The following is a 57,671-nucleotide window of genomic DNA, read 5'->3' as shown; positions in this document are numbered from 1 at the left end:
ATCAAGACGCTGCTGTAGCGCACCAATACTAGTAAGTCCTTCAGACTGAGCGATTTGTGCAAGACGTTGATTAATAGCAGCCTCATCGGGCTTTAGACCGACACGATTGACCAGTGATAATTGCAACTCGCGCAATATCAACGCATTTAGTACTTCAGATTGCAATTGTGCCGAATTGGCGATAGGTTCGCCAGCGGCCTTCGCACGTGCCTGTGTTTGTGCAATTGCATTTACCAAGTCACTTTTTAAGATAGCATTGTCATTGACCAAAGCGATGATACCGTCAGTACTACTAGCGGACGTTAAACGAGCATTGTCATCTTGACTAGTAGCCACAGCGTTCGTTTGCGTATCTGCTGGTGCAGCTTGGCTACTAATGCTTAATAAAACGCCTGCACTGATACTCATAGAAACTAGTACAGCACGGTTGGTCTGGTGTAAAGAAAAAAATCTCATGATGCTCCTCGTCAATGTCATCGCATCGGATGATAGTTGGGCAATTATCTTTGTGACACGTTGCGTATTCTCTTGCAAATCATTGTGTACTGGATATTTTGCTCACAATATTATTCTGTGATTATTCACACTTGTTTTTCAACTTGTTATACGGCACAGCTTGCTACATTAACGCTCACATATCTAATTTTGATGAGCTTGTTAAAGTAGCTGTTAGTCTTTCCACGCTGTTTGTACTGGCTCAAAACCTAGGACTTTATCTGCGAGTAAGCGAGTCAGACGACTGCTACTACTGCCAAGCCCGTTCAGTCTGATTTCTGCCATAACCGCTTGTGTAGGTTTTTCTCTAAGGTTTAGATCATTATAGTAGCGACGACCATAAACTGCAAAACCAATACAACAGTCCTCATAGTCAATACCAACGAGAGCGTCCAACATTTTATCGCTGCGATAATCGTACTGACCTTGAGCAAGCACACGCCAGCTATTATTGATAGGGAAAATAGCAGACGCTGTAAATGCAGACAATGGCAACTGATCCGTGTTTTCATCACGTTGACGCTTCACAAAACCGACGTTGAATAGGCTATTGTTTGATGGCTGGTAGCGCAATTCTGTCGTAATGTAGTTAATATCATAGCTATTATCTAAAGCGCCACTAACATCAACCCATACATTATTATAAGGTTGAGCGCTAGCATTCCATACCATCCCAGAGGACGACGTGCTAAATACGGGCGTTTGATCGTCGAGATTGACGCGACCATCACCATAGTAGAACTGCTCTGCAATGCTACCATCAAAACGTGTCACGCCCGTTGCATCGATGTAACGATAATTGATACCAGGAGTGATGGCATGCAAGTCCTGCAAGCGGTCATGTCCTAAAAACCAACTGTCCGAAAACAGCTGTTCATAATTGATAGACGCAATACGAGTATTAAAGTTGGGAATATCATTTTGATCTTCAAAAGGCGAGTAAGTGTATTTTAGTCGCGGGCTAAGTAGCTGATATCCACCCATGGTATCGTCAAAAGCGCCAAAGGGTGAGCCTGCACGATAAAGGTGCAATCCAGCATCAATACTGGCCTGCGGCACAAAGACCGATTGACTACCATCTTCTTTATTTAGTTGGTTGTCTTCTAAGCTGTCTTGATCATAAGAGGTATATAAGTGCTGCAAACTAAGCTTTGGTTTTACATAACCCCATGCCGCTTCAATTGGATAAGTGGTACTTAATTTATTATAGACACGTATACCGCTTTTTTCGTCTTCAGAGCCATCATCGATGGATTTTTTGAAATAAGCTGAATCGTGAACGCCTGTAATGTCAAAGGCGTCTAACCAAGGCAGACGATAATTGAGCGTTAACTGCGGCAAGCGTGAGTAAGGTTTGTCTTTGTCTTCTAACGCGTCACCCTCGTTATCAAAAGCATCAAGTGTTTGAAAGGTTTCAAGCTTTAGTTCGCCATTAACGTAATCGTTGTAATAGTTGAGCCTAGCGCGTCTCGGTAAGTTTACTGTACTATCAGACAAACCAAGGGTATCAAAGTCGTTTAAGTAATCTTCATCAGATACATAGCTGTACTTGGCGTCACCACTCAAACGCGGGATGCTACTTGATGACCAGTAGTGATCATAAAAAAAGCTGCTGCGATCCTCGCCATCATATTTTCTATCGTTGGGTAAGTATGAGCCGTTAAATATGCCCTTGCCATAATCTTCAGTTAAGTAACGAAACTCGCCAGATAGCATAGGGTTACGGTTGGTATAGAGATGAGTGTTGAGTGTGGCATCATAGTTAGGCGCTAGATTAAGATAGTAGGGAACATCGATTTCCAGTCCACTTTCGCTACCAATACTTGCGCTCGGTAATAAAAAGCCACTACTACGGCGACTGTCTACAGGGAAGTTGAAGTAAGGCAGGTAAAATACAGGGATATCTGCAATGCGAAAAGTAGTATTGTAAGCCTCGCCGCGCCCAGTCTCAGTATCTAAATCAATACTTTTGGCATCAAACTGCCACTTGCGGTTGGTTGGCGGACAAGTACTAAACATTACCTCATCAAGCTCATACTGAGTATCATTAGGTCGATGCAAACGTTTGGCATAACCATGAGCTTGCAATTCTACGCTAGCAAAGGCGACTTCGTCAGCAGTAGATTGTCCAGTCTCTGTATTATATGCTAGGTTGTCTGCGACCCCAATAAGACCGCCCTTCAAAGACTTATCCATACTGACGTTGTCGCTACTTTGATTATTGCTATTAGAGACTTGGTCAGTAAACATGACTTTGCCTTGAGCGGCAGCAGTGCCATTGGCCAGATCAAGCAACACCTTATCGGCTTCAATATGCTGACTACCTTGGTCAATAATAACATTGCCAGATAGCTCAGCATAATCTACATTATTATAGTACCCATAGTCAGACTCCGAAAACAGAGGCGCTTGGTCATTAGGAATGCCACTAAGGTTGATGTTTTTCTGTCCGCCGGCCTCATTGACTGCACGTTGATAATTGGGGTTGCGCTTAGGACTGACCCATTGACCTTCGCAGCGCTGGGCACTATCTACTGTGTTTGGAAGTAACTTTAATTCTTTGCCTACTTCAGGGATATTTTGAGTCGTGGGTATCGATTTACTTTGAACATCGTCTTGTTCTGTGCTTATAGTTTGTTCAGGATTTATAGTATCGACATTATTGTTTCTTAAGGTTGATGGATCAGTATCAGGAGTCAACTCATAAAACTCTGCTAAACGCATCAAGCTGTCTTGGACGCTCTCATCTTTGATATCGAGACGGCTAGTCTCAATTGCCAGATTCTGTTTTAGAGGTTGATTTGCCTGCACTGTATTTTTTTTATCATTACTATCGTTATTGTCTTGTGACGCTTTAACATCAATACTTGAGCTGTTTGTGGTTTCAGAGATTGTTAAGGTGGCATTATCAGTATTAGACACTGTATTATTGGCAACCAAATCATCACTGGCGTTAAAGTTATTGCTAGAAGCTAGTGGATAGCTGTTGTCATCAGCCTGATGGCTCATTGCAGTATCAGCACTGTGCTTCATGCTCAAAGGATCTACTGTAGTTGCAGCAATATCCGTAGTTGTTGCAGCGCTTAAGCTCTTATTACTGCCGCTGTAGTCTTTGATGGGGGTATTGGCGATACTAGGGCTGTCAGAAATTAGCGGCGCTGCTGCCTGCTTATCATCGTTGTCTATTGTGGCAGCGCTCACAGTTAAGCCAGTTAAGCTGATAGCGCCAAACAAAATCAAACGAATGCTTTGGTAAAGCGGAGAATATAACAAGGGCACACCTATGATTGCAAAGCCTATGGGGTTGCGATATTTGATTCAGTTGTAAATATTAATGTCGTTTTATGTTTAAGCCGAAGTTATAAAAATCAGCCTGCGACAATAAAAGTAAGCTGAGGGTAGTCATATTTTTGACCACTATACGGTAATATGAATTTAAATATACAATCATATTACAACTATTGACGACTTATCATAGTCAAAAAAAACCAAATCAGCTACACTATTCATCAAATTTTCTGACGGAGCAAGACGTTTCTACGGTTACTGCTCAGCACAGCGCCTAAAGCGAGCCTTAAAAATAACCTAAAACGTCCAGCAAATAAAAACAGCCCGTCATTTTAGCAAGTATTCACTTTATTTATTACTAATTTAGTCATTAATACTAGGTATTTTTAACAATTGTATTTTCAACATTATTGTTCTTACAATTATCAAGTACTTAAGCTTATTGACTGTTAACCTGCGATGCCCTTTATGACAGACAATATGACTTTACAGCCCGATACCGATATTAATAACAATACTGATGTCGATAATAGTACTCGTCAGCAGCAATTAGAGAACTGGTTGCAGCAAGTATTTGTAGATCAGACCTTTGTGCTTGACAGCTTACCGGGGGATGCTAGTGCGCGTCAGTACCACCGTATACAGCTGTTTGATAACACTAGTAGCGATGATACCCCGACGGCAAGGTATATCGTTATGGACTCTGCTGATGAGCAAGAAGCAATGCAGCAGTTTGTCAATGTCACTAAGCTGATGACGCCTGCAGTCAATGTACCAGATCTTATTGCTCAAGATATGGCACAAGGGTTTTTGGTCCTGCAAGACTTTGGAGCGATTGAGTTTGCGCACTTATTGGTTGATGCGCCAATTGATAAGGTTAATGAGTGCTATCAATTGGCGATGAACACATTGGTTGAGCTACAAAAAACACCTGTGCAGATAGCTTGCGTAGAGCATGAACTACCAGATTATGATAGTGCAATGCTCAATCGAGAAATGGATTTGTTCCGTGATTGGTTCATACCTTATATTGGTGTCAGCCTTGATGAGAAATTATGGGAAAATCTAAAATCTGCCCTAATCAATGATATTTTGACCCAACCACAGGTGGTTGTTCATCGTGATTATCACAGTCGAAACTTAATGCAAGATCAAGCAGATCATTCGCGTTTAGGCGTCATTGATTTTCAAGATGCTGTCATCGGTGCCTATACTTATGATTTGGTATCGTTAGTACGTGATGCTTATGTAGAGTGGCCAGAAAATCAAGTGTCAAGTTGGGTCTATGATTTTTGGCAATTGCAACAGCAAGCAATGCTACCGACAGCGAACAGTGCTGAGCAGTTTGAACATGACCTAAATGTAATGGGTGTACAACGACATCTAAAAGTATTGGGCATTTTTATTCGGTTGTCTGAGCGCGATGGTAAAAACCGCTATTTAGCTGATATTCCAAAAGTCATGCGCGATCTTGTCTTTGAGTTAGACTGGCTGGCTGAGCAAGGCAGTGATGCTATGAAGCAAGCTATATTACCCTTTAATCAATGGCTAAAAAATAGCGTATTACCTGCTTATCAAAATAAGTTTGCATCGTAATAGGTGTTGATGAATTAATTCGATTATTAAAATAATAATGTTAATAAGGAGCGTGCATGTCTGTTATAACCCAAGCGATGATTTTGGCAGCTGGTAAGGGGACACGTCTGCGTCCATTGACTCTTGAGACCCCAAAACCGTTAGTTGAAGTAGGTGGACAGCCGCTGATTGTCTGGCATATAAAGGCATTACAAGCCGCGGGCATCATTGATATTACTATCAATGTCTCGTGGCTTGCTGACAAGCTAATGAATACCCTAGGCGATGGGTCGCAATATGGGGTGAATTTGCATTGGTCGGTTGAAGATGATGAGCCTTTAGAGACCGCAGGCGGCATTTTTCAAGCGTTACAAACGGGTAAATTACGAGATGAGCCTTTTCTTCTAGTCAACTCTGATGTCTGGACGACCTATGAATTTGCGCAATTGCAAGATTATACGCTGAGTGCCGATCAGCGCGCACATCTATTATTAATCGATAATCCAGAGCATAATAATGGCGGTGACTTTGCTATTAATAATGGGCTTGCCAGTGAGACTCCAATTGGTGAGGCAGACAAGTATACTTTTGCTGGTATTAGCGTAATGTCCCCCAGTTTGGTTGATGGCTTGGTCGCAGGACAACCGGCAGCACTAGCACCACTACTCAAGCAAGCGATGCTTAAGTTTCAGATTACCGCTGAGGTTATCACTGATAATTGGATAGACGTCGGCACACCAGAGCGCTTAGAGCAGATAAATGACTTTATTAACAGTAAAGGCGCTGATAATCATTGCGGTGTTTGATTAATAAAAAAACTGGATACATAAAAAAGCAGCGCTGATCATAAGATTAGCGCTGTTTTTTTATTATTTAGATAATAGTTTAAACGCCCATTGCCAATTTGATTAATTGAGCAATAGTGAAGATAACTAAAAAACCTGCCAGATATAGACCAATGAACCATGCCCACTGCGATTGTTTTTTACTGAGCTTTTTCATGGGAACCTCCCCATTTGCTTTTTGTTTGTGGCTGGTGTCATTTAACACGGCCGCCACAGTCATTCCAATTTATACCGTTATTAGTCATTAGTACATAGGATTGTGATCAGATTTTCCCTTAAAAGTATAATACGCAAAAGCGGTATAGCTTAAGATAATCGGTAGCATAATAACTGCACCAATCAGCATAAAGGAGAGCGAAGTGTCAGCCGCTGCTGCCTCATAAATCGTCATCTGATACGGGACTATATAAGGGAATATAGCAAAACAAACACCAATATAACCCATTAAAAATAGAGCAACCGTCAATAAAAATGGGCGGTACTCGCGCTCAGTATTTAAGTCTTTACGCATTAAAAAGAATAGCAATACAACAATAAGTGGCATTGGCGCAAGATAGAGCAAGCCTGGGAAGCTAAACCAGCCTTCAAGTGCATCGATATCGGAGAAGAACATAGATACTGTGACGGCAATCATTGCGGCTACTAACGCCATTAACATCCAGCTGGAGACTTTACGCGCCCAGACCTGTAGTTTGTGTTCGGTTTTGATGATAAGCCAAGTAGAACCAAGTAGTGCATAACCAATAATAAGTGCGAACCCGCACATGATTGGGAATGGTGAGAACCAGTCAAAAGGACCGCCCGTATACAAACGATTGCTTGCTTCTAATCCTTGTACCAAGGCACCGAGCATGATCCCTTGAGAGAAAGTGGCAATCACAGAACCTACAAAAAAGAAGGTATCCCAGACATGACGGCGTGAAGAGGCTTTAAAGCGAAACTCAAACGCAACCCCACGCATAATGAGACCAAATAGCATAGCGGTAACGGGCAGATATAGCCCAGTCATAATGATACCGTAAGCGACTGGGAAAGCGGCGAACAAGCCGCCACCGCCCAATACCAACCAAGTCTCATTACCATCCCAAAAGGGCGCAATAGAGTTCATCATCCGGCTACGGTTTTTGTCCGAGCCTGCAAACGGGAATAAAATCCCGCAACCTAAATCAAAGCCATCAAGCAGTACATAAATAAAGACAGAAAGAGCAATGAGCCCGCCCCAAATCAAAGGTAAGTCTAATACATCGCCGTAGTTAAACATTAGCGCAACCCTCCGTCTTTTTCATCATTCGCTGGCGTATCAAGATCTTCTGTATCATCTTTCTTAGTGTTTTCAGAAGGATTACTATCACCACTCAATGTGCGACCTTGCCCTTCGGTAATAGAGTGCTCATAGAAGTTATCATCTGAAGGATCTTCATAAGGTTTTGGTCCTTGAGCAATTAAGCGTAAGATATAAAAACTACCCGCACCAAAAACAAAAATATACAGCACAATAAAGCCAATCAATGTCGTTGCCACTTGTTGGGCGGCAACGGGTGACATACTTTCAGCCGTACGTATCACCTCATATACCGTCCACGGTTGACGGCCTGTTTCAGTCACAAACCAGCCGGCGAGTAGTGCGACAAAACCAAGTGGCGTCATCATCATCCACGCACGGTGGAACCACTTACTCTTAGGATCAAATTGTTGCTTTTTGAAGTATTTGTAGAGACTAAACAATCCTACTAGAACCATCAGCGTGCCAATACCCACCATGACGCGGAATGACCAAAATACAATCGGGACATAAGGTTGATCCTCTGGTGCCCAATTTTTAAGCCCTTTAACTTCACCATCCAACGAGTGAGTCAAAATCAAACCAGATAAATAAGGGATTTTAACTTCATAATGGTTTTTTTGTGCCTCTTGGTCTGGGATGCCAAATAGGACCAATGGCGCCCCGCGCTCATCTTCCCAAAGTCCTTCCATCGCTGCAACTTTAGCAGGTTGGTGCTCAAGCGTATTTAGACCATGCATATCGCCAATCAATACCTGCGCTGGCGCAACAAAAATAGCCATCACCATTGCCATACCTAACATCACGCGACCATGTTTGCGATGTTCAGTATGTTTTTTGGATTGGATATAGTAGGCACCGATACCACCAATCACAAAGGCAGTGGTCAAGAACGCTGCTGTCATCATATGTGCGTAGCGGAACGGGAATGAGGGGTTAAAAATAACCTCAAGCCAGTTGGTCGGATAGAGCAAACCATCAGCGCCAACCATAAAGCCTTGCGGTGTTTGCATAAAGCTGTTGGCCGCCAAAATCCAAAACCCTGAAATGAGCGTACCAACGGCTACAATCGCAGTTGAGGCAAAGTGCATACGCTTGCTCACGCGTCCCCAACCAAACAACATGATACCAAGAAAAGAAGCTTCTAAGAAAAAGGCGGTCAGTACTTCGTAAGCTAGTAGAGGCCCCAAAACGTTGCCAGCTTTGTCTGAAAATACTGCCCAGTTGGTACCAAACTGGTAGGACATGACCACACCCGATACGACACCCATACCAAAAACGACAGCAAATATTTTTACCCAGTGCTTATAAACTTCTGCATAAATAGGCTCGCCTGTTTTTAACCAGCGAAATTCGAGCACAGTTAAAAAGCTGGCAAGTCCGATAGAAAAGGCAGGAAAAACAATATGAAAAGAGATAACAAAAGCAAACTGGATACGTGCTAGCATCAGCGCGTCCATCTGATCGATCATAAACGTAGCGAACATAAACGGTTACCTTTACCTGTTAGCTGACTAGCGATGGCTTCCATGATACGCTCAAGTAACTGTCCGTAATCAGTGGTATAAACGTTACGGGCAATAGCCAAGTGTTATTTAGCTACAAACGACATTTAGCTAAGGACGTTTTATATAAAGATAGTTTATACAAATACTATTTAGCTGTAATAGGTAATCTATATCCTTATAAATTAAAGTCATTTGTCTATGAAATACGTAAATCAATATGTATTAATGTGCATACATTATGCGCCACCCTAGGTACACACGCAAGCTGTGCATAGTAAGCGTTGTTAACCTAATGACTACTCGACCGTCATTAATAGTTGCTGATAATAAAGATATATTTAACAATTATTTATAATGGATGCTATTGCTTCAAATGCTCGTGCAAGATGCGTCTTAATGTCAAAATAGTTTGCGGATTGGTTTGGATACTGTGCCCACCGTTGATGACGGTTTCAGAAGCCGCGCCTTTAAGGTGGGCGCTGGTATAAGGCACGATGCCATCGGATAAACGCTCAGTAAGCGCTTGACTAATATCCTCATCCACCATCACCGCTGCGACGAGTGGCGCGCTTGGTATAGAAGATGTATCAGTATCATTGTTTGTATCGGGTTTTATCGCTTGGGATAAGTCTATCCTAGCTCCACCAGGCTGCATCTGTGCCAAACCTTGAGTGATATCTGTATCATTATTGGCAATAATTGAGTGGTAGGTAATGCGCTCATTCATCGTGATATCTTTGGTTAATTGAATAAATGAGGACTTGTTACTCAATTGACTGGCACCGTTTTGTAGATATAATGCCCCTAAAGGGTTTTGTGCCAAATCGCCTTTAATTGCAAGGGTGGCTAAATTGTCAGTGACTGTTTTTATCAAACCTACCGGCAAGTACACAATACGGCGCAAAGCACGGGTAAACCAGCGATCTGCATAGTCAGTGCCTCTAAAGGGCGCGGACAAAAATACAGCAGTATCTACTTGTGGTAGTGCTTGTAACTCGAAACGCGTTTTTAATTGTTGCTCGCCAAAAGATTGTTTAAGAGCGTCACGAATCTTACTTTTTTCACTAATAGAAAGCATGTTTTGGTCATCAAGCCTGTCTATATCGTCCACCAAGTTATCGTCAGACAGCATCATACGAGAAATAAGAGCGCCCATACTATGACTGATAATGACGCTATTTTTACTGGCACGATTTTGTCCGTTAGGGTCTGTTTGCTGATAAGTAGTTTCGAGTAATTTTTGAATCTGATAGCGGTTTTCTAAAATAGGCAGATTGGTCGGATAAAATATTTGCCATACTTGATAGTTGTCACGTAGCTTATCGTCATTGAATATATCGTTAGTTAGGTTGACCCAGGTGGCAGGACTAGAGGCCAAGCCATGTATCATAACGATAACACGCTTATTAGGATCATAAGGCTCAAGCATGAATAGCTTAGGTAGCGTTGCTTCTTGACGCCGCGTCAGTAAGTTTAAATATCCGACACCGTCGAGCTGGTTTTCTGCCAGCCATAGACCATAACCTGCTGAGAAATTGGCAGCAAGCGGATAGTCGTTACCAAGAACATTGACGCTATTACTACGATAAGGATTATATAAGTGAATATTAAGCTCATTACTACTCAGTACGTCAAGTACACTGTCACCTGCGGGCTTAATGAAACCTGTCATCAGTAAATGCCCAGTAGGATAAATACGTGTACTTACTGCGCTATCATCCATGCTGTCATTATTCGTCGTTTTGGATAGTTTACCTGATAGTGAGGATTCTAGTAGCTGACGAATGGTGGTGGTATAACGGTCATCCAATGATGCCACCAAACCAATGCCCAAACCTGGACGCTTGCTGACAGAGTTCAGACCCGATAGACGCAGCTCATAAGTTGAGGTTAAATCGGCAAGGGCAGATGACTGTTTATGAGCATTTTGCAAGTAGGTATTTTCGTTAGGTAGATAGACGTTAAGGTCATAATTATCAACTTCAATATTCATGATTTTGATTTGATCGGTGGGTTTGCCACGTAACGGTGCTCGATTGGCGATTGCCGCTTTATTACCATTATTAATAGTAGTACTGGGTGACAGATAGTTTATTTTTGTACTGCCAATGAGGTTATTTGAGCTGTCTGTTGATCTGTACAGCTGTGTAACGACGCTATTGGTGGCAGCATTATAGATATCTTGGGTTTGGATATCGATATCGGTTGGGATGCGGTTTGGCTGACGCGTGACAGCCTTATCCGAATTAGCCTCTTCAAAATCATGGGCTAAACTGTCATAAAACAGATAAGTATAGCTAAGTTTAATGGCGTCAAAAAGCCGCGCTTGATAGCTATTGACGCAAGTTTCGGTATTTCGCTGTTGGGTATTAGCTTCCTCAGCTGATAAAGGAGCGTTGGCATAATAAGGGTCAAGAGGTGGCCGTGTCAAAGCCTGCTGGCATTCATTTAAATTAGCAAGTTGACGAGCTTTGGCATAGTGAAGCTCAGCGTAGACAGCAAGCGCGGCTCTATAGTGTTCGTCGAGCATGCTATCAGTGAGCTGTGCTAGACATCGATCAAAATACTGTATGCAAGCCTGCTCATTGAGGCCAGCGGACAGTAGTGTTGAGGAAGTAGCGGTACTAAGTTTGTTATCAGTGACGATACTACCACGCTGAGTATTGATGGTTTTTGCCTGAGTTTGTTTATTGACTGAGACTGTACTACAGGCAGGCACTAGCACCAAAGTCGCTGCTAGTGCTACTGGCGCTGTGATAGCCATTGGCTTTTTCTTAATGTAGGCTGCTGTAATCGTAGTAAGAGAGGCAAATGACATGGCAGACCTTAGTAGATAAATTATATAAATATAGATTTTCCATCAGTGCTTTATCAAAAGCACTCATATAGTGTTGAGTCTAGCGCAACTTGTGCGTTTACACTATATGGATTAATGCTTAAATTTTGATTGTTGAACAGTGTGCTTTAAAAAACAATGCTGAAGACAGATAGTCTTCTATAATAGATAGGTCAACCCATAAAAAAGCACGTTCGCTTTATTATTGACATGATATCAATATAAAACAAACGTGCTTAACGGACAGTTAATTATTGAGGCAACGCTTCGATTAACATTATAAGTGAGCGGCATCTCATTCACTTATAGCAATAAACCTAGGTAATAGGGGTATTTGGTTTAACGTCGATGTCAGGTGCAGGCAAATCCCAAATGTAGTATTTACCATCTTCAATCAGCTTAATCTGTTGACGAATGATTGAGTTATCCGGTACTCGTTGTTCAAGACGGCGCAAGCGATCTAAGGCTTCATTACGGCGATCACTCAACAAATCAGACTGCGCTAAGCTTTGTTCAGCTTCGGTATAGCCAAGCTCAACAGCTTTGTCCAGATACTTTTTACCTTCTTTAAACCCGCCACCTTCTGATAGCATCATGCCATACAAAAAGTTGGCTTCTCCACTATCTGGCTTGGCTTTGATAGCGCGATCTACGTATTGACCAGCACGAACTGCATACTCTGAGCCTAAGTCTAGGTTACGACCCATACCGTTAAGTTTGGCAGCACGCAATAGAACATCAAAGGAAGCGTCAGGCTCGCTGGCATAAGGTTCGATCCACTCAGTCAATACTTTGATTTTTTCACGCGTGTAGTGACGTTGTGAGCGGTTGGGGAAGTTTGGTGGATAGTGGCGTGCGTTGGGCGAGACGTCTTCAATAAAGTCATCAAGTAAGCTGACATCCAGCTTGTCTGTACCAAGTCCCGTTTTTTGTGAAATCAATAGTGTTGGGACAAAACTAATATCTGAGATACGAACTTGCGGCGTTGGTATGCCGTTTAGCTGGCCTGCACTGATATCGATACCGGTGCTGGTAATAGGGCCACGTTGATAGACCTGTGTGGTACCAGTAGGTTTCGGTGCTACAGGGACTACAGGCGTATATGGCGTTTGTTGAGTCGATGCAGTTGCGCGGTTTTGCTGAGTAGCATCTTGTTCGGTTGTTTGTTCAGCGGCTTTTGCATCGGATGGACTCGATGGGGCATTACTAGATTGGGCGTTACTGATCGTTGCATTTGGCTGTGCGCGGCGAATAATACGTTTGCTTGAGTCAATGGCGCTAGGTGCATTGGCGCTAACAGCAGGTGCAGCAGCTGTATCAGGCGTTGCCGCTAGCGCAGGTGCTGACAGCATCAAAGTACATGCCGCTGCTAAAGCAGTTAAAGCAGCTGATTTATTATGTTTGATGGGGCTTATGGGTTGGCTCATGGCAATCGTTACCTTGGTTATTGATAAATTATTTTTGATAAGTAATGTCTATATAATGAACATATATAGTGAATACTGGCTGGTTAAGAACTGTACAAATTTTTTATACCCTATCAAATTAGCATAAATCCTCTCAATAGTAGGATTGTTAAAAACCCTACAGATTAGCTTCAATCATCAAAATCATAAGGGACTTAATATATTAAAACCTTTTATCAAAGTACAGGTTTTAGTGGGCTGCTTTAACGAGAAAGTATATCAGGCAGTATTGCCAAACTATAAATGATAGGCTGTGGCTTTCATACGATTGGCCATCCAGCGCATGGTACGGCGAACAGGGGGAGATAATGCTGCACCGCCACTATTAATCGCCAGCTCTCGATGATGTAGCTCTTCGATATCCATTTGTGCCAGTATAGCGCGTGAACGCTGGTCTTGTACTGGTAGCTGTTCGATATGATCTTGTAAATGCTCACTAACTTGAGCTTCAGTTTCAGCGACAAAGCCTAAGCTAAACTCGTTTGAGATAGCACCAGCAACGGCACCCAAACCAAAAGACATACCATACCACAATGGTGTAAAAATACTGGGATGGCTGCCCAGCTCTTGCAAACGAGTCTCACACCATACTAAGTGATCTACTTCTTCTTCAGCCGATTGCTGCATGGCTTGTCTTACGCCATCATCTTTTGCACTAAACGCTTGCCCGTGATATAGACCTTGCGCGCATACCTCACCAGTATGGTTGATGCGCATAAGACCCGCCACGTGCCGCGATTCTGTAATACTTAGCTCAGGAATCGTGTCATCATTGACTGGTAATGGGCGAGTACTGGGGTTGGAATGTGGAACGACTGCCCGTAGCGCCTTATCAACGCCAAGAAGCAAATTGTCTATCTTAGATAACGAACGCAGTGCCATAATTAGCTCCTGATATAACTTTGTGTCGGTATTGGCTTATGTAAATCGTAAAAATAATCTTCCATCACTATAGCAAACAATCTCAATTATCGGCATCAAAATTCGTGCTATAACATAATTATAATTCAACGAATCCCTTGTGTATTATTGATGAAAACTGCCATGCTACATTAGCTTTCACTGCTGGGTGGTTCATCATAAGTCTGCATAACGGCTTGCCCGACATGCTTGTTAAGCTTGATATATAAAAACACACCAAAGATGATATTGAGTAGGCCTGTGACCAAAAATAACTGCGGCAGTGACAGGTTGAGACTGTTTAATACCACAATAGCAAATATAGCCGAGGTAACCATAAATATAGCATTAAAGATATTATTGGCACCTACGATACGTGCACGATGACTTTTGGGCGCATAAGCCTGCATAGAGGCATAGAGGGGCACAATATACAAACCACCACTAAACCCTAAAAAGAATAAATCAGCAAATACCCGTAAGCTACCGCCTCTACCAAATACATCGCTAATCCCTAAGAGTGTGTTCGAACTCAAATCGTTATTTAGCCCTGATAATGAAAAATAAAGGTCAATAGCAAATATACTGAGTCCTGCGATGCCAAAAGGCAACAGTCGCAAGCTCACTTGATTTTTTGTCAAACTTTTACACAGTAAAGAGCCAATAGACACGCCAACAGAGAAGAGAGTCAATAGAAAAATAACGACAGATTCATCACCCTGTAAGATGACTTTGCTAAATTCAGGCGTCTGAGTCAAAAACGTTGCCCCATAAAACCAAAACCAGCTATTACCCAAAATCACAAAGAACAAAAAAGGCAGAGAATATAAGTAACGTACCGTGGCTATGCTGGTGGTAAAAACATTCCAATTAATAGTCAGATTGGGCTGCATCGCTGGCGTCATAGGAATAAAGCGCGCTGCCATGTAGCCCAACAATGCCACAACTACAACCGTTGCACTAATCCAATATAGTGACTGCGGCAGCTGCGTTAATACCCCAGCGACTATCATGCCGAGCAAAATAGCAAGAGAAGTACCCATCTGAAACAAACCATTGGCCCCGACAAGCTCGTCTTTTTGCATTGCTTGTGGCAGATAAGCATATTTAATCGGACCAAAAAAGGTAGAATGCGTACCCATTAAAAACAGCGCTACAAATAGCAGAGCGTACCATTCAAACACAAAACCTATAGCCGCCACTGTCATGATGACCAGCTCAAGCAGCTTAACAAAGCGGGTGAGTTTCGACTTTTCAAACTTATCTGCAATCTGACCTGCCAAGGCAGAAAATAAAAAATAAGGCAAAATAAACAGCATGGCGGCTAAATTATTTAAGATGCTCACTTCCACGCCGATTTGACTGGCGGCAGTATAGGTCAAAACTAAAATCAGTGCTTGCTTAAAAATGTTGTCATTAAAAGCACCCAAAAACTGGGTAAAAAACATAGCGTTAAAGCGACGACGCTTAAATAATTGAAACTGGTTTGCCATGTGGACTCCTACAAGTGGCTAGCGTCTGGTGCATAGAGTGAACTAAATACAGGCAGCATAAGGTATTTGTATGCTATATAATTGTGATTATTATCAAAAACTTATTGAAATATAGGATAGGTTGATGGTTTTTAGACCGTATAATAGCAAGGCTTTGCTATAAATACATGTGCTAGATGCTATGATTTGATAATTAACTAAGCTATGATTTGTAAGCTTGACATAGTGGTGTCAAAGTTGATTACCAGTATCACTAATATTAAATATGATAAGTACATTCACCGGTTAGTGCAGACGGTAGTCATCGTCAGTATAGTATGCCGCGTGAAGTGATAGGAAATAAGTATGATAAGACATCAGCCTTTAACGCAGTCGCGCAGCTATTTTACCCGCTCAACGCTTTTTACCGCGTTAGCAAGTGCGTTAGTCGGCTTTGGTGTGGCAACTCCTGCCTTTGGTGCAGATGACGTTGATACCAGTAGCGAAGCATCAGCCAAGCTTTCAAGCTTGTCCAAATATAATGCACTAATGACTGATCAAGAGACTGAGCTTGATGCAGCTTTAGATGCGCTACGACTAAAAAAAGCAGTAGAGCAAGGTGTCATCGATGAGTCAGTATTAGAAGATTATAGTGAGCAAACGTTAAAAGGCGAGTCAAAAAACTCTCTATCGACCAAACCTATCAACCGTAAGACGACCGACTCAGACAATATTAAAAAAAGCCCAACCAGCACACGTGATGATAATTTATTAGAGCAGGCAGCCACAGTACAGCAGCAAGGCTATCAGATGATGACGCCTGAACAAATTGATCGTGAGCTTGCGGCGGTAGAGGCGCAAAACAATCAAGACAATACGTTAGGCGACAATAGTCAGAACAGTGATGGCGATTTTGATAAACCGGTAGCGACTTTAGATAGCCGTGATACGCCCATCGGCTTGGATCCAAGTCTAGATGCAGCAAGCTTACCAGCACCGACCAATCTTGATACTCTTGGACGACTAGAAAGTAAGGATGAGAATGCTGAATCTGATGAGATTATGTCACGCCCGATTGAGGTTAGTGATGCAGTCAGTAGCAATGGTGTGGATAGTAGCCAACAGAGTCCTGTACAGACGCTTGCGCAGCAAGAACGTGATCCAGTAACAGGTACTGACGATACTATAGCGGATACTAAAGCTGATGCAAGCACGGGTAAGCTGCCTATGGTAGATGAAACGATAGAGCAAACAGAAGCTTTAAACCCTGATGATTACTTACCTGACTATCAAGTAGCAACAGAAACTCAAGCAGTGACCGATAGCATCGTACAAGCATCCAAACCTAGCTCACGGGCACGTAATAGTAGCAATATCGTTAAACGTTTATATAGTCGTTTGTTTAATGGAGGCGCCATGGCTCTACCACATGTAGAAACCAGCGTTTATTTACAGCAGACAGATAGTAGTAGCGCTGAAAATACAAACGATACGCAGCCAAAACTTATCAAAGCTGATGAAGATAGCCAACCGATTAACAATATTAAAGCTGCGCTTGATGATACAACTGTACAATCTGTTGCTGATTTTACCGCAGCTTTACCACGTTTGCGCCAGACTGCTTTAGATGCTGCGCAAGCAGTAGGCTATTACGACGTTACCTTACGTTTACGCCAACCAACCGTTGATACCATTGACGTCATTATTGAAAAACTTGGTGAGCCAGTACGTGTCGATAGCCGCGTCGTAGATATTCGCGGTCAAGGTATTGAGCAGCCTGAGTTTAAAACCCTTGAAACAAGTATGTTACCGCAAGAAGGAGATGTCTTTAATCACCGCGTTTATAAAAACAGTAAGGCGGCACTTGAAGCATTAAGTGATACATATGGTTATTTTGATCAATACTGGTTAAATAAATCAGTTGATATTATCTTGCCAGACAATACAGCTGATGTCTCACTGGTCTATAACACAGGCGATCGTTATCAATTTGATGATGTGGTATTTTTTACCTATGATGAGGAGACAGGAACGCTTACTACCGATCCTGAAAAGCTACCAGTAGAGACCTCATTATTAAAGCAGATGTATGACTTCGAAGCAGGCGATCCGTTCTATCGTCCTGATATCACCAAACTTGGTAATGATTTATCAGCGACTCGTTATTTTAACACCGTCAATGTTGAGACAATATTGCCACCAGATGATATGAGCGAAAACAGTACGTTAGCTTTCGACAATACGTCGATAGCTGCTGATAATGAGGGGGTTATTGATGGCGATGTCGACAGTGCTATTGACGATATCGATGCGTCTAATAATGACAATATTGATGATTCGATAATAAATGCCGACAATACTAAAGCTGCCTCTAACATTGCAGACGATAGTAATGATGTCGATGTCAGTAGTACCGATATTGATGGGGCTGACAAGACTACTGATAACATTGAGACCAACAACGGCGCTACTGTAGATGCAATAGATGTGGCTCCCATCGAATTTGAAGTTGACCAAGAAACACAAGACAAGTTATCGGCTATCAAAAGTAAGGCAGATCGGTTAAGCGGGTTACCAAATGATCGGGTGCTCGACGAAAAAACACAAGAAGCTGATAATCTTTTAGGCAAAATTAGCGACTCTATAAGTAAAGTCGCCAAAAAAATCTTTCCTGATGATGAAGGTGTATTGGACGAAGATTTTGTACCGCCAACCCTTGCAGGACGTAAAACCCCAGCAGAGGTTCAAGAAAGCAAAAAAGTCCCTTTGTATGTTTTTGTCTCTGCTGATAAACCGCGTGATGCACAAGTAGGTATCGGTTATGGTACAGATACGGATGTACGAGCGACTGCCAAAATCGACTATAACTTAATCAATCGCAAAGGCTATCAGGCAGGGGTAGAGACTGAGGTGTCTCGGATCAATAAAAATATCGGTGTCTATGCCAGTCGACCATGGAAGCATCCGCTCAACGACAAGCTAGAGGGACGTCTCACTTATGAAGAGGAGGTGATTGATCAAGGTGAAGGTAACTTTGATTTGTCAACCAAAACCCTAAAAGCTGGATTGGCCCGTAATATTCGCCGTGAAAACGGTTGGAATCGTAGTTACTCTGTACGTTATCGTTTAGATGAGCTGGAGACTGGCGTTGATGATACTGAGTTAGATGATCTACCCATACGTTTTACATCTTCTAAACCTAAGCAAAAGGCACTATTATTTGGGTATGGCGTCAATAAAACGGACGTTGACAGTGTGACCAATCCAACGCGTGGTATACGTCAGTACTATGGTATTGAGGCGGGCGCAGATAAAGCGCTTAGCGATACCGATTTGGCTATAGTTAGTGCAGGTGTCAGTGGTGTCTATAGCTTTGGTGATGACAATAAGCATCAAGTGCTTGGAAGCGTCAATACAGGCTACATATGGGCAGATGACTTTTATGAAGTACCCTATAAATTGCGCTTTTTCGCTGGTGGGGATCAAAGCATTCGTGGCTACGATTATGAAAGCTTGTCTCCGCTAGAAAATGGTTATCTAACTGGTGGACAAATACTAGCAGTCGGTAGTGCTGAGTATAATTATGAATTTATTCCAGGCTTTCGCGGTGCAGTATTTACCGATGTGGGTAATGCTTATGACAAAGATTTTGAGACTGAAACCAAGGTTGGCGTTGGGGTCGGTGTTCGTTGGGCCTCACCTGTGGGCGTCGTACGCGTAGATGTAGCCGCAGGCGTGACAGAAGATAGTGTTCCAGTTAGACTACACTTCTTTATTGGCTCGCCACTCTAGTAAAAATTATAGACTTGACTATATGTAGATGATTGAGTTTATTAAAGTAGAAAAGTCTTTGAGCCATTTTTATCTATCCTACCGATTGCTGGTAAATAATCTTTTAACGTAGTTGAGTATCATGTTGAACAAAAAGACCCCGCCCAAACGTTCACCCGATGAAGATCCAGCTCAAAGAGATGCCCGTGCGGTAAAGCGCTGGTATCCACTGTCCTTTGTATTCAAATTATTAATACTGATACTTGTCGTTTTACTGCTTATGTTTGCAGTATTTTTCTATATGATGGGCACAGAGTCAGGGACGAGGTTTGTCTTAGAAAAGGTCAGTGCAGAAACAGGCATTAAACTTACATACGGCAAAGGCAATTTGCGAGATGGTATTTGGGTCACAGATATAGATATCAAAGCGACTGAAGATCTTGAGGTTTCGGTAGATAAAGCATACGTTAAGGTAGGCTGGCGCGCTATATTTTCTAAAGAAGTGCACCTTCGAGATGCTGATATCCAGCGCATAGAAATCATCAATAACAAACCTCCGACAGGTGAGCCATTTGATTATAAAACGCTCAAGTTACCAGTCAATCTACGCTTTGATCAAGCCAAAATAAAAAACATTGTTTATAAACAAATCACCAAAGATCCTATCGTGGTACATGATATTAGTGCTCGAGATTTAACGTGGGTAGGGAGTGAAGTCACCATTGGTCGCGGCGATTTGCGTTATGCAGATATTGTAAAAATCAATGCATTACAGGGCAATATAGATTTACAAGGCGACTATCCATTGGACCTCAGTGCCATCGCTGAAGTCAGTGCTTTAGAAAAAGCGTATATCGATCCCCTAAACATTACAGCGACAGGTAGCTTAAAGCGTACTGTAGGTAAGGTGCGTAGTCGTTATAATGAAGGGGATGTCCGAGGTGAGTTTGTCGTACAAGGTCTCGATAATGATGCGCCTTTTCAAGCCAAATTACAGTGGGATGATGTTCTCATTCCTTACGCAGATGCCCAAAACATCCATCTAAGAAGTGGTACTGCTACGGCAAATGGGGTCATCTCTGAGATACGTTTGCGTATTAATACTGAGTTGACTGCCAAAGACATCCCTTCAGGACATTATCAGGGTCGCGCTATCATCGCCAATAGCCAAATGCGTGTCGATCGTCTAGACGCTAATGTTCCAGCTGGACATTTAATATTACAAGGTATTTTGGATTGGCAAAGTAGCTTTGATGCAAAAGTGCGAGCGACAGGTAGTAACTTTGATGTTCGCCGCGCCATTCCTGATGAGTATACTGACTTTAAGGCGTATGCACCGCAAAAGCTTAATGGTCGACTATCGGTGCATTATCAACAACAAAATAGTGTTGGTAATACGCAGATTGATGCAGACTTGCGTCAGCGTGATGGTGAGCACATCAATACCAATATAGTACGTGGTAAGACTTCATTAAAGTCTAAACAGGTGGCTCCTTGGTATATCAATGCCAATTGGCAAAACCTTATTCGTAGTGATATCCCTAATATCGGTAACATCAACAGTCCAAATGGACAAGCTGATGTCATTGTGCGCGGTGCACGTTTGTCTGTTGATGCCAATGCCCTTATCAATGAGTTAAGCGCAGCCCCTAAAGGCAATTATGATGTCAAAGTCCGTAAGAATGGCGATGTCATTGATATAAATAGTCTCAACTATAAAGGCATCGTTGGTGATTTATCGGGTAATGGGCAAATACAGCTAGCAACTAAGCGCCGACCTTTGACGTGGCAGATCGATGCGCGCACTAATGGCTTGCTACCCAAACAATATCGTAACGATTTACCACTTGAGCGTCTAACAGGCCGCCTTAATGCCAGTGGTCGTTTGCTAGATATCACCAAAAATGGTGTTAAAGGTCAGCGGCATATTATTAATCTCAATAATACGGATTTAGAAGCTCAGCTTGATGCCGCACAAGAGGGTCGTGACATTGGTATAGCAGGGACAGGTGACGCAAGCATTGATCTCATTGGAGGTGAGCTGTCGGTTTTCGATGCACGTTTTGATGGTCAGCTCGATACTGCTAATGTTCCTGATGGTCGACTATCTATTGATGCAGCTGGTACACCAAAGCTAATCAATGTGCGCAAGTTGGATTATACTGGTGAGGCGGGCGCTGTTAATGTAAAAGGTGTGCTTGATCTGCGCCAAGATATTGGCTGGACAGTAAACGGCCGCTTTAATAATTTTGATTTGGGTTATTTTTTACCGAATAATCCAGCTATTCTTTCCGGTGATTTGAACACCAGTGGGCAGTGGCAATCTGCGTCCAAAAACCATCCTGATGAAAAGGGTAAACTACAACGTTTTGCTGTAAATTTTGATGGGATGCTAGATGCCAAACAGCTACCTGCTGGTAAATTGACCATTGATGCCAATGGGGACTCACAGCTCATCCGTATCAAGCGTTTTCGTCATATAGGCAAAGCAGGTAGTATTGATGCCCAAGGCTCAGTCGATGTAAGCAAAGGGGTTGCTTGGGATATTAGTGCGGTGATGGATCGCTTTAATCTAGGTTACTTCCTAAAAGATACCCCAAGTACGATTACGGGCAATATAAAAACGGATGGTAGCTGGCGTAAAGCACAGCAGATTATCAACCTAACACAAATCGATCTAAACGGTACTCTAAAAGGTCAGCCTTTGAGTGCCAAAGGGAGCTTGGCGGCTAAATTAAACTTACCTGAAGATCTGACCAACTATTTTGAGCGTTTAAAAGCCCAAGACGTTGAGTCTCAATATCAGCAGGTCAATGCTCTCATCGATAATCTGAATGCAAATAACTTAGTACTACGATGGGGCGACAACTACCTGACGGCTGATGGTAATGCCAAGCAGTTGCAAACAAAAATCAATATCACTAGTCTCGATCAACTCTCAGATAAGCTGACGGGCAAAGTCACTGGCGGTGCGACCTTGTCACAGCCAGCAGGCCAGGCGTTGCCAACGATCTACGTAGATTTGGTCGGTGAGCGTATTGTGTTGCCTGGATTTATCTTACGTGAAGGCCGTGTACGCGGTAAACTTGTGAATTTAGCCAATAGTCCTAGTCAACTGATTATTAGTGCAGAAGGTTTAGATGCAGCTGGGCAAAGTTTTAAGAACATTGATGCCTCGTTTAGTGGTACTGAGCAAAGTCACGTCGTCAACCTTAAGATGGCTAATGAAAAATTGAACATCTCAACACGATTAAAAGGTGGTTTTAATCGTGACCAGTTGAGTTGGTCAGGGGTGATAGGTAAAGGACGTGTCCAGTCGCAATATGCAACCTTAAACCAGTTACAACCTGCACAGGCTATTGTAAATTTACCAAAACCACAGAATAGTGGCAAAACTGATCTAAAAGTACAGTTAGCAGCGCACTGCTGGCAAGCAGAGGATCAGACTGGCAAATTATGTTTGCGCGAAAACCTTATAGCTTCAGCTGCTGGTGGTAGTGTTAATTTGGCTTTGCAAAAGCTTGATACATCATTGTTTTCAGTGTTCTTACCCAAAGATATTGATTGGCATGGTCAGATTAATGGCAAAGCTATTGTCGGCTGGCAACGTGGCAAACCGCCTACCATCAATACGACGCTATATTCTGACAATGGCAAAATAGGTCTGATTCAAGATGGTGATGCTGCACCTGTAACCATCCCTTATGAGCGTATATCACTCATCGCATTATCAGTTCCTGAAGGACTAAAACTGCGTGCAGATGTCAATACTGGTAATGGTGCTCGCGGTTACGCTGAAGCCATCGTAGATCCGTACAAAGCGCCCAAACCAATATCAGGGGCATTAGTACTTAATGAATTTAATCTGGCTATCTTAAAGCCGTTTTTCCCAGGAATGCGCGTATTAGAAGGTAATATTACGATGGCAGGCGGCATTGGCGGCACCTTAACCAAGCCCCAGTTTTATGGCGATGTAAAACTTGCTAATGGTCGTGTTGCGATGCTTGACCTACCAGTCAATTTATCCAAAATAAACGCTACAGCAAAAATCCGCGGGACAGAAGCGGCTATTGACGGTAAGTTTAATAGTGGTACAGGTACAGGTACCTTGATTGGAACCATCAATTGGCAACAAGAGCTGCAAGCCAAACTGAGTATTGTTGGTGAAAGATTGGTGTTAACGCAGCCACCATTATTATTGGCTGAGGTCAATCCTGATATCGATATTATCGTGCGACCAGGCGATCGCTACGTTAACATTGAAGGTGCAGTTAGCGTACCATCAGCGACGATTCGTCCTCCTGAAGCCAGTGAAGATATTATCACCCAAACTGAAGATGCAGTGGTGATCGATAGACGTTTAATTGGTAATATCGATGACGTTTTAGCGATATCAAAACCTTGGTCGATTAACGCTGATATCGGTATTGATTTGGGTGATGATATCAACTTCCGTGGCTTTGGTGCTGTCATTCCTTTGGCAGGTGCTCTTAATATCAGTCAAAATGGTACTGGTGTCATGCGCGCTAAAGGAGTCGTTCAAGTATCTCGCCGTACCAGTATCGATGCGTTTGGACAGAATTTAGAGCTAAATTATGGACAGATACGCTTTAACGGCGATGTGATGAAGCCCAATCTAAGTATCGAGGCTGTAAAAATAATTGATGATAAAACAGTCGGTGTACGTGTGACAGGCAACACTGAAAACCCAAATATCGTTGTTTTTAACAATGCAGGCTTGACGCAACAACAAGCGATGAATGCTCTAGTGACTGGTCGTATAGACGATGGTGAAGCAACTCAAGTTAGTGAACAAGGATTTAAGTCACAGGTCACTAATAGTTTGGCGGCAGCTGGCCTCAACTTTGGCTTGACTGGCACACGAAGTTTGACCAATCAGATTGGGCAAGCCTTTGGTTTGCAGAGTCTAACTGTGGATGCTTCAGGTAACAGTGAAGATACTAATGTTAATGTCACAGGTTACGTCACTCCTGATTTATACATTCGTTATGGGGTTGGCGTATTTAACGCGGAAAACAGCTTGTCTATTCGTTATCAATTGACACGCCGTATTTATGTCGAGGCGACCTCTGCGGCTGAAAATGCTGTAGATGTGGTCTATAGCTGGCAGTTTTAAATAGCTGTGCTCATTGCGCTATCTTAGGGATGACTGTGGTTGTCGACTATGATAAAAGGCTGCTATCAATAGCCAGTGCTGATTATCTTCCAATAAAAAACGCCTTTCGATAGAGGCGTTTTTTATTGGTGCAATTAGGTTATTTGGTCAAAATTAAGCGATTGTTACGAGTCAAACGCAAGCGATACTCTTCGCCTTCATGCTCAATACGGACTTCCTTGGTTAAAGCAAACAAGTGCTGCGATTGTAAAGTAGGCAAACGATTTTCACGGCAGTTTAAGTAGCGAGAAATGACCATACTCATAGTGAATTCCTTTTGATTAAATAACGGTTAAAGTAATAGTGGTTTCTAACGATAATAATTATCATTTACATTTAAGTGTTTTGCAAGCCAATTGATAAAATAAAATACAGTTATTGTGTAAATATATCTAATTCAATTATTACTAACATTATTTTTGAAAAAATTTTAGGCTTAATTCTAAGAAACTTGACCAAACTTTGGACGAAAAGCTTTATAAGAGGAAAGATTAAGGAGAGAGCTATGTCAAATGCATCGACCAAACAACTAGGCAACGATATAACTGTCACGATTAACGTCGCTGTTGCTGTTATTTACTATAAAGATAAATATTTGCTTGGATTTCGAGATAAGTCTCAACATCAAGGCAATCGCTATGAATTTATAGGCGGCAAGATAGAGGCTCATGAAACTGCAAATCAAGCACTGATACGGGAAGTTGCTGAAGAAACGGGCATTGTCATTCATTATAATACGATCGTTAAGCTTGGGCGATTGCACCATGATTACGGCGATAAAAAAGTAAGTTTACAAGTCTATCGTGTCGAGCTGACGTCTCATCAGTATGACGTATATAAACATCAAGACTATGGTTTAGAAGGACAGATGCTAGCATGGGTAAATAAATCTGAGCTATTAGCAGGAAGCTACAATTTGCCAGCTGCTAACAAAACGATTCTTGAGTGGCTACGCTTGCCTTCAAAAATAGCAATTACCTATCCTTTATCACATTTCAGCACATACCCTGACGCAGCGACAGCATGGTTACAATATCATCAAGCTCACATAGCGTCAGATGCTTGGGTATATATTCGAGTCCAAGATATAGGCTCAAAGAACGTTGCAAAGCAGCTGATGGGTCAGCGACCAGATATTAAAGTCATTATGCCCGATGACATCAACGAACATTATTCAAACCATCACCCAGCATCTAGTCATCAAATTATAGCGCATCATCTAACACAGACATCGTTACTACAGTGGGTTGATGAAGTTAAAAATAATGCTGCTCAATTGCAATCTTTACATCATCCATTAATAGTAAGTTGTCATGATGCTGATAGTATTTATGCAGCCAATAAACTTGCCAATAGTCGTTTAGAGCGACAAGAGTCACCAGTCATCGGTATTTTTTTATCCCCTGTACTGGCCACTCAAACGCATCCTGATGCTAAGGCTTTAGGCTGGGAAACATGGTCAGATCTAGCAGCACTTGCAGACATGCCTGTCATTGGTTTAGGTGGATTATCACCCAATTTATTTACTCAAGCGACGCAGTATGGCGCCACGAGTATAGCTGGTATCCGGCAGTTTCTTTAAGCTTATGAATGAAAAATAGCATCGTTTTCTTTACCATAGTCTATTATCTTTTTTCATTAAATCTTTTACATACCAGTTACTATGTATTTAGTATTACTAACAAAGACAATATTATTTACAAACGGTTGCTTTTCCCTACAATGCTACACTGTTCTGATTTCCATTATATCTTTAATATTACAGTTAAAAATTATGTGAGATAAAAATATGGAGTAGGCGACTAATTATACGCCTTACTATAACCATATTCATATCGACTAATAAACCGCACTATTAATTCAAAAAATAATGGTATTTTTATGAAAACCAACAAGTTACCTACGTCAGAATATTCTGATATACAGGCAGCCGGTTCTCAGTCTGGGCAAAATCATCAATTGGTTAACAAGCGTTTAATAGATGATGTAAATACAGCGAATAATTATAGTAATGCTAGCAATGATGCCAACTATAATAAGTCTATACATTTGCTTTCAGGCAGTGAGAAATCAATAAATAACGATCTTACTTCTACGGGCTTAAATGACGAAGTGCCGGAGCGTATATTTATGAATAGTCTGATTAAACACACTGGAATAGCGCTAGCGATCATTGTACCGCTAGCTGCGTTTTCAGCCTATGCTGCAACGCCGCCGGAAATGCCTGCTTCACATGATGTTACTAGCGTCAGTACTGGTAAAGTAGATGCAAAGACAGCAACCAACAATACTATAGATATTACACCTTCTTCTATTATTCATCAGTCAGCTACTGAACCAACTACAGTAGATAGTCTTGATTTAACAAAATATAGTGGAACATGGTATGAGATTGGTCGTTTACCAATGTATTTTCAGCGCAACTGTGCCAGCGATGTGACTGCTACCTATACTCCTAATGCAAAAGATACTGGTATCACGGTATTGAACCAGTGTATTGATGAAGATGGTGAATCGGTTACTGCAGAAGGGCTTGCAAAGCCTGCAGATGATACAGGTAGTAAGCTTAAGGTTACTTTTTTACCGTCATGGATTCGCTGGTTACCTGTTGGGCGTGCCGATTACTGGGTATTGGCACATGATCCCAATTATAAAACGGCTTTGGTTGGTACCCCAGATAAAGAATATTTGTGGCTGCTGGCTCGTTCACCAAATATTTCACAAGAAGCTTATGCAAAATATCGTCAAATTGCTCAACAACAGGGTTATGATCTAAAAGCTTTCACATTAACGGATCATCGTAATCAGACCGTAAATCTGGTCCCTTAATATTAAATAAAAATTGATTAAGTGATCAGTAGTCTTTTGTCTGTTTGTAGCGAACTTAATAGTGACTATTGACTCAGTTTGGTAGATAAATAAAAAGGTGACCTAATAAGTTGCCTTTTTGCTATGTTGTGAACATAGTTTCTGTCAAAAACAATACATGATTGATATCAAACGTTAGTAATAACGGTTATCACTAGCAAAATCAGGCATTTTGAGCTAAAATGTACCCCAATTAAAACCTATGATAAGTACGACCAAAGGGCTTATAAACCTACTACATAATATAATGATTAATAAGTATGTATCAATTTTACTAACGTAGCGTCTCTCTCAGTTTATAAGTTTTTAGTACTTACATAGCTTTCTATATTTTACAAACACATTTTACTGACCATAAGGATGTTTCTCGTGAGCCAAGCTAATACCTTACGCCAATTACATCAAGATCGTCTAAGTAGTTACAACGATCAAGAACAACAAGCTATTGAGTTAATTGGACTGTTAAACAAACTCTATAACGAAAGAGATGTACAAGTTACTTTGTTCGGTGAGACACTTGATACAACTTCAGTCGGTCAAGTACTGGCGTTGCATCAAAAAGCAGCTATTCGTGAGCAAGATGGTAAGCCTATTGCTATTGCTGATACTTTAGAGATGGTTAAAGCATTGGCTTCTAGTAGCGACATTCAATCAGCACGTGTTGATGTTGGTCAATTAATCGCCAATGACACTGATTTGCAAGCGGCTTTACAAGAGGCTGGTGACGATAAATCTGCACAAAACGGTACTACTGACGTTGTGTTGTATGGCTTTGGACGTATTGGACGAATTTTAACGCGTCTATTATTATCACAAGCATCTAGCAAAAAGGGTTTGCAGTTAAAAGCTATCGTAGTACGTCCGGCTGCTGCAGGGGATCTTGCCAAGCGTGCGTCATTGCTTGAGCGTGACTCCATTCATGGTAGCTTTACGGGCGGCGTAAGCGTTGATGACGATAACAATGGTATGGTTATCAATGGTCGTTTTGTACAAGTGATTTATGCCAACGATCCAAGTGAGATTGATTACACAGCCTACGGTATCGATGATGCGTTAGTCATTGATAATACAGGTATATGGAAAGATGAAGCAGGCCTAGGTAAACACCTACAATCTCAAGGCGTCAATAAAGTGTTATTGACTGCGCCCGCTGGCGGAGATATCAAAAACGTCGTTTATGGTGTTAATAACGATACTGTTGGTGAAGACACCATCGTTAGTGCTGCAAGTTGCACGACCAATGCCATTACGCCAACATTGAAAGTATTAAACGATGAATATGGTATCGAAAACGGTCATGTTGAAACGATTCATTCGTTTACTAATGATCAAAACTTAATTGATAACTATCATAAGTCTGATCGTCGTGGTCGCAGTGCAGTACTAAACATGGTGATTACTAGCACTGGCGCGGCTAAAGCGGTTGGCAAAGCACTACCAGAGCTTGGCGGTAAACTGACAGGTAATGCTATTCGTGTACCTACTCCTAATGTCAGTTTGGCGATTTTGAACTTAAATTTAAAACAAGCGCCACAAGGTGCAGACGCGTTAAATGAGTTTTTGCGTAAGATGGCTAACAGTAATACTTGGCAATCACAAATTTCTTATACCGATTCGACAGAAGCTGTATCAACAGATTTTGTTGGTACTAAGCACGTTGGTATTGTTGATGCGCAAGCCACTATCGTTACTGACAATCATGCAACTGTCTACATCTGGTACGACAACGAAGTAGGCTATAGCACGCAAGTACTACGCTTGGCAACTCAAATGGGCGGTATTAGCTATACTCAGATTCCTGCATAACATCTGTATATGTGAGGTACGAGGGTAAGCTTTTGTTAAGCTACTTTGATTGTTATCGCTTATGAGTACAGCTCAAGCAGCCTAACAGGCTTACAGTGTAGAACAACACCCGATATTCCGTTTGGTTATCGGGTGTTGTTGTTTGATAACATCCACAACGGTTCTACTGGTATAATGATCGTAAAAGTGATAAAAAACTTTTCGTATTTCTATTATATGATAATAAGAGCGCTACTAGATAATAAGAGCGCTACTAATTGGTATCTAATTTGACTATAGAGCATGCTTGCTTTGTGGTAGGTATATTTTATGAGTAGTCAACTTATACCAGTCAATTTAGTGACTGAATGATAGATAGATTAACAAGTAGATGATTAGTAGACTAATTAAGTATATAGATATCTTTAAGTACCAATATAAAATCAGCCAATGACTGTAATCTAGAAAGTAAGGAACGTAAGATGCGATTTATTGATGAAGCCGTCGTAACGGTAAAAGCAGGTGACGGTGGTAATGGAATCGCCAGTTTTCGCCGAGAAAAGTACGTACCACGCGGTGGTCCGGATGGCGGTGATGGCGGTAGCGGTGGTGATGTTTACGTTATCGCCGATGATAACACAAATACGCTAGTCGACTATCGTTATACGCGTCGCTATGACGCCAAGCGCGGTGAGAACGGTCATAGTAAAAACTGTTCGGGTAAAGGCTCTGACGATGTGTTTTTGCCAGTACCTATTGGTACGACTATCATTGATACTGAGACAGACGAGGTACTAGGCGACTTGGTTGAGATTGACCAAAAAATATTGGTTGCTAAAGGTGGCGACGGAGGGCTTGGCAATACGCACTTTAAAAGCTCTACCAATCAAGCGCCGCGTAAAGCTACCTCAGGCTTTGAAGGTGAGTTAAAGGTACTGAAGTTTGAGCTAAAAGTAGTGGCTGATGTCGGTCTGGTGGGATTGCCTAATGCTGGTAAATCTACTTTTATTCGTCAAGTCTCTGCTGCTAAACCTAAAGTTGCTGACTATCCATTTACGACACTGGTTCCTAATTTGGGTGTGGTAGACATTGGTCGTCACCGCTCATTTGTGATGGCTGATATTCCTGGTCTAATTGAAGGTGCGTCTGAAGGTGCTGGGCTCGGCATTCGCTTTTTAAAGCATGTTGCTCGTACGCGTCGTCTACTACACTTGGTTGATGTAAAGCCAGTTGATGGTAGCGATCCAGTAGAGAATGCTCGAGTTATCCTAAACGAGCTGGAGCGCTTTTCACCTGAATTGGCCAATTTGCCTCAAATTTTAGTGTTAAATAAAATTGATCAAGTGGTTGAAGAAGACTTAAATGAGTTATGTACGCATATCGTAGCAGAGCTTGGCTGGACAGGTATTGTGTTTCGCACATCCACTTTGACAGGCGAAGGTGTTGATGCTGTTAAATATCATTTAATGAACGAAATTGAGCGCGAGCGTGAGCGCGAAATAGAAGATCCTATTTTTGCTGATGCACAAAAAGAGCGTTTTGAGCGTTTAGAAGAGGAGGTGCGTTTAAATACAGAGGCGCAGCGTGAAGCGTATCGTGCGGCTCGTAAAGCTGAGCGTGAAGGTACCAATCTTGTAGATGATGATGACTTGGATGACGATGACGATGACGGTGTAGAAGTGGTCTATACCTCTTAGAATGTATTAGCAGAAGATAACGGTAGTGTTTGCTGATATTCTCTGCTAACGTTTATACAAATTTGATGTTGTCGTGTATGAGACTATATGAGGTCTTTATACAACAAAATAGATCATCTATTATTATTTTTAAATCAACCCCCACAATTTACAGGAGTTTTTATGGCAGGTGACATAGACCAAACGACCGAAGAGGCAAGGTTTATCAAACAAAATCGTAATTTTGATATTCAGCGCGTTGTTGTCAAGATTGGCTCATCGTTATTAACCAATAATGGGCGAGGGCTGGATCGAACTGCTATTTATGAGTGGGCCAAACAGATTGCTAAATTGCACAAGCAGGGCGTTGAAGTACTATTGGTATCGTCAGGCGCAGTTGCCGAAGGCGTGGTGCGAATGAACCTTGATGAGCGGCCAAAAAAGCTTGCAGCATTGCAGGCTTGTGCCTCTATTGGTCAGATGGGTTTGATTGAAACGTGGTGGTCAGCATTGATTCAACACGGAATACAAAGCTCTCAGCTATTATTAACTCACGATGATTTGTCTAATCGTAGTCGTTATTTGAATACCACTGGTGCACTGACGCAGCTATTAGAGTGGAATGTGCTCCCAGTTATTAATGAAAACGATACCATTACGATTGATGAGATTAAGTTTGGTGATAATGACACATTGGGTGCAATGTCAGCGGCTATGATCAATGCAGATTTATATATTATCTTGACGGATCAAGATGGGGTGTTTACTGACAACCCACGAGACAACCCTGATGCTCAAATGATACGCCAAGAGCGCGCGATGGCTGACTATCTTTTTGACATTGCAGGTGACGGTGGTAAGCTTGGTCGTGGCGGTATGCTAACTAAGATTCGTGCTGGTCGCCTTGCAGCAATGGGCGGTTGTCCAACTGTAATCGTCAGCGGTGCTATTGATAACGTCATTACTCGTGTGGTATCTGGTGAAGCTGTCGGTACGCTATTAACCACCAACGATGCTGATAAAATTATTGCACGTAAACAATGGTTGGCCGCGCATTTACGTATGTCAGGTACTTTGATCGTTGATGCAGGCGCCGCTAAAGCACTAGTAGAGCACAACAGGAGTTTGTTACCAGTTGGGGTGGTAGAAGTGCGCGGTGATTTTGATGAAGGAGATGTCGTAGAAATTGTTCATCAAGATACAGGTGAGCGTTTAGCGGTAGGGCAGATGAACTTCTCTTCTAACGATGCGCGCCGAGTAGCTCGAGAGCGTACTGAACAATTTGATAGAATCCTTGGCAACAAAGAAGAACGCGTGGTTATGGTGCATCGTGATAACTTAGCATTGTCTATGTGATGATATCTGCTAAAAATGACAAGCTTAGGTAGTATAGTTAATAGATACATAGCCAGTCTATAAATAATACTGACCATTGGTTAAGATTACTTACATAAGTAGCAACAAGTATCACTATATTTTTCAAGCTCAAAACGAATGCCATAATAGATTTCATCTTTATGGCATTCACTATATGTATGTTTTGATTCATACGCACGTTTTAATTAAAACGCGACTATTTATTATTTATCAACAGATAGACGCTTCCTAATTTTTTATTTTCACAATGATAATTACAATATGAGTATTGTACTCTTTTGGAGACTTATACATGAGTGCCTCAAATAACACGAATACAGCCCAGCCAGAATTTGCTCCTTTAAAAAATGATAGGCTAATACGCGCATTACGTTTTGAGCCGATTGATACCACACCTGTCTGGATGATGCGCCAAGCTGGACGTTATTTACCAGAGTATAAGTCAACGCGTGCAGAAGCTGGAGATTTCATGAGCTTGTGCAGAGACACTGATCGAGCGACGGAAGTCACTTTACAACCGCTGCGCCGCTATGATTTGGACGCAGCTATCTTGTTTAGTGATATTCTAACCATTCCAGATGCGATGGGTTTAGGCTTGTATTTTGAGACTGGAGAAGGACCTAAGTTTAAACATCCTATTCGTAATCAGGCAGATCTTGATAGATTGCCAAAGCTTGATGTCAACGATTCTCTTGACTATGTTATGCGTGCGGTGACAAGCATCCGTAAAGCGTTGAACGGACAAGTGCCATTATTTGGTTTTTCTGGTAGCCCATGGACACTTGCTACTTATATGATTGAAGGTGGTAGCTCAAAAGATTATCGCTATACAAAAGGGTTTTTATACAGTAATCCTGAATTTTTACATCAGTTATTAGACAAGTTAGCGATGTCTGTGATTGACTATTTAGATGCGCAAGTCGTAGCTGGAGCGCAAATTCTACAGATATTTGATAGTTGGGGCGGAGCGCTTGGTCATCGTCAGTTTATAGACTTTTCTCATCAATATAACAAGCGTATCGTAGCAGAGCTAAAAATACGCCATCCGGAGATTCCAGTGGTCTTATTTACCAAGGGGGGTGGTCTTTGGCTAGATATTCAAGCGGACAGTGAGGCTGATGCCTTAGGGTTGGATTGGACCATGCCGCTCGATCGTGCACGTCAAGTTTTGACTGAAAGCCAGCGTCATCTTACTAAAAAGCATAAAAAGCTACAAGGTAGTAAGGCAATTCAAGGTAACTTGGATCCAGCTACTCTATATGGTTCGCCCGAGACCATTCAGGCAGAAGTCAAAATGATGCTAGATGGTGCTTATGCTAGTGGAGACAAAACAGGCTACATAGCAAACCTTGGTCATGGTATTACTCAGTGGGTCAACCCAGATCGTGCCAAAGTGTTTATCGATGCTGTGCATGATTATCAGATTTAAGCGTATTTAGATAGTAATTAACGCGTGTATTGATTAAATTTCAGTACCAATAAACAGTATATTTCGCAAAGATGTGTAGTGCATTTAATGATTATTAAATAAAAGGACACCTTATGATTTCAGCAGCTATTGTCGGTGGTACAGGTTATACAGGTATTGAGCTTATCCGCTTGTTATCAGCACATCCTAAGGTGTCTATTGATTTATTAACTTCAAGAAGTGAAGCTGGAACGCGCGCTGATGAGATATTCCCAAGCTTACGTGGCATATCAGACTTAGTGTTTAGTGATTTGGGCGATGAGACGCTATATGCTTTACAAAAATGCGATGTGGTGTTTTTTGCTACGCCGCACGGAGTCGCTATGAAGCAAGCCGCAGCATTGACTCAAGCAGGCGTGAAGGTAATCGATTTGGCGGCCGATTTTCGCTTACAGTCGTTGGCAGATTTTGAACATTGGTATCAGCAGACGCATAGCTGTCCTGAGCTATTAAAGACAGCAGTATATGGACTTCCTGAGCTAAATCGTGACAAACTTGCAGAGGCTTTTATTGTAGGTAACCCTGGTTGTTATCCGACTACGGCTATTTTAGGATTAAAGCCAATTATTGAAATGCAGAACAAACAAGCAGTACGTTTGATTGAGTCGCGTATCGTTATTGATGCCAAGTCTGGCGTGTCTGGCGCAGGCCGTCAAGCAAGCCTTGCGCTTAATTATGCTGAAACGACAGATAACTTTAAGGCTTACGGTATTGGAGGCCATCGTCATTTACCTGAGATTGAACAAGGTATTGAACAGTTGTTAGTCAGTCAATTTTCACAACAGGTACGTTTTTTACCGCATTTAGTACCTATGATTCGCGGCATGTTTAGCTCTATTCACATGGCACTTACAGAGGCGGGTGCTGGTATCGACTGGCAGCAGGAGTTTGAAGACAGCTATGCAGGTGAAGCATTCATTGATGTGTTGCCTCATGGTGTCTACCCTGATACGCGTAGTGTGCGTGCTAGCAACCGTTTGCGTATCGCGATACATCAAGATAATGAACGCGGTGAGTTAACTGTGCTGGTAGTACAAGACAATCTGGTAAAAGGGGCAGCAGGACAAGCAGTACAAAATATGAATGTGATGTTTGCATTTGATGAAACGTTAGGGTTAAATGCAGCGCCAATTGTACCGTAAAGCCTGTTAGGTAAAAAAATGTTATATAGGATATAGTGGTGGCTTATCACAGAAACTTTACTGTTAAGTCATTACGCTTACAGCGCTATGCTAGGTATTGACTTTAAATTCCGTTATAATATTTCGCCTTTACTGTTAAGAGATATCATTTAGATGCGTGTTAAGAATGCCTCCCGTTTGCGCTATCAGTCAGCACAATCAGCGTGTCATGCGTCTGCATCTGTACACCGTCAGCCTGTCACCCATGTGTGGCTGCAGCCATCATTAAATAAGGATTATCGTATAAAACATAATCAAAGTATTGGCAACAGTCAACAAGGGGCATCGACATTACTGCTGGCATTGTTTGTGATAGCAATACTGGTAACAGCAACGATAGCTATATTGCTTGGGCATCAGCTCGGCTATCAACGTGGTTATCATGCGCTAAAAACAGAAACTGAGCAGGCGACGATTAATAGCAAAGAAGCTACTAACGAGCTCAAAGATTTACGTATCAGTCATAAAGTGCTGACTAATCAGGTAGCCACAGCTAAGCAGGAGCTGACTATTAGTCTGGCAAATTTAGATGATCTGCGTCAAAAGCAGCAAGCTTTAAAAGTTGACAATAGACAAACCTCGCAGTTGAATGATTTATATGCAGAGGTTATTGCTGAACAAGGAGGCATGCCGCTACAAGTATTGGGTGCTAAAATTGATCCTTTACCTGAAAATGCTTTTGAATACGGCTTTGATGTAGGGATGCTTAGCGAAGACGGTCTTGCTAAAAGCTTAAAAGTGACGTTGACGCTACAAGACAAAGATAACTTTGTAGACGTACCGTTAGATCCCGCTCGTTATGCTATTGAAGGTATTGTTCGTATTCGTGGTCGATTTGTGATGCCTAATGGGTTTAAACCTTTACAGGTCAAACTCAGTTTAGAAGCAGGTGATGAACAGATCGAACAACTATATGATTGGAAGCTTGGTAATATGGTAGACAGTATGCCTTTGTCGTTAATGGATTTACCAGAGGTTGATCAAAGCCCAATTGAGCCATAAATACTGCAAATGGGCTGGTTTCTTACTGCTTCATTAATCTGCATAAGCTATAAGCAAAATTTGTATCGACTAATGCTTTTTAATAAGTTATTAATGTATTTTTTATTGAATTTTTACTGAAATTATCCTTATTATGACCATAAAACAAATAGTAGCGCATCCTAAACCTACAGTATCCGACTGGCATTTTCCCAATATGCCAGCTGGTCATCGTGCTCAAGATGATGATACTGAAAGTGAAACAACGCCACAGGCAGATGTATTGGTTGCAGAGCCTGAAGTAACAAAGCCGCCCATGTATGCTGTGGTTATGTATAACGACAATTATACGCCGATGGAGTTCGTTGTATATATTTTGCAGTCAGAGTTTCGCCATAATATCGATTCAGCGGTTGAAATTATGCTAACTATTCACAATAGTAGTAAGGGGATTGCTGGGATTTATCCTAAAGATATCGCTGAGACTAAGGCTAAAAAAGTGAATAGTTTGGCCCATCGTGAAGGCTACCCATTACTGACTCAAATCGAACCCCATCAAGGCGAATAGAGCAATCTGTTCTATTCACCCATAGGCTACTTATTAGCCGACATTGCGCCTATCTTCCTATTCAGTTTACTGCTCCCTCTCTTGATTTTATTCAACGCTAACCTCATATATATATTATCGCTAAAGATTACCTATTCATTTACGTACATCACTTTTCTTCGTCAATCGTCATCATCTCTTATTCATTCATATATTAGTTTGGTTCTTTAAAACATTAAGGTTTTCCCCTCTTTTTGTTGTTACATAAGGACTTATGTTTAGACATATCTTTTGTCAGAATCTACTTTTAACGTGCTTTTATTTAAAATGACCTGTAGGTTATATATGACAACAGAGATTTTTTGAATTTAATCATGCGTAGTCACCATACTCTTTGATACATTTTAGTACCTGTTAATAGATTGACTATATATAACGATCGTGTTGTGATAAAGCTAAATAGTAGCAAGGATGAATACGTCTATAGCTGTTCCGCTTTAATAATTGCTGTGTTTTGACCTTGAACAATCTTTTTGCTGCCCTGATTTACCAATTAAGCTATTAAATTATTATAAAGAGTTGTATAACCGTAGGAATTTCTTATGTTAAGTCGTCACCTTGAAGTCTCTTTGCGTTTAGCAATGACGCTTGCGCGCCAAAAGTCGCATGAGTATCTCACTGTTGAACATCTGTTATTAGCGCTTCTTGAGAATACTCATGCTGCTAACACTTTAACCGCTTGTAATGCCAATGTCTCAAATCTGCGTACTGAGCTTGAAGCTTATATTGATAAGCATACGCCAACGATAGATGTGGACATGGAGCAATCACCGCAGCCTACTCAAAGCTTTGATCGTATCTTGCAGCGGGCTATTTTTCACGTACAATCTATCGGTGGTGGTCGATTGGTTGAAGGTTCAGACATTTTGGTCTCAATGTTTTCTGAGCATGATACATACGCAGTCTACTTGCTCAAAAAGCAAGGAATTAGTCGCTTAGAGCTTACTCAATATCTCTCGCACGGACAAGATAAGGATGAGCCGTCTGAGCCGCGTGCTTCTATTAGCGGCGAGCGTCGTAGCGCCTCAGAAAAAACAAGCAAAGATCCATTAGTAGAGTTTGCAAGTAACCTAAACCAGCGTGCTGCAGAAGGCAAAACCGATCCGTTAATAGGTCGTGGCCCTGAGATTGAGCGTACTGCACAAGTACTGTGTCGTCGCCGTAAAAATAACCCATTGTTAGTTGGAGAGCCGGGCGTTGGTAAAACCTCTATCGCTGAAGGTTTGGCTTGGCTTATCATCAACGAAAAAGCCCCAAAACCGCTAAATGGCTGCGTTATCTATAGTCTAGATATTGGTGCGTTGATTGCAGGTACCAAGTATCGCGGTGATTTTGAAAAACGTATGAAGTCATTACTTGATGCGCTTAAGAAAAAACCCAATGCGATTTTATTCATTGATGAGATTCATATGATTATTGGTGCAGGTTCATCAATGAGTAGTAATATGGATGTGTCAAACTTAATCAAGCCAGCACTTGCAAATGGTGAGTTACGTTGTGTCGGTTCGACCACCTTTACTGAGTATCGTCAAGTATTCGAAAAAGATCATGCATTATCGCGTCGTTTCCAGAAAATTGATGTAAAAGAGCCAAGTGTTGAAGATAGCATTGATATCTTACGCGGTCTTAAACCACGTTATGAAGAGTTTCACAATGTTGAATATACTGATGAAGCATTAGTGACAGCTGTAGAGTTATCTTCTAAGCATATCCATGAGCGTTTTTTACCAGATAAAGCGATTGATGTTATCGATGAAGCTGGCGCGTATAAGCGTTTAGGGATTATTCCCGATACAAATGATATCAATGCAGAAGATGGTCTGATTGCGGATTTAGAAAAAGATATTAACCAAAAAGACCATGAAGGTATTGATACCAGTAAGTCTGATAACGACAATGAGATGCAAGCTGAGGTAGCCACTGCTAAAGCTGATGACGAGTCGAAAGCGATAGATGATTTGCAAACGATCAATAATCAAAAGCCATCGATAAAAATTGATGTTGCTGATATTGAAGCCATTATTGCTAAGCTTGCACGCATTCCACCCAAATCAGTCTCCAGTGATGATAAGAGTATCCTTGAGCATTTAGATCGTGATCTCAAGCATTTAGTATTTGGACAGGATGAAGCGATCGCTACACTTGCTGATGCTATTAAGCTGTCACGAGCAGGACTAAAAGCGCCAGAAAAACCGATTGGTTCCTTTATGTTTGCAGGTCCTACAGGGGTTGGTAAAACAGAAGTATCGCGCCAGTTAGCGAGCCTGCTGGGCGTAGAGCTAGTACGCTTTGATATGTCAGAGTATATGGAGGCGCATACAGCCTCACGTCTGATAGGGGCGCCGCCAGGTTATGTCGGTTATGACCAAGGCGGTCTGCTTACTGAAAAAATCAATCAGCATCCGCACTGTGTATTGCTGTTTGATGAGATTGAAAAAGCGCATCCTGATGTTTTCAATTTACTATTGCAAGTCATGGACCACGGTACGCTAACTGACAACAACGGCCGTGTGGCTAGCTTTAAGCAAGTTATTGTTATTATGACGACCAACGTAGGTGCAGATAGTATCAGTCGCTCATCTATGGGCTTTACTCAACAAGATCACAGTCGCGACAATACTGAGGCGCTAAAACGAGTCTTTACGCCTGAGTTCCGTAATCGTTTAGATGCGATCATTCAGTTCAATCCTTTAGATACAGAAGTGGTTATTTCAGTTGTTGATAAGTTCTTAGTAGAGCTGCAAGTACAGCTTGATGACAAACAAGTCACTTTAGAGATTGATGATGAGGTACGTGACTATCTTGCTGATAAAGGGTATGACCGTTTAATGGGTGCGCGTCCTATGCAGCGTCTAATACAAGATGAGATCAAAAAGCCATTGGCAAACATGATCTTATTTGGTGATTTGGTTAATGGTGGAGTGGTACACATATCTCTAGAACCGGAACATGATGAGGAATCTGACACTACTTCTAACGAAGTTTCGTTGAATAAAGATGAGGCCATATCAAGTACTAGTATGCAAACTGATAAAGGTTCAGCGGATAGCCGTATTATTCTAACTGTGGTTGAAACCCATGAACCACATTCAGACTCTGAGTCATTAGCAAGCTAACAACATTCTTTCTTTATATAAAAGACGGTTACTTCGGTAGCCGTTTTTTTTGTGATGTTCGATTATGCGATTGCTATACTTTATAACAAATTTGGCATAACATTTTGCTAATATAATAAGTAGGATGCTTTTTATAGCATGGTTATATACTTTTTAAGCTGATTAATAATAAATAAGAAAGGACTTGTTATGGAACTGTTCCATGAGCCGACAACAAAAACCCCAGAACAAAAACAAGCGATTTTAGACAATGTACGCCTGCCAGAAGATTGGAAAACAGCATTAGCAGATGAATTAACTTCTGAGAATATGGATAACTTGCGGGCTTTTTTAAAAGAATCTTACCAGTCGAATGACAGTATTTATCCGCCAGCACAACTGATGTTTAATGCCTTTAATTTAACGCCGTTGTCACAAGTGAAAGTCGTGATTTTAGGTCAGGACCCTTACCATCGTCCAGGACAGGCAATGGGCCTATCGTTTTCTGTACCTAAAGCCATTCCAAAGCCTCCATCATTGAACAATTTGCTTAAAGAGATGGCAGATGATATCGGTACCAAACCCCCTGCACATGGTGATTTGACCTATTGGGCACAGCAAGGGGTACTATTATTAAATAGCTCTTTAACGGTTAGAGAAGGTAAACCAAACAGCCATCAAAATAAAGGCTGGGAGCAGTTTACCGATGCTGTTATTGATGTAGTGAATGAACAGACAGAGCACACAGTATTTATATTGTGGGGCAGTAAAGCACAGAAGAAAGGTAAGTATATCAATACTGACAAGCATCTTATCTTAACCGCTGTTCATCCATCCCCGCTTGCTGCAAATCGTGGCGGATTTTTTGGTTCCAAGCCGTTTTCTAAAACCAATGACTATCTAAAGCAATATGGGAAAACGCCAATTGACTGGCAGCTACCACAGTAAATGGCAATGTTTCAATATGATGAGTATCAGCCTGTCTATTCTATGAATAAGCAATTAACAGATGACAAATTTAATTTTCTTCCAATTGCAACGAATACGTTTTGGTCAACTCAAGATGTTAAATGGATGCAAAAAGCTCTCACGCTTGCTCGTCAAGGTGTTGAGTGCGGAGAAGTGCCAGTAGGCGCAATATTAGTACATGATAATCAAATTATTGGTCAAGGGTTTAACGAGCCGATTGGACGCCATGATGCGACAGCGCATGCTGAAATTGTCGCATTAAGAGATGCCTGTACGCGCTTGAAAAACTATCGCTTACCAGTTAAGACTACTTTATACGTGACTCTAGAGCCATGTACCATGTGTATTGGGGCTCTGATACACGCACGAGTCGATAGGCTGATATATGCTGCAAGTGAGCCACGCGCTGGTATGGTTGGTAGTCAAATGGACTTGGCTGTACAGCCTTTTTATAATCATAGTATCCAAGTGCATAAAGGTTTATGTAGCGAACATAGCAGTCAGATGCTCAAGACTTTTTTTCGTGAACGTCGAAAAAGCATGAAGCAGCGTAAAGACAGTGCATCTAGTAAATAATATGGTTAATGAATAAGATATAAGTCTTGATACTAGTGATAACGTGGTTTGTTTGCTATAATATTGCCCTGTTTGATTGCTAACCAATTAATTGGCTTATTAAACACCTGAGAAATAAACTTCAATATCAAGTAAGTATATGAAGCATCGTCTCCATAATGTCTGTGATTAAGTGAGTGTTATGACCGTCTCTACACCTGATGACTCTTTACTTAATAGTGAGGATAGTGGTACAACGAGTTTTAAGCGTTATCCTGTCATTTGTATCGATGGGCCAAGTGGTGCAGGCAAGGGCACGGTTACATGGCGATTAGCACAGAGTCTTGGTTATCAGCTATTAGATTCAGGCGCGTTATATCGTATCGTAGGACTGAAAGCGTTTGAGGCTGGATTGGTTAGTGCAGATGCCAAACGACCTATCGATGAAGAAGCACTACTGCAATTGACTCAAAGTTTAGATATTGTTTTTGTGCCCAATAATGAGTCAGGGCGGGTCGATATTTTGGTCAATGGTGAAGCCGTCGGTGAGCAAGTCCGTAACGAAACTATCGGAGGTTATGCCTCTCAGATAGCGGTATTTCCTAAAGTTCGTCAAGCATTGCTTGAACTGCAACAAAATATGGCTACTCGTTCAGGGTTGGTCGCCGATGGTCGCGATATGGGAACGGTCGTGTTTCCCGATGCTGATGTGAAGGTTTTTTTGACGGCGAGTGCTACAGCCCGAGCTGAGCGCCGCGTAGCCCAATTGCTGAGAGCTGGTCAAACAGCAGATTTTGAAGCCATTCTGAATACCATTAAAGCTCGTGATGAACGTGACGAAAACCGAACCACAGCACCGTCAAAACCTGCTGAAGACGCTTTGGTATTAGATAGCTCAATGTTAGATGCTGATACAGTTTATGAATTAGTCAAAAAACAATGCCAAGATAAAGGTATTTATTTTAATAGTTAATAAAAACAACATATTACGAACCAAAAACTTTCCTGCGATGATTGAATTTAGTATAAAATTATAGTAGTTAAAGTTAGTAGCGACTAAAAAAGTATTAAGATTTTTATATAAGACAGTTGTTGCTAATAAGTAAAATCGGCAAGAAGCTTATTAACAACAAACGTTTTTTTATATGGTTGTATAAGATATAAAACCAGTATTCTCGTTTTATGCAATCATAAATTTGATCCGTACTGTGCTGGACAGGATACGGCTATACAAAGGTAGACATAATGGAATCATTTGCTGAACTATTTGAAGCGAGCATTGAAGAGCAGGGTCTGGATATTGAGCGTGGCTCAGTTATTACAGGTGCTGTTGTGGCCATCGATAGTGATTGGATCACAGTAGATACTGGTCTTAAATCTGAAGGTATCGTCGCTCGTGAAGAGTTTTTAAGCGAAGAAGGCGAACTTGAAGTTGAAGTTGGCGATAGTGTCGATGTTGTGGTTGAAGCAGTTGACAATGGTATGGGTCAAACCTTACTGTCACGCGAAAAAGCCAAACGCGTTGAGACGTGGAATGTCCTTGAAAAAATCTATGACAACGATGAGATTGTTAAAGGCATCATTTCTAGTAAAGTAAAAGGTGGTTTTACTGTAGACGTGGGTTCAGTACGCGCGTTCTTACCAGGCTCATTGGTAGATGTACGTCCGATCCGTGACACGACGCATCTTGAAGGCAAAGAGCTAGAATTCAAAGTCATCAAACTTGATCAAAAGCGTAACAACGTTGTGGTTAGCCGCCGTGCAGTTATGGAAGCTGAAAACTCAGCTGAGCGCGAAGAGCTACTCAACAAGCTTGAAGAAGGTATTGAGATCGAAGGTATCGTAAAGAACCTTACTGATTACGGTGCATTCGTTGATCTTGGTGGTATCGATGGCTTGCTACACATTACTGACATGGCATGGCGCCGTATCAAGCACCCATCTGAAGTGGTTGAAGTTGGCCAAGACTTAAAAGTTAAAGTACTGAAGTTTGATCGTGAACGTAACCGCGTAAGCTTAGGTCTAAAACAACTTGGTACTGATCCTTGGGACAACGTGGGCGGCACTTACCCAGTCGGTAGTGTGGTTAAAGCACGCGTAACTAACTTGACTGACTATGGTTGCTTCGCTGAAATTTCTGAAGGTATCGAAGGTTTGGTACACGTATCAGAAATGGATCACACTAATAAAAATATCCATCCATCGAAAGTCGTTCAAGTAGGCGATGAGATTGATGTGATGATTCTTGATATTGATGAAGAACGTCGTCGTATCAGCTTAGGTATCAAGCAAACCCTAGCAAACCCATGGGATGAGTTTGATAAAAAGCATGAGCGCGGTGATAAAATCACTGGTACGATCAAATCAATCACTGACTTTGGTATTTTTATCGGTCTAGACGGTGGTATTGATGGTCTTGTTCACTTGTCTGATATCTCTTGGAATGAGACTGGTGAAGAAGCTATCCGTAACTACAACAAAGGTGACACCGTTGAAGCAATGGTATTGTCTGTAGATGCAGAAGCAAATCGTATCAGTCTAGGTGTGAAGCAGTTGAGCTCAGATCCATTTAACGAGTACTTGGTTGGTAATGACCGCGGTGCTATCGTAAATGGTAAAGTAAAAGAAGTAGATGCTAAAGGTGCTACTATTGAACTTGCGGATGAAGTAGAAGCTTACCTACGTGCTTCTGAAATCCAACGTGATCGCGTTGAAGATGCTACTAAGCATTTAAGCGTTGGTGATGATGTTGAAGCGAAGATCATTAGTGTAGATCGTAAGACTCGTAATATCAGCTTGTCTATCAAAGCAAAAGACGAAGCTGAAGAGCGTCAAGCGATTAAAGATCTCGGTGGTGCAAGTGCTACTCCAGCAGCTGGTTCTGATGCTCAACCAAAAACAATTGGTGATCTAATCAAAGAGCAAATGCAGTAAGCTTTAAGTTGTAACTATATTAATCATAAAAAAAGCGACTTCGGTCGCTTTTTTTATGATTAAAAATGATGATAGCGCTTAATTAATAAGTACAAAAACAGTTTTTCAACGTTTTATCCAAACTTTGATTCCTATTTGTGTAGAATTCCGCTATCATTTGCTACATTGAGTAAAGAAAAGTAAACTCATGCCAAGTGTTTGATTATACATTAACTTTTGAGCGTTATTATTTTTATAATTTTAAAGTAGCTGTTCCTATAAAAAACGATCGATTAGTTTTGGACGATACTTTGTAGTAATAATAACCAATTGATAACCTAGATATGATTGATGTATAAATAATGCATAGCGAAAAATCGCCTTTATTTATCAGTCATATTTTCATTAATTAAAGAAGGCAATTGTAACGATGCAACAAGCAATTAATAAATCCGACTTCATTAGTAATTTAAGTGTGAGCTGTGACACCATGACTGAGATGGTTGTTGATGATGCTGTGCGAGAAATACTAAACTTGATGGTAGATACTTTGGCTAATGATGGCCGAGTTGAAGTTCGAGGGTTTGGTAGCTTTTGCTTGCATCATCGACGTGCTCGTATGGGCCGTAATCCAAAGACAGGAGAGAGCGTACCGGTACCTGCTAAAGCTATTCCTCATTTTAAACCTGGCAAAGCATTGCGTGAAGCAGTCAACGACAAAGTAGCCTCATAGCTCATAAAGGTTGATGGTTAACAGAACAAGTATAAAGTAATGGGTACTTATGATTTATCATGACTACTTATTATTTAATTTACTTGTTTTACCTTTGTTAGGTATTAAGAAGCAGGTGTTTTCGCACATTTTGTCGAGGTATACATATCATGCGCTTTATACTGTTCGTTTTATTATTTTTAAGTTTTGCTTATGCGCTTGGTTTGGTGATAGCTAACAATACCGATATTGGCGTCAACCTGCTGTTCTTACAAGCTCCTACGATGAATCTAGGACTGCTACTCATACTTTGTCTGATACTCGGTATTGTGATTGGTATGCTATTAGCATTATTAATTTTCCGTGTATTACAGAATAAATGGGAAATATCGCGTTTGCAAAAGTTAAATGCTAATTTGCAAGAACAAGTAACTCAGGCCAACGTCGTTATCGATCGTCAAGCGAATGCGCCGACAGTTGAAGAAGCTGTTTATGGTTCGACAGCGACCAACGTACATGACCAAGCCACGGTTAATGTAGATGAGAGTGCTACGCTTACTAAGCAAAAGCGAGACTAAATTATGTAATGGTTAATCAATGGTTTACCTATACATATGACGCTTAATAAATTCAATATTGATATGGCAACATCATGAATAATACAATTAATTCTCCAGTCATCATTGCTTTAGATAATATGACGATGGAAGCATCAATAGCATTGGCTGAGCAGCTAGATCCAGCGCTGTGTCGTTTAAAAGTAGGTAAGGAGCTGTTTACTCGCTGCGGGCCCGATATCATAAAAGCGCTTCATCAACGTCAATTTGAAGTGTTTTTAGATTTGAAGTTTCATGATATTCCTAACACCACCGCACAAGCAGTATTAGCGGCAGCTGAGCTTGGAATATGGATGGTTAACATTCACGCTAGCGCGGGCTTTGAAGCTATGTCTCTGGCTAAACAGCGCTTACTGGATAATGACTTAGATACCTTACTAATTGCTGTTACTGTGTTGACTTCTATGGATAATGACGCATTGATGCAAACAGGTATTACTGATGGTTTAGAGGTACAAGTTAGTCGTTTAGCACAATTAACTAAGCAAGCTGGTCTGGATGGCGTGGTTTGTTCAGCACAAGAAGCTGAAACCCTCAAGACGCTGTGTGGTCAAGATTTTAAGCTAGTGACGCCTGGTATTCGTTTACCAGAAGACAATGCTGATGACCAAAAACGTATCTGTACGCCAAAGCAGGCGTTGAATGATGGCGCTGATTATCTCGTGATAGGACGTTCTATTACACAGGCTACGAACCCTGCTGCTAAATTGCAGATGATACTCAACAGTATCTAATGCTTATAATGTTATAAGAGGTGCAGCTTAAACAGCTGCATTTTTGCTTTTTGTAGGTAGCAAAAAAGGTGCTACACTATTTAACTTTATATGTATACCAGTTGCGAAACTATGATTGGCAGTGTCAAACTTGCTCGGTGCTAAGCAAACCACAAATAGAGTACTTATGCTTGTGATCATTGTTTGATGCTTCTACAGCTGGTGTTATTAGACAACAATGGATAATATGAAATTACAGATACTAAGTGACTTACATATTGACAGTTATGCACGTCAATCACATCCCGTCGGTCATATTCCCAAAACTGACGCTGACGTGGTATTAGTAGCAGGGGATACTGCCAACAGCGATAATGGTATGCCATGGTTACAGGAGCAGGCAGAACGTCTGCAAGTGCCCCTTATTACCATTGCAGGTAACCATGAGTACTTTAATGAAGATGTATTGCATTTTGATAAAAAATTAGCCACTTGGGATAACTATAATACCGATTCGCAGCTAGGCGTTCGCGTCTTACAGTGCCAGCATCTCGATATTGGTGAGGTACGTATTTTGGGGTGTACGTTGTGGACAGATTATCAGTATCAAGCCAATGAAGATACGATGGTGGTTGCTAAACGTTTTATGCGTGATTATAAGCAGATATATGCAGGTGATGGACTATTTTCTCCTGAAGTGTCGATTGAGCTACATATTCAACAGCGCCAATGGTTAAAGCAGGCGTTGATTGAGGCGCAGCAGTTAGGTAAAAAAACAATCGTGATGACTCATCATAGTATTAGCGCCTTATCGGTCTCTGAGAAGTATGCTACGCTGCCCAGTAACGCAGCTTTTGTGAGTGATTTATCCAGCTGGATGCATAAGGATTGGGCACCAACCCTATGGGTACACGGTCATACCCATGAAGCGTTCGATTACCGTATTGGTAATACCCGCGTGATTGTCAATCCTCGTGCCTATCCTAACGAAGTTAGTAGCACTGAGATTGAATTTGCGTGGGATAGAGTTATCGATATTGGCTAGCATACCTTAAATGATGTGAATTATGCGATACAGCCTACATAATGCGGACTGTAAGCCATGAGCATTTGGTGTTGTAGTCTCTATAAGACTTACCTATCGTTATACTTTGTTACTGACATTTTTATTGTTGGTCTGCTCATATTTCGTTCACTAGTATCCAATAATCTGCTACGCTAGCTGCTATGAGTAAATTTTCTGAATCATCACGTTCTGAGCAGTCCAATGCTCAAAAGCCTCTTAAGATGAGCGCGCCTGCCCCGGCGCATTTGCCTGATAGTATGATTTCTTCGGTTAACTTGTTACCCGAGAATAAGCGCTTGATCTTGTTTACTAGACACTCTTTGCGTGAGCGCTCCGATGGTAACGGTTTTGCCAGCTACCAGCTGCCACTTACACCTAAAGGACGCGTATTAGCAAAGTCTTGGGGACGCTGGTTAGCTGGTCATCTACCATATTCTCTCGACGTAGATAGCATCTCAAGCCCTATTGGACGTTGTATTGATACCGCGCAGCTAATGCAAGAAGGTGCAGGATTACAAAGACCGATAGCGCATCAATCGTTATTGGTTGAGCCAGGTAGCTTGGTGACTGAGCCTGAAATTGCGAATGCGGTCTTTAAAGAGATTGGTGTGCTCAATTTTATCAATCGTTTTTTGCAAGGTAACCTTGAAGGTACAAAAAATGCCTATCAAGGTGGACTCGATATTTTATCACTTTTTTATCAAAACCAGCCACAGCATGGACATTTAATGTTGGCAGTGAGTCATGATACGTTACTATCTGCTTTTTTAGCGATCATGTTCGATGTGATTGAGATTGATTGGAACGACTGGCCCAAAATGATGGAAGGCGTGTTTTTATGGTTTGATGATAAGCCATTTGAGCAGGCTAATGCGTATTTTGTTTGGCGCGGTGAGGTTTATGTTCGCCCAATCAATACGTTAATAGATAGCTACCGTGCTGCTGGTTTTCATCCTAGTAAGCTATTGTTACCGCCGAAAGTGAGATGGACGTAGTATTAAAGCGGCGCAAGGTTAAAACTACGAGGGACAGCATTAAATATGAGATTTTGAATAGATATAAAAAAACCTTGCCACTAGGACAAGGTTTTTTTATGAACCCTTATTAAAGCTACTAATCTTAAGCTTGAAGAGCTTTGATAGCTTTGTTCAGACGGCTCTTACGACGGGCAGATTTATTCTTATGAATAATGCCTTTGTCAGCCATACGATCAAGAACAGGTACCGCTTTTTTGTAAGCTTCGGTAGCTGCATCATAATCTTTAGATTCGATTGCCGCATCAACACGCTTTAAATAAGTACGAACCATAGAGCGTTGTGACGCTGAGTTTTGGCGACGTTTAGTGTTTTGACGGGCGCGTTTACGAGCTTGTGCAGTGTTAGCCACGCGTATCTCCTTTATGAAAGACAGATAAAAATATGAATGTTGATTGGAATAATGAGTTTAACAATCATCGGTGACGAGCAGCCGTCTCGTCAAACATGATATCGATGTCCAATATTAGACTTTCTAATATTGATAAATCATCGGTAGCGTCAAAGCCATCTGGAATAATTAAATAGCTATGACATGTAAAGCCGGATATATTAGCAAATTATTGAGCTTAGAACAATATATTTGACCATCAAAGCGAAAAGAAGTTGTATGTGTCGTTATGCTAATATGTATAAAGTTGGGTATATAGAGCAATAGTGGTTAATAATCGAACCATTGATAAAAACTCTTACAATAAATTATGAATAGTAGCGACAGTTATAGGGTAACTTAGTTATGATACTGCCATATAATATAGGGTATAGTCCGTTTGACGTGCAACCAGTAGGTTACTAACCACGCACTGTATGGGTTTTATAGTGAATCTTTTATAGTACGACTCAAAAACCATAAACCTAAAAGTCATAAAATAGTGTCTATAATACTTTACGATTATGAATAATGGATAGGATATGCAGCAAAAAGCAATTTTAATTGGCGCGACAGGCTTGGTTGGTCAGCATCTTGCAAAGCAGCTTAGTGAACTCTATGATACATTAATAGTCATTGCCAGACGTCCACCGAGGTATATAAATGCTAGTATGAGATTCTATCAGGTGAGTGACTTTGATAATTTGGCCGACGTTTTTGCAAACATCGGTGTGGATGCCACAACGGATGCTTTCAGTTGCCTTGGTACAACTAAGAAGCAAGCAGGCAGCGATGAGGCTTTTCGAAAAGTAGATTATGACTATAACGTAAGTTTTGCCAAGTTATGCTTTGATAGAGGGGTTAAAAACTTTTTTTTATTGTCTGCAATGAATGCTGACGTTGATAGTCGGTTTTTATACAATAGAGTAAAAGCAGAAACTGAACAAACCATTATGAGCCTAGGGTTTGAGCGTTTGGCTGTTTTTCGTCCCTCTTTATTATTGGGTAAGCATAAAGGTCGACCAATCGAGAGCATTAGTCAAAAAGCCTTTAAAATCATCTCGCCTTTAGTGTCTGAATCATTACCGCTGCACCCCATCTCAGCCAAGCGTGTCGCGATTTCGATGGCAATGACCGCCCATGATATGTACGAACGTCGCAAATACAGCGATTATCGTTCTGAATCAAAGCTCTCTGAATCAAAGCCCAGTATGACTGATATTATCGAGAATAAGCAGATGCTAGCCATGACTCGTGTCAAAAAATGAATCACGACATTACTATGTCGGTAAGTTAGGCCAAACGACCAAACTTGTTTGGAAGAAAATAGCCTAAGCATTTGCCGATAAAGTAATATCAATAATAGTAAGACCATAGATTGCAAAATAACTGATAGTCATTAACAAGGAGTAAATAGCTATGTCAGAATCAACAGCAATGAATAAAGAGAACTTTGTAACCTGTGATTTATTGGATGCCAATCCTGAATCACAAGTCTGCTTACCAAATATTGAGGGTAAATCCTTTCATAGTTTTGGCGCAAAAGATAAGTTTTGCGGCGAAGTTGTGACAGTAAAATGCTTTGAAGATAATAGCCGTGTGAAAGCATTGTTGAATAGTAATGGCAAAGACGATAACGGTGCAGGCAAAGTGCTGGTCGTCGATGGTGGTGGTTCAATGCGCTGTGCGCTGCTCGGCGATATGATTGCACAGTCAGCGATTGATAATGGCTGGGCTGGAGTTATTGTGTATGGCTGCGTCCGTGATGTCGATGACATGGCGCAAATGGATATCGGTGTGATGGCATTAGGCTGTATCCCGCGCAAGTCAACACGCCGAGATGAGGGTCAAACAGATATTGAAATTAGCTTTGGCGACCTGACTTTAAATTCTGGCATGTTTGTCTATGCAGACAATAATGGCATTATTGCAAGTCATAAGTCTTTAATAGCGTAAGATATTGTTGGTATAAATCGATTGTAATTATATATTACAAGTAATTATATGATAATTAAAAAACCCAGTTCAAATTACGGAACTGGGTTTTTTGGTTGAAAGTAAATGATTCATTAGTACTTTTCAAGCTCTGAGAGTAGCTGTTCGCGTGCTTTATAAATCCTGCGTAGACCAAGCCACAAGCTAATACACATAACGATCAACACTGAGGTAAAAGGCAAGCCCGTACTTACTGAGCCTGCTTGAATGGTTTTTAGGGCTTGCGCACCGCCGCCATAGAGAAGAGCAATAGCGATAAGTCCTTGAGCAACAGCCCAAAATATACGCTGATATATTGAAGCTTCAAGCTTACCCCCTGCCGTAATCGTATCAACTACCAAAGAGCCTGAGTCTGATGAGGTCACAAAAAACACCATTACTAGAATAATAGCAATTAAAGAGGTAATGGTCCCTAGAGGAAGATTTGCCAGCATCTGAAATAAGGTTAAGGAAGCATCACTGACCCCTCCTGCCAGCTCACCGACTTGATTGTCATATTGACTCAATCCTGACTGTCCAAATACCGTCATCCAGACGATGGTTACAAGCGTAGGAGCCAACATCACTGAGGTAATAAACTCACGTACTGTACGGCCTTTTGAGATACGAGCAATAAACATACCTACAAAAGGTGACCAGCTGATCCACCATGCCCAATAAAACACTGTCCAGCCATGAAAGAATTCGTCGTCACCGCGGCCTATAGGATTTGATAACGGGATAATATAAGTGGCATAATCAACAGCAGTGGCACCGATTTTGCTCAGCAATCCGATTGAGTTGCCAACGAAAAACACAAACAGCAACAAAGATAAAGCGACCAACATATTGACGTTACTCAATAGCTTAACCCCGCCATCAAGGCCACGTGCTACAGATATTGTAGCAAGAGCAGTCACTACAACTATAATGGTAATCTCAAGCGAATTACCTGCAAAGTCCCAACCAAACAAATAATTAAGCCCGCTGGCCGCTTGTTGAGCACCCAAACCCAGCGAAGTCGCTAGACCAAATATCGTCGCTAGTACGGCCAATATATCAATAATATGTCCAGGCAGCCCCCACGTCTTTTCTTTAAAAATAGGATAGAATACGGAGCGCATGGTCAACGGAAAGCGAAAATTGTAAGCAAATAGGGCCAATGACAAACCAACTACTGCATAGATACCCCAAGGGTGCAAACCCCAGTGATACATGGTCGCACCCATAGCCGCATGGTAAGCTTCAGGGCTACCTGCTGCGACACCAAGTGGTGTACCTGCCCAACCGCTTGCATAAGCCAATGGCTCAGCCACACTCCAAAACATAAGGCCGATGCCCATGCCAGCTGCGAACAACATGGAGAGCCACGAGCGCCGATTGAACTCAGGTTTGGCATTTATACCGCCAATTCGGATGCTGCCATAGGGAGACACAACCAATATCAGACTAAATATCACCATAATATTGGCTGTGCTGACAAAGAGCCAGTCAAAACCATTGACCACCCAATCTTTGGTACCATTAAGCCAAGAATTGGCTATATTAGGTAGTAATAAAGCAAATAATACAAAGCCAACAACGGCAATAGCAGTAAAGAAGAATACAGGTCTGTGTAAATCTAAACCCAATATTTCAGTGTTATTTTCACCAACTGTATGTTCAGTGGTATAAAGCCTGCGACGAAATTTATCGAGAAGGGGCTTTGGAATCTGTTTTTGCTCGTTCATAGGTGACGAATCTCCTGATGAGTTAGCTGAGCTGGACACCGTCAAAGTATCGACTATTTATGACTAATAAATAGTTTTTGGCAGCTACAAGCTTTAGATTTTAGGTAATGTAAAAATGCTGTTGGCGCTTTACAAAGAGTACAAACTACTGAATAATCGAGACTCAATAAAAGTCATGTATAGGAGGTATTTATTCAAAATACTATGCAAAAGTTTATATAGAAATAATTAAATGCTAACAATGGAAAGTTAGCTTAAAACAAGAATAGCCAAAAGCGTGCCATGTTAACAAACCGTTTAGTTTTGTCAAATCGTAGCAGCCTGTTAAAGTGTAAATTAGTTTTGGTCAATTGCAAAAATATTCGTATAATAACTGCCAGATTCTTAAATAGATCCTACCTGCTATGTCTATCACTGCCTTAACTGACGCTTTTGCTCCCATTAATGAACAGCTATTTCCGATCCAAAACTTGCAAAGACGCTGGCTTGCACCCGTACATGGTGCAGTAGGCAGTCTATGGCTAGCAAGTTTGGTCAAAACGACTATATGGGAGATGTCAGATCGTTTAAAAGTGGTCGTAGCTCGAGATCAAAACCAGCTCAACCAGATAGAGACTGAACTGGCATTTTGCGGCGTTGATGCTTATGTCTTTCCCGACTGGGAGACGCTAACGTATGACGAGCTGTCCCCGCACCAAGATATCGTTAGTGAACGAATCAACTTATTGACAGATATGCCAACGTCAGGTGTGCTACTTATATCTGTACAAGCTTTGATGCATCGCGTTGCACCGCCTAGCTGGCTGATTGGACAACACTTTGATTTAGGTGTTGGTGATCAATTTGATATCCATACTCAACGTGAGCTACTAGCGAAAGCGGGCTACCGTGCGGTTGACAATGTATTTGAGCCAGGCGAGTTTGCAGTACGCGGTAGTATTATTGATATTTTTGCGATGGGGCAGCCCTTCCCACTGCGCCTAGATTTATTTGATGATGAAATTGAGACAATTCGTTTTTTTCACCCGCAGACTCAGCGTACATTGACCGATGATGATCTAAAGGCCATGGTCTCCGGTAATGATAAAAGTATGGGTCAAGAGTCGCTATCGTTGTTGCATAAATTGCCCGATATCTCTAAACCTATTAAGAAGTTTCAAATACTACCTGCAAAAGAGTTTCCTTTAGAAGATGGGAAAGACACTTTTCGCATGAATTTTGCTGCAATGTTCCCAAATGCTAGTAGCCGTAAATCTGAATTACATAAAGATGTGATGGCAGGAATTGCGAGTAGTGGGCTTGAATATTATCAACCGCTGTTTTTTGATCTAAAAGATTGGCAGCAAGAGAGTAGCTTATTCAATTATTTGCCTAAAGATGCTTTGTTAATTACAGATGAGCTAATCAATGAGCGCCAAGCAGATTACTGGTCACAAATCCAGCGCCGCTATGAAGAGCGTCGTCATGATATTGATAAACCTATCGTAGCACCAGAGCTATTGTATTTATTATCCAATACGCTGAATGAGCATTTAAACCAGTATCCACGAGTGATACTAAGTGCGAGAGAAGAGCTTGCATCTATGACAGATGTAGCAGATCTCAATGGCCAAGAAGCATCCGCATCTACTGTATTGCAAACCAAACAGCAAGGCCTGGTCACATTAAGCGCTCAAATGCCGCCACAACTGACAGTAAACCACCAAAAGGCAGAACCTTTAGCCGAACTGTTGTATTTTTTACAGCTGCAGGTAGAAACAGGTACGCCAGTATTAATTGTCGCTGAAACTGCAGGTCGTCGAGAGATTCTCATTGAGCTGTTCAAAGGTAAAATTGATATCAAAACCTATGACAGCTTCAAAGATTTTTTAGCAGCAGACAAGGTCAGTGACAACAATTCAAGCCAAAAACCATATGTTGGTCTGACAGTTGCACCGATTGAGCGCGGAGTCTTTGTCCCCGAACGTTTGGTGCTGATTAGTGAGACTCAGCTATTCGGTAGGCAAGTACTGCAAACACGTCGCCGTCGACAAAGTGGTGTATCAGAAGAGTTCTTGGTCAAAAGTGTCACTGAAATGACACAAGGCAGTCCTATTGTGCATATCGAGCATGGTATTGGTCGCTATAATGGCCTCATTATTTTAGATGTGGGTGACGGTGAGCAAGAATTTATTCATCTAAAATACGCCGATGATGCCAGTATTTATGTACCAGTAGCCAGTCTACAAATGATCAGTCGTTACAGTGGCGGTGATCCAGCACTTGCTCCTCTACACAAAATTGGTAGTGGGAAGTGGGACAAAGCCAAGCAAAAAGCATTGCAGCAAATTCACGATGTGGCGGCAGAGCTGCTCAATATGCAAGCAAGGCGCGAAGCCAAAGTGGGTATTCATTTTAAAATAGATATCTCACAGTATGATCTGTTTGCCAGCCAGTTTGCTTTTGAAGAGACCCCTGATCAAGCCAACGCTATTCACGCGGTTATCGAAGATATGAGACAAAACCAGCCGATGGATCGTCTTATTTGTGGTGACGTGGGCTTTGGTAAAACAGAGGTTGCCATGCGAGCTGCGTTTATTGCCGTCAGCGCCGGTTATCAGGTTGCCGTATTAGTACCGACTACTTTGCTTGCAGGACAGCATGAAGACAACTTCCGCGACCGTTTTGCTGATTGGCCAGTCCGTATCGAGACCTTATCACGGTTTGGTGGTAAAAAGCATCAGGAGACAGTGCTAGCAGATTTGGCTGCTGGTAAAGTTGATATTGTGATAGGTACGCATAAGCTGTTACAGCCTGATGTCAAGTTTTCTAACTTGGGGTTGATGATCGTCGATGAAGAACATCGCTTTGGTGTACGTCACAAAGAGCGTATTAAGGCTATTCAGACTGATGTAGATAGTTTGTCGATGACAGCGACACCGATACCTAGAACGCTTAACATGGCGCTATCTGGTATGCGTGATATGTCTATTATTGCAACCCCGCCTGCACGTCGCTTGGCTATTAAAACTTTTGTCATGCAAAAGACAGAAGCTTTGATGAAAGAGGCTATTTTACGTGAGTTGTTACGCGGCGGACAGGTATACTTATTGCATAATGATGTCGCCAGTATTGAGCGTATGGCAGAGACTATTCGCGAGCTAGTACCAGAGGCGCGTGTAGGGGTCGCTCATGGACAGATGCAGGAGCGTCAGCTTGAACAAATCATGCAGCAGTACTACCATAAAAAATTCAATGTGTTGATTTGCACAACCATTATCGAAACTGGTATTGATGTACCAAATGCCAATACTATTATTATTGAGCGCGCTGACAAATTTGGCCTGGCTCAGCTGCATCAGTTGCGTGGCCGTGTCGGTCGCAGTCATCATCAAGCCTACTGCTATCTATTAGTACCATCGCTTAAGGGCCTTAAAGGGGATGCCAAACGCCGATTACATGCGATTGAGCGCGCCAATACATTGGGTGCAGGCTTTATGCTGGCGAGTGAAGATTTAGAGATTCGCGGTGCTGGTGAAATCCTAGGTAAACAGCAAAGCGGTAATATGCAGGCAATTGGTTTTAGTCTGTATATGGATATGCTCGAACGGGCTACCAAAGCTATCAAGGCAGGCAAAGAGCCAGATTTGAGCACGCCGTTATCGTTAACCAGTGAAATAAACTTACACAGCTCAGCACTGATACCAGAAGAGTATCTGCACGATGTACACCAGCGCCTATTATTTTATAAACGGATCAGTAACGCGGATAGTAAAGAAACCTTGATCGACATACGTACTGAAATGATCGACCGTTTTGGCGTGCTGCCAGATCAAACCAAGCAGCTATTTGCCATTCATGAGCTGCGCTTACAGACAGAGCCATTAAAAATTAACAAAATTGATGCCAATAGTCATAGTGTGACGCTAGAATTTGCGCCTGATACACCAGTTGACGCTTTGGCAATCATTAAATTGATTCAATCTGATGGTCAACGTTATCGTATGAACGGCGCTTCAGGTATTCGTTATAATGACGCCGATAAACTTGAGACACCGCAGCAGCGGGTCACTGCTATCCAAGAGCTACTGCATTATTTTAGCGAACATACAGTAGCTGAACCAGCTTAAAAACGTGTTCTGTTTTCTTTAGTCAAGGGCGTTATATTGTTATCATCTTGCCTCAATATAGAACACAGTTTTGATAGATGAGTATGATCAGTAGTAGGTATGTGTGAATGTTCAACACGTCGTTACAGATAACTGATAAAATAGCGCCATTATAGATAGCTGTTAACTGATTTTATTGATATTTTATAACAAGAGAAGCCGTTATTATGTTCCAACTGCATCCTAAGCTTGCTGCTGATAGTTTTTTGGTAGGGGATTTTCCCTTGTCGACATGTCGTTTGATTAACGACTGCCAGTTTCCTTGGCTGGTTTTGATACCACGTGTGTCTGGTATCAAAGAATTGTACGAATTGTCTGTATCTGATCAAGCACAATTTTTACGTGAGTCAAGCTGGTTGTCAAGCCAACTTGCCAAGACATTCCAAGCCGACAAAATGAATGTTGCAGCACTCGGCAACCAAGTTCCACAGCTACATTTTCACCATATAGTGCGCTATCAAAACGATCTGCAATGGCCAAATCCAGTATGGGGCGTACCTGCAGTACCATATACAAAAGATATATTGGCACAAATGCAGCAAACATTAATGATTGCATTGCGAGGTCATCATCAAATGCCGTTTGATTGGCAAATGTAGTCGTTAATCAACAGTTAGATACAATGTTAGATACAGTACTTGGCGAATGGTTACGTTTATATTTTTTGCGTTGTACTGTTTCTTACGTTATAACAGAACGTCAACTACTGACACTACTGAGTAAAGTTAAACGGTATCTAGGATGAATAGTATCGCTTAACTGTTGTTCATTTTTAGCACTGTACGCTACTAGTAACTTATGCAATATCTACATATACAGCATATACATAGGTCATTACTGCCAATCAATCAGCTGTATTCCTCTCTATTTTATTATAAAATTCAACACTCACTCTTTTAAGCTTTTTTAGCTTGTCTTAATCTAAGCGACTGCCAAGTATGCCTCTTTTAGGTAGATTGAAATCATCGACTTTATTAAAAAATCAAGAATATGCTCGGTTTGACTATCCAGAGATATTCGTCCTACTGCTTACTGTAGTGCTGGTCACTATGCATTTTGAGTTTAATTCTATTTCAATGGCATTGTTTACAATTGTAAGCCTACCAAGTCTAATGATTTTAATTTATAACTACCGGCGTCAGCCAAGCTTTTGGACATCCAATATCGTTGTAATGCTATTGTCAACAGTCATTGGAAGTATGCAGTTCTGTACCATCT

Annotated in this window: 40 protein-coding genes (2 of these 40 running past the window's edge); 28 read left to right on the top strand and 12 right to left on the bottom strand. The window is 41.5% G+C overall.

Features of this window, described 5'->3' with window-relative positions:
• On the bottom strand, positions 1–456 hold the start of the coding sequence (locus Q0890_RS01060; protein ID WP_299216372.1) for a peptidylprolyl isomerase. The gene continues 939 nt to the left of window position 1, outside the view; 456 of the gene's 1,395 nt are visible here — the first part of the coding sequence; the start codon lies at positions 454–456; its stop codon lies beyond the left edge, outside the window.
• Between the two features lie 213 nt (positions 457–669).
• Positions 670–3,774, bottom strand: a complete 3,105-nt coding sequence (locus Q0890_RS01055) for an LPS assembly protein LptD (RefSeq protein WP_299216369.1) — start codon at positions 3,772–3,774, stop codon at positions 670–672.
• Between the two features lie 489 nt (positions 3,775–4,263).
• On the opposite strand from Q0890_RS01055, the gene Q0890_RS01050 reads away from it, so the two are divergent.
• Both Q0890_RS01050 and murU read left to right on the top strand, forming a co-directional pair.
• Positions 4,264–5,379 carry a phosphotransferase gene (locus Q0890_RS01050; protein WP_299216366.1) on the top strand — a complete coding sequence of 372 codons (1,116 nt, stop codon included), beginning with the start codon at positions 4,264–4,266 and terminating at the stop codon, positions 5,377–5,379.
• A gap of 56 nt (positions 5,380–5,435) precedes the next feature.
• A complete protein-coding gene (gene murU, locus Q0890_RS01045) occupies positions 5,436–6,164 on the top strand; it encodes an N-acetylmuramate alpha-1-phosphate uridylyltransferase MurU (protein ID WP_299216363.1) in 729 nt (242 codons plus the stop codon).
• A 79-nt stretch (positions 6,165–6,243) separates the two neighbouring features.
• Here the strand turns inward: murU and Q0890_RS01040 are convergent, their stop codons facing one another.
• The 7 genes from Q0890_RS01040 to Q0890_RS01010 form a co-directional block, all read right to left on the bottom strand.
• On the bottom strand, positions 6,244–6,360 hold the full coding sequence (locus tag Q0890_RS01040; protein ID WP_149031854.1) for a DUF2474 domain-containing protein: 117 nt from the start codon (positions 6,358–6,360) through the stop codon (positions 6,244–6,246).
• Between the two features lie 87 nt (positions 6,361–6,447).
• Positions 6,448–7,464, bottom strand: coding sequence for a cytochrome d ubiquinol oxidase subunit II (gene cydB, locus Q0890_RS01035; protein WP_299216360.1), 1,017 nt, complete (start codon positions 7,462–7,464; stop codon positions 6,448–6,450).
• Positions 7,464–8,957 carry a cytochrome ubiquinol oxidase subunit I gene (locus tag Q0890_RS01030; RefSeq protein WP_299217973.1) on the bottom strand — a complete coding sequence of 498 codons (1,494 nt, stop codon included), beginning with the start codon at positions 8,955–8,957 and terminating at the stop codon, positions 7,464–7,466. The genes cydB and Q0890_RS01030 overlap by 1 nt, the downstream gene beginning before the upstream one ends.
• 397 nt (positions 8,958–9,354) lie before the next feature.
• Positions 9,355–11,811: an alpha/beta hydrolase gene (locus tag Q0890_RS01025; RefSeq protein WP_299216357.1), complete on the bottom strand. Its 2,457-nt coding sequence runs from the start codon at positions 11,809–11,811 to the stop codon at positions 9,355–9,357.
• A 335-nt stretch (positions 11,812–12,146) separates the two neighbouring features.
• Positions 12,147–13,256, bottom strand: coding sequence for a hypothetical protein (locus tag Q0890_RS01020; protein ID WP_299216354.1), 1,110 nt, complete (start codon positions 13,254–13,256; stop codon positions 12,147–12,149).
• Positions 13,257–13,532: 276 nt separating this feature from the next.
• Positions 13,533–14,171 (bottom strand): 2-polyprenyl-3-methyl-6-methoxy-1,4-benzoquinone monooxygenase, encoded by a 639-nt coding sequence (gene coq7 / locus Q0890_RS01015; RefSeq protein WP_299217971.1) that lies wholly within the window; start codon positions 14,169–14,171, stop codon positions 13,533–13,535.
• A gap of 176 nt (positions 14,172–14,347) precedes the next feature.
• On the bottom strand, positions 14,348–15,688 hold the full coding sequence (locus tag Q0890_RS01010) for an MFS transporter (RefSeq protein WP_299216351.1): 1,341 nt from the start codon (positions 15,686–15,688) through the stop codon (positions 14,348–14,350).
• Positions 15,689–16,033: 345 nt separating this feature from the next.
• On the opposite strand from Q0890_RS01010, the gene Q0890_RS01005 reads away from it, so the two are divergent.
• Positions 16,034–19,459 (top strand): autotransporter assembly complex family protein, encoded by a 3,426-nt coding sequence (locus Q0890_RS01005; protein WP_299216348.1) that lies wholly within the window; start codon positions 16,034–16,036, stop codon positions 19,457–19,459.
• A 121-nt stretch (positions 19,460–19,580) separates the two neighbouring features.
• Positions 19,581–24,575 (top strand): translocation/assembly module TamB domain-containing protein, encoded by a 4,995-nt coding sequence (locus tag Q0890_RS01000; protein WP_299216345.1) that lies wholly within the window; start codon positions 19,581–19,583, stop codon positions 24,573–24,575.
• A gap of 139 nt (positions 24,576–24,714) precedes the next feature.
• Here the strand turns inward: Q0890_RS01000 and hemP are convergent, their stop codons facing one another.
• On the bottom strand, positions 24,715–24,879 hold the full coding sequence (gene hemP / locus Q0890_RS00995; protein WP_010200173.1) for a hemin uptake protein HemP: 165 nt from the start codon (positions 24,877–24,879) through the stop codon (positions 24,715–24,717).
• A 240-nt stretch (positions 24,880–25,119) separates the two neighbouring features.
• On the opposite strand from hemP, the gene Q0890_RS00990 reads away from it, so the two are divergent.
• From Q0890_RS00990 to Q0890_RS00900, 19 genes are all read left to right on the top strand, one after another.
• Entirely contained in the window at positions 25,120–26,196 is a 1,077-nt protein-coding gene (locus Q0890_RS00990) for an NUDIX domain-containing protein (protein ID WP_299216342.1), read from the top strand.
• A gap of 299 nt (positions 26,197–26,495) precedes the next feature.
• Positions 26,496–27,443, top strand: coding sequence for a lipocalin family protein (locus Q0890_RS00985; RefSeq protein ID WP_299216339.1), 948 nt, complete (start codon positions 26,496–26,498; stop codon positions 27,441–27,443).
• A gap of 399 nt (positions 27,444–27,842) precedes the next feature.
• The gene (locus Q0890_RS00980; protein WP_299216336.1) at positions 27,843–29,288 is read left to right on the top strand and encodes a glyceraldehyde-3-phosphate dehydrogenase; all 1,446 of its coding nucleotides are present in this window, start codon (positions 27,843–27,845) and stop codon (positions 29,286–29,288) included.
• Between the two features lie 461 nt (positions 29,289–29,749).
• Entirely contained in the window at positions 29,750–30,964 is a 1,215-nt protein-coding gene (gene cgtA, locus Q0890_RS00975; protein ID WP_299216333.1) for an Obg family GTPase CgtA, read from the top strand.
• A 162-nt stretch (positions 30,965–31,126) separates the two neighbouring features.
• Complete coding sequence (gene proB / locus Q0890_RS00970; RefSeq protein ID WP_299216330.1) at positions 31,127–32,299, top strand: glutamate 5-kinase; 1,173 nt, start codon at positions 31,127–31,129, stop codon at positions 32,297–32,299.
• Positions 32,300–32,612: 313 nt separating this feature from the next.
• Positions 32,613–33,749, top strand: a complete 1,137-nt coding sequence (gene hemE, locus Q0890_RS00965; RefSeq protein ID WP_299216327.1) for a uroporphyrinogen decarboxylase — start codon at positions 32,613–32,615, stop codon at positions 33,747–33,749.
• Positions 33,750–33,862: 113 nt separating this feature from the next.
• On the top strand, positions 33,863–34,930 hold the full coding sequence (gene argC / locus Q0890_RS00960) for an N-acetyl-gamma-glutamyl-phosphate reductase (RefSeq protein WP_299216324.1): 1,068 nt from the start codon (positions 33,863–33,865) through the stop codon (positions 34,928–34,930).
• Between the two features lie 153 nt (positions 34,931–35,083).
• Positions 35,084–35,971 carry a hypothetical protein gene (locus Q0890_RS00955; RefSeq protein WP_299216321.1) on the top strand — a complete coding sequence of 296 codons (888 nt, stop codon included), beginning with the start codon at positions 35,084–35,086 and terminating at the stop codon, positions 35,969–35,971.
• Positions 35,972–36,104: 133 nt separating this feature from the next.
• The gene (locus Q0890_RS00950) at positions 36,105–36,518 is read left to right on the top strand and encodes an ATP-dependent Clp protease adaptor ClpS (RefSeq protein WP_299216318.1); all 414 of its coding nucleotides are present in this window, start codon (positions 36,105–36,107) and stop codon (positions 36,516–36,518) included.
• A gap of 581 nt (positions 36,519–37,099) precedes the next feature.
• Positions 37,100–39,673 carry an AAA family ATPase gene (locus Q0890_RS00945; RefSeq protein ID WP_299216315.1) on the top strand — a complete coding sequence of 858 codons (2,574 nt, stop codon included), beginning with the start codon at positions 37,100–37,102 and terminating at the stop codon, positions 39,671–39,673.
• A 189-nt stretch (positions 39,674–39,862) separates the two neighbouring features.
• Entirely contained in the window at positions 39,863–40,600 is a 738-nt protein-coding gene (locus Q0890_RS00940; protein ID WP_299216312.1) for a uracil-DNA glycosylase, read from the top strand.
• Positions 40,601–40,642: 42 nt separating this feature from the next.
• On the top strand, positions 40,643–41,197 hold the full coding sequence (tadA, locus tag Q0890_RS00935) for a tRNA adenosine(34) deaminase TadA (protein ID WP_299217970.1): 555 nt from the start codon (positions 40,643–40,645) through the stop codon (positions 41,195–41,197).
• A gap of 181 nt (positions 41,198–41,378) precedes the next feature.
• The gene (cmk, locus tag Q0890_RS00930) at positions 41,379–42,149 is read left to right on the top strand and encodes a (d)CMP kinase (RefSeq protein ID WP_299216309.1); all 771 of its coding nucleotides are present in this window, start codon (positions 41,379–41,381) and stop codon (positions 42,147–42,149) included.
• 272 nt (positions 42,150–42,421) lie between these two features.
• On the top strand, positions 42,422–44,110 hold the full coding sequence (gene rpsA, locus Q0890_RS00925) for a 30S ribosomal protein S1 (protein ID WP_299216306.1): 1,689 nt from the start codon (positions 42,422–42,424) through the stop codon (positions 44,108–44,110).
• A 409-nt stretch (positions 44,111–44,519) separates the two neighbouring features.
• Positions 44,520–44,822 (top strand): integration host factor subunit beta, encoded by a 303-nt coding sequence (locus tag Q0890_RS00920; protein WP_068036291.1) that lies wholly within the window; start codon positions 44,520–44,522, stop codon positions 44,820–44,822.
• 149 nt (positions 44,823–44,971) lie between these two features.
• Positions 44,972–45,379 carry a lipopolysaccharide assembly protein LapA domain-containing protein gene (locus Q0890_RS00915; protein ID WP_299216303.1) on the top strand — a complete coding sequence of 136 codons (408 nt, stop codon included), beginning with the start codon at positions 44,972–44,974 and terminating at the stop codon, positions 45,377–45,379.
• A 74-nt stretch (positions 45,380–45,453) separates the two neighbouring features.
• A complete protein-coding gene (gene pyrF, locus Q0890_RS00910; RefSeq protein ID WP_299216300.1) occupies positions 45,454–46,152 on the top strand; it encodes an orotidine-5'-phosphate decarboxylase in 699 nt (232 codons plus the stop codon).
• 226 nt (positions 46,153–46,378) lie between these two features.
• Positions 46,379–47,176 (top strand): metallophosphoesterase, encoded by a 798-nt coding sequence (locus Q0890_RS00905; protein WP_299216297.1) that lies wholly within the window; start codon positions 46,379–46,381, stop codon positions 47,174–47,176.
• A 182-nt stretch (positions 47,177–47,358) separates the two neighbouring features.
• Positions 47,359–48,192, top strand: coding sequence for a histidine phosphatase family protein (locus tag Q0890_RS00900; protein WP_299216294.1), 834 nt, complete (start codon positions 47,359–47,361; stop codon positions 48,190–48,192).
• 124 nt (positions 48,193–48,316) lie between these two features.
• On the opposite strand, the gene rpsT is transcribed toward Q0890_RS00900, so the two are convergent.
• Positions 48,317–48,583, bottom strand: coding sequence for a 30S ribosomal protein S20 (gene rpsT, locus Q0890_RS00895; RefSeq protein ID WP_058369082.1), 267 nt, complete (start codon positions 48,581–48,583; stop codon positions 48,317–48,319).
• A gap of 560 nt (positions 48,584–49,143) precedes the next feature.
• On the opposite strand from rpsT, the gene Q0890_RS00890 reads away from it, so the two are divergent.
• The gene (locus tag Q0890_RS00890; RefSeq protein WP_299216291.1) at positions 49,144–49,869 is read left to right on the top strand and encodes an NAD-dependent epimerase/dehydratase family protein; all 726 of its coding nucleotides are present in this window, start codon (positions 49,144–49,146) and stop codon (positions 49,867–49,869) included.
• A gap of 169 nt (positions 49,870–50,038) precedes the next feature.
• Complete coding sequence (rraA, locus tag Q0890_RS00885) at positions 50,039–50,557, top strand: ribonuclease E activity regulator RraA (RefSeq protein ID WP_299217968.1); 519 nt, start codon at positions 50,039–50,041, stop codon at positions 50,555–50,557.
• 113 nt (positions 50,558–50,670) lie between these two features.
• On the opposite strand, the gene Q0890_RS00880 is transcribed toward rraA, so the two are convergent.
• A complete protein-coding gene (locus Q0890_RS00880) occupies positions 50,671–52,305 on the bottom strand; it encodes a BCCT family transporter (protein ID WP_299216288.1) in 1,635 nt (544 codons plus the stop codon).
• A 404-nt stretch (positions 52,306–52,709) separates the two neighbouring features.
• Between Q0890_RS00880 and mfd the strand changes: the two genes are divergently transcribed.
• The 3 genes from mfd to Q0890_RS00865 all read left to right on the top strand — a co-directional run.
• Positions 52,710–56,414: a transcription-repair coupling factor gene (gene mfd / locus Q0890_RS00875; protein ID WP_299216286.1), complete on the top strand. Its 3,705-nt coding sequence runs from the start codon at positions 52,710–52,712 to the stop codon at positions 56,412–56,414.
• Positions 56,415–56,620: 206 nt separating this feature from the next.
• Complete coding sequence (locus Q0890_RS00870) at positions 56,621–57,052, top strand: HIT domain-containing protein (protein WP_299216283.1); 432 nt, start codon at positions 56,621–56,623, stop codon at positions 57,050–57,052.
• Positions 57,053–57,391: 339 nt separating this feature from the next.
• Positions 57,392–57,671 carry the beginning of an adenylate/guanylate cyclase domain-containing protein gene (locus Q0890_RS00865; RefSeq protein ID WP_299216280.1) on the top strand. 1,109 nt of this gene lie beyond the right edge of the window, so only the first 280 of its 1,389 coding nucleotides appear in the window; it begins with the start codon at positions 57,392–57,394; the stop codon falls past the right edge of the window.

Origin of the sequence: uncultured Psychrobacter sp., assembly GCF_947488565.1 — a bacterium.
Taxonomy (GTDB): domain Bacteria; phylum Pseudomonadota; class Gammaproteobacteria; order Pseudomonadales; family Moraxellaceae; genus Psychrobacter; species Psychrobacter saeujeotis.
Note: the sequence above shows the minus strand (reverse complement) of the source record. Positions and strands in the feature narration are given on the sequence as shown.

Excerpts from the sequence above, each read along its gene's own strand:
- Q0890_RS00950 (WP_299216318.1), top strand. The coding sequence starts at position 36,105 with ATGACCATAAAACAAATAGTAGCGCATCCTAAACCTACAGTATCCGAC.
- Q0890_RS00940 (WP_299216312.1), top strand. The coding sequence starts at position 39,863 with ATGGAACTGTTCCATGAGCCGACAACAAAAACCCCAGAACAAAAACAA.
- hemP (WP_010200173.1), bottom strand. The coding sequence starts at position 24,879 with ATGAGTATGGTCATTTCTCGCTACTTAAACTGCCGTGAAAATCGTTTG.
- Q0890_RS01030 (WP_299217973.1), bottom strand. The coding sequence starts at position 8,957 with ATGATCGATCAGATGGACGCGCTGATGCTAGCACGTATCCAGTTTGCT.
- Q0890_RS01010 (WP_299216351.1), bottom strand. The coding sequence starts at position 15,688 with ATGGCAAACCAGTTTCAATTATTTAAGCGTCGTCGCTTTAACGCTATG.
- Q0890_RS00870 (WP_299216283.1), top strand. The coding sequence starts at position 56,621 with ATGTTCCAACTGCATCCTAAGCTTGCTGCTGATAGTTTTTTGGTAGGG.
- Q0890_RS00920 (WP_068036291.1), top strand. The coding sequence starts at position 44,520 with ATGCAACAAGCAATTAATAAATCCGACTTCATTAGTAATTTAAGTGTG.
- murU (WP_299216363.1), top strand. The coding sequence starts at position 5,436 with ATGTCTGTTATAACCCAAGCGATGATTTTGGCAGCTGGTAAGGGGACA.
- cmk (WP_299216309.1), top strand. The coding sequence starts at position 41,379 with ATGACCGTCTCTACACCTGATGACTCTTTACTTAATAGTGAGGATAGT.
- Q0890_RS00915 (WP_299216303.1), top strand. The coding sequence starts at position 44,972 with ATGCGCTTTATACTGTTCGTTTTATTATTTTTAAGTTTTGCTTATGCG.
- Q0890_RS01025 (WP_299216357.1), bottom strand. The coding sequence starts at position 11,811 with ATGTCATTTGCCTCTCTTACTACGATTACAGCAGCCTACATTAAGAAA.
- Q0890_RS01040 (WP_149031854.1), bottom strand. The coding sequence starts at position 6,360 with ATGAAAAAGCTCAGTAAAAAACAATCGCAGTGGGCATGGTTCATTGGT.
- Q0890_RS00900 (WP_299216294.1), top strand. The coding sequence starts at position 47,359 with ATGAGTAAATTTTCTGAATCATCACGTTCTGAGCAGTCCAATGCTCAA.
- mfd (WP_299216286.1), top strand. The coding sequence starts at position 52,710 with ATGTCTATCACTGCCTTAACTGACGCTTTTGCTCCCATTAATGAACAG.
- Q0890_RS01005 (WP_299216348.1), top strand. The coding sequence starts at position 16,034 with ATGATAAGACATCAGCCTTTAACGCAGTCGCGCAGCTATTTTACCCGC.
- Q0890_RS00880 (WP_299216288.1), bottom strand. The coding sequence starts at position 52,305 with ATGAACGAGCAAAAACAGATTCCAAAGCCCCTTCTCGATAAATTTCGT.
- argC (WP_299216324.1), top strand. The coding sequence starts at position 33,863 with ATGATTTCAGCAGCTATTGTCGGTGGTACAGGTTATACAGGTATTGAG.
- Q0890_RS01020 (WP_299216354.1), bottom strand. The coding sequence starts at position 13,256 with ATGAGCCAACCCATAAGCCCCATCAAACATAATAAATCAGCTGCTTTA.
- pyrF (WP_299216300.1), top strand. The coding sequence starts at position 45,454 with ATGAATAATACAATTAATTCTCCAGTCATCATTGCTTTAGATAATATG.
- Q0890_RS01000 (WP_299216345.1), top strand. The coding sequence starts at position 19,581 with ATGTTGAACAAAAAGACCCCGCCCAAACGTTCACCCGATGAAGATCCA.
- cydB (WP_299216360.1), bottom strand. The coding sequence starts at position 7,464 with ATGTTTAACTACGGCGATGTATTAGACTTACCTTTGATTTGGGGCGGG.
- hemE (WP_299216327.1), top strand. The coding sequence starts at position 32,613 with ATGAGTGCCTCAAATAACACGAATACAGCCCAGCCAGAATTTGCTCCT.
- Q0890_RS01050 (WP_299216366.1), top strand. The coding sequence starts at position 4,264 with ATGACTTTACAGCCCGATACCGATATTAATAACAATACTGATGTCGAT.
- rraA (WP_299217968.1), top strand. The coding sequence starts at position 50,039 with ATGAATAAAGAGAACTTTGTAACCTGTGATTTATTGGATGCCAATCCT.
- Q0890_RS00985 (WP_299216339.1), top strand. The coding sequence starts at position 26,496 with ATGAAAACCAACAAGTTACCTACGTCAGAATATTCTGATATACAGGCA.
- rpsA (WP_299216306.1), top strand. The coding sequence starts at position 42,422 with ATGGAATCATTTGCTGAACTATTTGAAGCGAGCATTGAAGAGCAGGGT.
- Q0890_RS00990 (WP_299216342.1), top strand. The coding sequence starts at position 25,120 with ATGTCAAATGCATCGACCAAACAACTAGGCAACGATATAACTGTCACG.
- Q0890_RS00890 (WP_299216291.1), top strand. The coding sequence starts at position 49,144 with ATGCAGCAAAAAGCAATTTTAATTGGCGCGACAGGCTTGGTTGGTCAG.
- cgtA (WP_299216333.1), top strand. The coding sequence starts at position 29,750 with ATGCGATTTATTGATGAAGCCGTCGTAACGGTAAAAGCAGGTGACGGT.
- tadA (WP_299217970.1), top strand. The coding sequence starts at position 40,643 with ATGAATAAGCAATTAACAGATGACAAATTTAATTTTCTTCCAATTGCA.
- Q0890_RS00945 (WP_299216315.1), top strand. The coding sequence starts at position 37,100 with ATGTTAAGTCGTCACCTTGAAGTCTCTTTGCGTTTAGCAATGACGCTT.
- Q0890_RS00905 (WP_299216297.1), top strand. The coding sequence starts at position 46,379 with ATGAAATTACAGATACTAAGTGACTTACATATTGACAGTTATGCACGT.
- Q0890_RS00980 (WP_299216336.1), top strand. The coding sequence starts at position 27,843 with ATGTTTCTCGTGAGCCAAGCTAATACCTTACGCCAATTACATCAAGAT.
- proB (WP_299216330.1), top strand. The coding sequence starts at position 31,127 with ATGGCAGGTGACATAGACCAAACGACCGAAGAGGCAAGGTTTATCAAA.
- Q0890_RS00955 (WP_299216321.1), top strand. The coding sequence starts at position 35,084 with ATGCGTGTTAAGAATGCCTCCCGTTTGCGCTATCAGTCAGCACAATCA.